Source organism: Bacillus sp. AP50 (genome assembly GCF_040492675.1).
Taxonomy (GTDB): domain Bacteria; phylum Bacillota; class Bacilli; order Bacillales; family Bacillaceae_G; genus Bacillus_A; species Bacillus_A cereus.
Genome location: NZ_JBEUTW010000035.1, coordinates 1 through 45372, shown reverse-complemented (window position 1 = coordinate 45372; position 45372 = coordinate 1). Strand labels below are relative to the sequence as shown.

Below are 45372 nucleotides of genomic sequence, written 5' to 3'. Positions count from 1 at the left end.
GTATAAAATGATGCATAAAATAACATAACTATGCATATCTCAGAAATTTTAATAATAAATAAAAAAGGCGGCACATCCACTTGATTGTGGACGTGCCGCCTTTTCTCTTATTTTTTATAGTTCTTCACAATTCTCTTCGAAATATGATTGTAGTTTCGCAATAACTTGCATCGGTTCATGACCTTCAATTTCATGACGCTCTACCATCGTTACAATTTTTCCATCTTTTAATAAAGCAAATGATGGAGAAGAAGGTGGGTACCCTTCGAAATATTCACGAGCTCTTGCTGTCGCTTCTTTATCTTGACCTGCAAACACCGTTACAAGGTGGTTAGGACGTTTATCATAATGTACGGAATGCGCAGCAGCAGGACGAGCAATACCACCTGCACAACCACATACAGAGTTTACCATTACAAGTGTTGTTCCATTTCTTTTAAACGCTTCTTCTACCGCTTCCGGCGTCGTCAATTCTGTATATCCAGCAGAGACAATCTCTTCACGCGCTTGGCGGACAACATCATTCATAAAAAAGTTAAAATTAATCACTCTTTTCCCTCCTCTAAAACTACCTATTTGTATCTTACCAGTTAATGTTTATGAAATACAAGTAAGTTTACTTGTATTTAAGTATAGAAAAGGTGTTAGAGCTCTTGCTCTAACACCTTTTCTTTAATGACCACGATGTTTTTGCTTTGCTTTTTGTACTTTCATTAAACGTCTTCTTTCTTTTTCAGCTTCTCGCTTCTCTTTAGACTGCAGTTTCTTTTCTTGTTTATGCAATTCATAAGATAAACTAATCGCCTCTTGCGCCTTAGTAAAACGTTTAATAGTTGTTTCTTTTGCTGCTTGTCGTATGATACGCTTTATGTTTTGAGGACGCTGTTTTTCTTTAACTTCTACACCACATTTTGCAAAGTGCTGAAAATGCTCTAAAAGTGAACCATTCACAAACATAAGCACTTCTTCATCTGACGGTTCCGCCCCAAAAATATACCTCGCCCCATACAATTTCCCTTTTTCTTTACATGTAATGATTCCAACAAAAAATTGGCCATCGTGATATACTGTCAAATCCATTGACAGCCCCTCCTTTAAAAGATTAGAAATACGGGACATCCCGGAGGGGAAGGTTACTGACATGAAATCATGCGTCTGGACTACCAACCAGAGCTGTGTTTTTGTATTTCTTTCACTATTATTATATCTTTTTTTCCATAATCTTCATATATTCAGCAATCATTTTTTTATGCGATCCTACAATATAGTCAGGTAGTTCTGTTACTGAAAAGAATTTAAGCTGAACTGCTTCTTCTTTATTCATAACAAAATCCCCTTCGTATTCATCCGTATAATAGGCGGTTGTTACAGATTGAAATTCATCACCGTTTTCTAATTTTGTAAAGTAGTTCGCTCCAGAAAATACATTGATTAGTCGCAAGTTCTTCACTTTTATTCCTGTCTCTTCATATACTTCACGATAAGCTGTTTCTTCTGGTGATTCACTAAGCTCCATTAGCCCGCCAGGTAGCCCCCATTTTCCGTACGGCTCTGTCCGCTGCTGCAATAAAACATATCCATTTTCATTTATAACGAGTACAACAGCACCAACTAAAATTAAAGGGCGATGACCAACTATTTTTCGTAATTCTTCTACATATCCCACCGTATCGCCTCCTTTTTCGTTGTCCACACTATTGTATCATATGTACGAAACGACAAAATGCGTATATTTTTCATTTTTTTAACAAAATATTTATTTTATGTGATTCATCTACTGTAGCTAACATAATAGATTCGACTTCTGTACTCTCCTCTAGAAATTCTCTCGCCCACGCTTCTGTTTTTCCTAATAATGCAAGAACATCTTTCTGTATCCTCCCATCCTTTACTAATACAAAAGAAACTGGAGATTTTTTTCCCGCCACTTTAAGATCAAGCCGCGAAACTGCTTCATATTCTGGATACCGAAATATAGAAACGACACCGTTTGCTTCCCATAATGCTAATTTAATCGTTTGAATATCGCTCACATTTCGCATACGAAGTTCCGAAAACAAATATTCCAAGGTAATTCTCGCCTTTTTCAAATTGCTAAAATTAATGGAACCATTGTGTATAAGAATAATAGGTGCAGGCTCTAAAAAACGTCTCCATCTATCCCATTTCAGCATTAAAACTGAGCTTATAATATGAAGTACAACAAGTATGAACGTTGTAATCATCGATCCCAGTAACCCTACTTTTTCATCAGACAATGCGTTAGAAATATTCCCACCAAGCAATAACACTAATACAACATCTAAAAAACGAAGTTGTGCGATAGACCTTTGCCCCATCGCTTTCGCAACTAATATTAAAAATATGTATGCTATAATAGCCCGAATAACCCATTCACTATTAGAAAGATGTCGTGCTCCTTCAAAAATATGCATATGCATCACTTTGCACTCCTTACCCGTCTCAAACTGCTATCCTGTTTTAGTTTGCAACGTTTATGAGCATATATGTAAAAAAGCTGGTTCGTTTAAAAACGAACCAGCTTTTTTTACTTAACTGAAAACATATATTTTTTATACGTTTTCCGTACCGATAATATGAGCCCCATCATAATCATATTTGAGAATAAGGAACTTCCCCCATACGATAAGAAAGGTAATGCAATACCTTTTACAGGCATTAATCCAACGATCATACCGATGTTTTGGAATATTTGAACTGTTAATATACCGATTGATCCAGCGCATAATAATGTACCAAATAAATTATCAGCGGAATAACCAATAATAATTGTTCGATATAGTAGTAATAGGAACAAGAAGACAACTAAGGCTGCTACGATAAATCCACCTTCTTCGGCAATTGTAGCGAAAATAAAGTCAGTATGCTTCTCTGGAATATAGACGCTTCCTCCCCCAAACCCTTTACCTTCCATTCCTCCACTACCTACAGCTAAAATCGATTGCTGTGTTTGATAACCTTGATCTGCATTTTCAAATGGATTTAACCAACCTACAATACGCGACTGTTGGTGAGGCTTTAGTAAAGTAACTAAATTATTATAGAAAAAGTCTTGATACTTAAAGAAAATAAATATTAAAGCAGATAATATGGTCAACGGAATAACTGTACATAATGCTATCAATTTCTTTTGAATACCTGACATAAATAAAATACATGCAATAGCAGCAGCATATAAGAACACCATACCTGTATCAGGTTGACTATATACAACCGCCATAGGTGGAAGTGACACTAGCATAATTTTACCTACTAGCTTTAAATCTGTTTGGAATGTCCTTGCCATATACTGTGCATTATGTTTCACTGCTATACTCGCTACTACAAGTAGCAATGCAATTTTGAAAAACTCAGACGGCTGAATTTGCCCAAATACTGGGAAAACAAACCATCTTTTTGCACCTAATTTTTCAGGTGTAAAACCTGATGGTGGTAATACTTTCAAAAGAATAAGTGAAGCAAATCCAGCAATATAAAGCGGCCAAGATAATTTTTGCAATTGATCTAAGTCGATGCTTGCAACAAGAAGTAACAATACAACCCCAATTATGTAGTTAACACCTTGTTTCATAGCAAAGTTTGCAGCTCCATACTGTCCCGTTTGCTGACTGCTATATATAGCAGCTATACTCGTCACACATAGTGCACACAAAATTAAAATTAATTTTACATCTAAACTTTTTAGAAACTCGGTACTTCTTTTCATGACATCCTCCTGAAACATTGTTACGGCAAAAATAAAAAACCAGGAGTCAACATTCTTCATGTTTTGACGACTGATTACACATTATCTATAAAACACTTATATAGAATAACTCTCTTTTTCATACAATACAATATATTATACTACAGTTTCATCAGTAAGATTTGCCAAAAAAATTATTCTTTTCTTATTTTATATCCATATACCATATATCAGCAATGTATTTTCGTAAATTCCTAATACATAATCGTTTATTGTAAGATTACTGGGAAAGATATTTATACATATAGTAGGATGTAGATGAAGAAATAAGATAATAAAAAGCTCGCATAAGCGAGCTTTTTATTAATATACAGATGTATTATTTTCTGACATGTTTTCTAAAATTTCTTTAACACGTCCTAAGAACTTACCACAAATTAAACCATCAAGTACTCGGTGATCAAGTGATAAACATAAGTTAACCATATCACGAGCACCGAACATACCGTTATCCATAATTACTGGGCGTTTTACAATTGATTCAACTTGTAAAATAGCCGCTTGTGGGTAATTAATAATACCCATAGATTGAACAGAACCGAATGATCCTGTGTTATTAATTGTAAATGTTCCACCTTGCATTTCGTCTGCTTTTAACGATTTCGTACGTACTTTTCCTGCAAGTTCTGTAATTTCACGAGCGATACCTTTAATTGTTTTCTCGTCCGCTTGCTTAATTACTGGTACAAATAGTTCTTCCTCTGTTGCAACAGCGATAGAAAGGTTAATATCTTTCTTCTGAACAATTTTATCGCCAGCCCACATTGAATTAATTTGAGGATACTCTTTTAACGCTTGTGCTACTGCTTTTACGAAGAAAGCAAAGAACGTTAAGTTAAAGCCTTCACGCTTCTTAAAGTCACCTTTAATTGAGTTACGGTATGACACAAGGTTTGTCACATCTACTTCAATCATCATCCAAGCATGTGGTGCTTCGTGTTTACTACGTAACATGTTTGCTGCGATTGCTTTACGCACACCTGTTACTGGAATTTCGATATCTCCAGGCATTGTAGGTACAGAAACTGGTTTCGCAGCTTCTACTTTTTGCGCTACTGGTGCTGCTTTTGGTGCTTCTGGGCGAGCTTCTACTACTGCCGCTACAGCTTCCTCTTTCTTCGCCGCACCTGCTTGTGGGATATTTCCAGATTCCACCAGCTTTAAAATATCTTTACGAGTGATACGGCCGTTTGCTCCCGTACCTTCTACTAGATCTAAATCAACGTTATGCTCACCCGCAAGCTTTAACACAGCTGGTGAAAAACGTGGTTTTCCATCAGTTGGTTGTTTTACTTTCGGTGCTTTTTCAGACGTAGCTACTTCTGCCTTTGATTCTTCTTTAGTTTTTTCCTCAACAGCTGTTGCTGCTACTTCATCTGCGCCTTCTACTTGAATAACACAAACTACTTCACCTACAGCTAACGTATCACCTTCACCAGCGATTAACTCTTTCACAACACCCGTGAAAGAAGATGGTACTTCAGCATTTACTTTATCAGTCATTACTTCTGCAAGCGGATCATACTTATTTACGTGATCGCCAACATTAACGAGCCATTTACTAATTGTGCCCTCTGTAACGCTCTCCCCGAGCTGAGGCATTGTAATATTTTCTACAGCCATGTATAGTCCCCCCGATTAAAATTCCGCAAGTTCACGCATTGCTTTTTCAACTTTATCTGGATTTACCATAAAGAATTTTTCCATTGTTGGTGCATATGGCATTGCTGGAACGTCTGGACCTGCAAGACGTGCGATTGGCGCATCTAAATCAAATAGACAGTTTTCAGCGATAATTGCTGCCACTTCACTCATAATGCTTCCTTCTTTATTGTCTTCTGTTACAAGAAGAACTTTACCTGTTTTAGAAGCTGCTTCAATGATTGCTTCTTTATCTAATGGATATACAGTACGTAAATCAAGAATGTGCGCAGAGATGCCATCTTGTGCTAACTTTTCAGCCGCTTGAAGAGCAAAATGAACACATAATCCGTACGTGATAACTGTAATATCATCACCTTCACGTTTTACATCTGCTTTTCCGATTGGTAATACGTAGTCATCCTCTGGTACTTCACCTTTAATTAAACGATATGCACGTTTATGTTCGAAGAATAATACTGGATCTTCATCACGAATGGCTGCTTTTAATAAGCCTTTTGCATCATATGGTGTAGAAGGGATAACGATTTTTAAACCTGGTTGGTTTGCAAACATCGCTTCTACAGATTGTGAATGATACAATGCACCGTGAACCCCCCCGCCAAATGGTGCACGGATTGTAACTGGACAAGTCCAATCATTATTAGAACGATAACGAATTTTTGCTGCCTCAGAAACAATTTGGTTTACTGCTGGCATGATGAAATCAGCAAACTGCATTTCAGCGATTGGACGCATACCATACATTGCTGCACCAATTGCTACCCCAGCAATTGCAGATTCTGCAAGCGGTGCATCAAGCGCACGATCTTCACCAAATTGATCATACAAACCGTGTGTCGCTTTAAACACGCCACCTTTTTTACCAACATCTTCTCCTAAAACGAATACTTTCTCATCGCGTTCCATTTCTTCGCGCATTGCTAATGTAATAGCATCAATATAAGACATTACAGCCATGAAACGTTCCCCCCTATTCTGCGTATACGTGCTTCAATGCATCTTCAGGTGCTGCATACGGAGCATTTTCTGCATATTCTGTTGCTTCATTTACGATATGCATAATTTCGTCTAACATTTGTTTTTCGGATTCCTCAGTTAACACACCAGCTTCTTTTAAATAAGCTGCGAATGTTATAATTGAATCTTTTTTCTTTGCTTCTTCTACTTCTTCTTTATCACGATAAACACGATCATCATCGTCACTAGAATGTGCTGTTAAACGATATGATACTGTTTCAATTAAAGTTGGTCCTTCACCACGACGACCGCGATCTGCTGCTTCTTTTACAGCTTTATATACTGCAAGTGGATCGTTTCCGTCTATTGTATATCCAGGCATACCGTAACCAATCGCACGATCTGATACGTTTTTACATGCTAATTGTTTTTCAACTGGAATAGAGATTGCATATTTGTTATTTTCACACATAAAAATAACAGGTAGTTTGTGTACACCAGCAAAGTTTGCCCCTTCATGGAAGTCACCTTGGTTTGAAGAACCTTCTCCAAATGTAACGAACGTTACTAAATCTTTCTTCTCCATTTTTCCAGCTAGTGCAATACCAACTGCATGTGGTACTTGTGTTGTTACTGGAGATGAACCTGTAACAATACGATTTTTCTTTTGACCGAAGTGACCAGGCATTTGACGACCACCAGAGTTTGGATCTCCAGCTTTCGCAAAAGCAGACAACATAAGCTCTTTAGCTGTCATACCAAATGCTAGTACAACACCCATATCACGGTAGTATGGTAATGCATAATCTTTCTCTCTATCAAGAGCGAACGCCGCTCCAACTTGTGCAGCCTCTTGTCCTTGACAAGAAATTACGAATGGAATTTTACCAGCGCGGTTTAATAACCACATACGTTCGTCAATTTTACGTGCAAGTAACATCGTACGGAACATTTCTAATACTTGCTCATCACTTAAGCCAAGCTCTTCATGGCGCTTTTCTTTTACTTCTGCCATTTTTCATAACCTCCTAAATCCACATTTTTATGCGTGTAACGCTCTTCCATCTACAGCAAGTGCTGCTTCACCAATCGCCTCAGATAATGATGGATGCGGATGAATTGTATGTGCTACTTCCCAAGGTGTTGCATCAAGTACTCTTGCAAGACCCGCTTCAGAAATCATATCTGTTACATGTGGTCCAATCATATGAACACCAAGAATGTCATTTGTCTCTTCATCAACTACAAGTTTTACGAAACCATCTGATTCTCCGTATACAAGTGCTTTTCCGATTGCGCGGAATGAGAACTTACCTACTTTTAACTTATAGCCTTTTTCTTTCGCTTCTTGTTCTGTTAAACCGACAGAAGCAACTTCTGGACTGCTATATACGCATTTTGATACCATAGAGTAATCAATTGGTGTAACTTCTTTCCCTGCAATATGTTCTACTGCAGCAATTCCTTCATGAGAAGCAACGTGAGCAAGTTGCAGGCCACCGATTACATCTCCAATTGCGTAAATATGCGATTCTTTCGTTTGATAAAACTCATTTGTTTGAATGTATCCTTTTTCCACAACGATATCTGTGTTCTCTAGGCCAATATTTTGCGTATTCGCTTGTCTTCCTACAGATACAAGCATTTTTTCTGCTTTAAATTCTTTATTTTCACCGTTGTGTTCAGCTTGGATTGTTACTCCATTATCTTTTACCAATGTTTCTGGTAATACTTTTGCACCAGTTACCACTTTAATACCTTTTTTCTTGAATAGACGTTGCATTTCTTTTGAAACGTCTTGATCTTCTAGTGGTAATATTGTTTTTGCATACTCTAATACTGTAACTTCTACACCGAAGTCAGCAAGCATAGATGCCCACTCAATACCGATTACACCGCCACCAACGATAATAATCGAACTAGGAAGCGTTTCCATTTTTAGGGCATGATCTGAAGACATTACGTACTCTCCGTCTAATTCTAAACCTGGTAATGAATTTGGACGAGAACCTGTTGCAATAAGTACATTTTTTGGAATTAACATTTCATTCTCTTCTCCACTTGCAAGTTCAACTGAAATTGTCCCTGGCATCGGAGAGAAAATAGATGGGCCAAGAATACGGCCAATACCTTCAAACACATCAATTTTACCTTGTTTCATTAAGTGTTGAACGCCTTTATGAAGCTGCGTTACAATCTTCTCTTTACGCTCTTGTACTTTCGCAAAGTTTAGTTCTACATTGCTTGCAATAACTCCGAACTCTTCGCTTTTTTTAGCAGTTGCATATACTTCCGCACTACGTAAAAGAGCTTTACTAGGGATACATCCTTTGTGTAAACAAGTACCACCAAGATTTTCTTTTTCGACTAGTGCAGTTTTTAACCCTAGTTGTGATGCACGAATTGCAGCAACATATCCACCAGTACCGCCGCCAACGATGACTAAATCATATTCTTTTGCCATTATCTCAACCCCTAGCTACCGTTTCTTTTTCACGTACAACATATTCTTTTGGAGCTTCTTCTTCACGTAATACACGAAGTGCTCCTTCTGCTAACGCTTCTAACTCATCTTCGCCTGGATGTACGATAACATCTGCAATCCAGTCCACTCGCTCTTTTATTTCATCGACAAGAATTTTACTGTATGCCAGTCCACCAGTTAATACGATTGCATCGATTTTCCCGTGAAGTACAGCGCTAGCTCCGCCAATCTCTTTTGCAACTTGATATGCCATTGCTTTATAAATAAGAGTTGCTTCAGGATCACCTTTTTCAACCATTTTCTCTACTTTAATCGCATCATTTGTACCGATTAAACTTACAAGTCCACCTTGTCCGACAAGCTTTTTAATCATTTCATCTCGGTAATACTCACCAGAGAAACACATTTCTACTAGTTGCCCTACTGGTACTGTACCAGCACGCTCTGGACTAAATGGTCCTTCTCCGTTTAAACCGTTATTCACATCGATTACTCTTCCTTTTTTATGAGCACCAACTGTAATACCACCGCCCATATGTGTAACTAATAAATTTAAATCCTCATATTTGTGGTTTAACTGTTCGGCTACTTTACGAGCAACTGCTTTTTGATTTAATGCATGGAAGATACTTTTACGTTCCATACCAGCAATACCACTTATACGAGCAACTGGCTCCATCTCATCTACAACGACAGGATCCACAATAAATGCAGGAATGTTTAATCCAGAAGCAATTTCATATGCTAAAATGCCTCCAAGGTTTGAAGCGTGATGACCGCTAAACCCATTTTTTAAATCTTCTAACATCGCATCGTTTACTGTATACGTACCGCCTTCGATTGGACGAAGTAATCCACCACGTCCACAAACAGCGTTTAATTTTGAAATGTTAATACCATGAGAATGTAGAACTTCTAAAATCGTTTCTTTTCGAAACTCATATTGGTCGATAATTCGCTTGTATTTCCCAATCTGTTCTACGTCATGACGAATCGTTTCTTCTAAAACGGGTCTTTCATTATCAAAAACACCAATTTTTGTGGATGTACTACCTGGGTTAATAACAAGAATTCGATTTACAGACAATGTTGCTACCTCCACTAATAAATTCAAAAGGAAGTGGAAACCTCATAAGAGGTAACCACGCCTTTTGTAAAAGTTATATATGAATGATTAGCGACGGCTAATAATATCGTGACCGTTGCGTAAGTAAGTGCTACGAGAATTTTTCAAGCTTGCAATGCGCTCTTCAGCTAGACGATCTGCCGCTACATAAGTTGCTATGCCATCGCGTTTTGAAATTTCGATTACTTTTGCAATTGTGTCATAAATAGACTCAACACGTTTTAGTGCACGTTCTCTATTGTATCCATATAATTCGTCTGCTACGTTAATTACGCCACCTGCATTAATTACATAATCTGGTGCGTATACAATACCCATTTCATGAATGATGTCACCGTGACGATTTTCTTTTAATTGGTTATTTGCAGAACCTGCGATTACTTTTGCTTTAAGTTGTGGAATAGTTTCATCATTAACTGTTGCGCCTAATGCACATGGTGCGTAAATATCGCATTCAACACCGTAAATTTCATTTGGTTCAACTGCTGATGCACCGAATTCTTCTACAGCACGTTGTACAGCTTCTTTATTAATATCTGTAACGATTAATTTTGCTCCTTCAGCGTGTAAATGTTTGCATAGGTGATATGCTACGTTACCAACGCCTTGAACAGCAATTACTTTTCCTTCTAAATTATCAGTACCGAAAGCTTCTTTTGCAGCTGCTTTCATACCACGGTAAACACCGTATGCAGTTACTGGAGATGGGTTACCAGAAGAACCGAATGATGGTGAGATACCTGTTACAAAGTCAGTTTCTTCATGGATAATATCCATATCATCTACTGTTGTACCAACATCTTCAGCTGTAATGTAACGTCCGTTTAGTCCTTGGATATAACGTCCTAGTGCACGGAACATTGCTTCGCTCTTATCTTTACGAGGATCACCGATAATTACTGTTTTCGCACCACCTAAGTTTAAACCAGCTGCTGCGTTTTTGTATGTCATCCCTTTTGCAAGACGCAATGCATCTTCAATCGCCGCTTCTTCAGAATCATATGTCCACATTCTTGTTCCACCAAGAGCCGGTCCAAGTGTTGTATCATGAATTGCAATAATTGCTTTTAAACCAGATTCTTTATCTTGACAAAATACTACTTGCTCATAATCATATTTTTCTAAGTATTCGAAGATTTCTAATGTCATTGTCGTTTCCCCCTAATGTTTTACCCTTTTTGGTTTATTTTGAAGCAGTCGCAACTGCCAATGCTAATGAATATACTTTTGTTTCTGCTGAATCAGCACGAGATGTTAAAACAATCGGTGCTTTTGCGCCAGCAATCATTGCTCCTACTTTTGCATCCGCAAAGTATACGAGTGATTTATATAGCACATTTCCAGCTTCAATCGTTGGGACGAGTAAAATATCTGCCTTACCTGCTACATCACTTACTATGCCTTTATGCTCTGCTGCAATTTGTGATACTGCATTATCTAAAGCAAGTGGTCCATCAACGATACAATCTTTAATTTGTCCGCGGCGATTCATTTGTGTTAACATCGCTGCATCAATTGTCGCCTGCATCGCTGGATTCACAACTTCTACTGCTGCGATTGGTGCCACTTTGGGCAAGTCGATTCCTATTGCCTGGGCAACTTCTACAGTATTTTGTATAATAGCAGCTTTTTGTGTTACGTCAGGTGCGATGTTCATCGCTGCATCTGTAACGAAAATAAGACGGTCGTAATTTTGAACTTCAAATGCTGCTACATGTGAAAGTACGCTACCTTTACGTAGGCCCCACTCTTTGTTTAACACAGCCTTCAAAATATTCGCTGTTGGGATGTTCCCCTTCATAAGCACATCTGCTTCACTATTTCTCACAGCTTTAACAGAAAGTTCTGCAGCTTCAGCACTAGACATTGCTGCAATCACTTCAACATGTTCTGAAGTTTGTAAACCATGTTCTTGTAGCATCCCCATTATTTTTTCTTGATTTCCATATAGACGAAATTGAGCTAGCTGTAATTTAATTGCTTTCGCTACAGCTTCAATTACTTCATGATCTTCAGCTACTGCTACAGCCACAGTTTTTTTAGGCTTTCCTGCTGCTTGATCAATTAAGTATTCTAACTTCATATTTTGTAATCAACCCTTTCCGTCGTCCCTCGTCTATTTATAAAGCAAATACCGTGCCAACTTTTAAAAGTGGTCTTACCAATAATGAAAACGCATTCAAAATGCAGTAAAATCAATACTTTGGAAAATAACGAAAGATTCTGTCTTATTTTGTCGCTTTTTGTATACCATGCAATAAATTGCACGGTACGCAATTTATTGCATGCTATTTTTTGCATGGTCATACTTTTCTAGCTTGTAATATAAATTTCGAACGGAAATTCCTAACGCTTTTGCAGTTTGTGTTTTATTCCCATCAAATCTCTCCAAATATTCATAAATAATATTCCCTTCAAACTCTGTCACTAAATGTTCAAGTGGCTTTTCTTCTAATTCAGGTAATAAATGAGATTGCTTTGACTCCACCTGCTCTTCGTTATGTAATGGCGGTAAATGGTGTACATCAATATAGGTCTCGTTATAATTCATAAAGATAATAGCTCTCCCCAAAATATTTTCAAGTTCCCTCACATTTCCTGGCCATTCGTATGATTGTAAATATAAAACGGCTGAATCAGTGAGCCCTTCTACATTACGACCGTAATCTTGATTAATTTTTTGAATCAATCTGTCCGCAATTGTCGGTATATCTCCTTTACGTTGACGAAGAGATGGAATTTGAATTGGAATTTTATTTAATCGATAATATAAATCCTCCCTAAACTTCCCTTCTAGAATAGCCTTTTCTAAATTCACATGTGTCGCTGCAATTACTCGAACATTAATAGGTATCGCTTTCGTTCCACCAACTTTTACAATTTCTTTTTCCTGCAATACACGAAGGAGTTTCGCTTGTGTATTTGCAGACAACTCCCCTATTTCATCTAAAAAAATACTACCGTTATTCGCTTCCTCAAAGAACCCACGTTTCCCGCCTCTTTTCGCTCCAGAAAACGCCCCTTCCTCATAACCAAATAATTCACTTTCTAACAACGTCTCCGAAATGGCCGCACAGTTTACACGGACGAACTTATTGTATTTTCGATTACTTCCATTATGGATTGCATGTGCAAACAATTCTTTACCAGTCCCAGATTCCCCGCGTAACAGTACTGTTGCTGGTGTATTCGCTCCTAGCTTCGCCTGTTCGATAGCTGCCGTTGTTTCATCTGAATTTCCGACAATATCATCAAATGAATATTTCGCTTCTAATGTACGAATAATTTGCCTTGCTCTATTCAATTCATTTGTTAATTTTTGAATTTCCGACACGTCACGGATAACACCGACGCTTCCTTTCAATATTCCATCCACAATAACTGGTGCTACGTTTACAATTACATCTCGCTTTTTTTGCCCAATCTTCATATGTATTCCGCGCACCGCACGACGCGTTCGAAGTACTTTCATATGCATACTTTCGCCTTCTACAATATCAGTTGTAGCAGGCTTCCCAATAATATCTTCTTCTGTTAAACCCGTTAATTTCGTATATGCTGGGTTAATGACTAAACCTCTTCCTTTTTCATCCACAACCGAAATCGCTTCTTCAGATGAGTTAATAATTGCCTCTAATAGTGTTTGAATTTCTTTTAAGTCTGTAACTTCTTCCGCAAGATCTACAACTTCTGTTATATCTTTAAAAATTGCAAATGCCCCTTGTACCTCTCCTCCTTCTTTTAATATTGGAATACGCGTTGTAATAATTTTCTTTCCATTCTCTAATGTCAGTTCATAATTTACTTCTATTTGTTTCGTACGTATAATGCGAAGTAATTTACTAGTTGGAATGACTTCTAAAATATACTTTCCTATCGCCTCTTCTTTTTTATATCCGATAATACGCTCTGCACTTTTATTAAAAAGACGAACTTGTCCCTCTCGATCAATTACAATCATGCCGTCATGTGTAGAATTTAAAATTAATTCTCCTTGTTGCGTCTGTTCCTCTAACCGCCCAATTAGCCCTTCCTTCTCATGCGCTAATCCTGTAACAATTTTTGCGATATCACCTGGTATAAGAAGAGTGTCTTTTTTCTTTTTTTCTAATAAAACTTTATGTACATCATCTTCACCTGTCATATCAAATATTACATCGATATGCATAGAAAGAAATGGAGTTACACTTTCTCCAATTGTAATCCCGTATTCCTTAGCAATTTGTAGTCCTTTTGCCAACGGATTTATATCAATAATCCCTATAATTTGAAATATATTCGAACTTTGTAACAGATTCAGCAGCGCGCTCCCGCCTTCACCTGCACCAACAATTAATACTTTTTGTTTCATATATTACACTTCCTCTCGAAGTAACTCTGCAATTTTTTTCACACCCTTATCTTACTCGTTCAGCACCCTCTTGACAAACCCCCTTTCCGTATAACATCATTAAAATATACGAAATAATCTGAAAAGGAGCGTTATGTATGCAGCGTTACGTTGCTCTACTATTAGCACTCATCCCTATTTCATTAGCTGTGTTTGGTATAAAGTTAATGAGAGATACTGTATTCGGGATTCCATTTCCACCAATTTCCATACTGTGGTTACAATTTTTAATCGGCGCTCTCTGCTTCGCGCTCGGGTTTTATATCTTTGGTGGCTTCGTCTTGCACCGAGATCGCAAACGAAATAAAGTACAAGCTCGCTTTAGAAGATAGGAATGCCCCACTATTTATAAACAAAAAAATGAGACCGTTACACGCGGTCTCATTTTTTTATTGGCAATAACGTTCTTGCCGTTTCAGGGTAATCAGTAATAATCGCCGATATATTCATATCAAAATATTTACGCATAAGCGTTTCTTCATTAATTGTATAAGGGCGAACTTCTACACCACTTTCCATCGTTAGTTCGGCAATAGCATCTTGAAGATAACGATAATTCGGATGTACTGCTGTAGCCCCCATTTTTTTCGCGTATGCCCACGGACTATGCAAACCTTCGCGATATAAAATTGCTGTTTGAATATCAGGAGCCATCATATGGCACCGTTTCATACTGTAGTGATTAAACGAAGAAAATATAACACGATCCTCTAGACTAAATTTCCGTACAAGCGTTATAACTTCTTCCTCTAAACCTCTGTATGGAATTTTATTATTTTTAAGTTCAATATTAAGTAGCAAACTCGTTTGTTCAAGCCATTCTAATACCTCTTCTAAAAGTGGTATTTTACAAAAACCTACTTTATCACCAAATTTATAACTTGCATCTAACTTGCATAAGTCCTCATATACATAATTCCGAACCGCACCTTTTCCATTTGTTGTCCGGTCCACCGTTTCATCGTGAATGACGACAACTTTTCCATCTTTCGTTAATTGAACATCAAGTTCAATTCCATCCGCTCTAAAAGACTCAGCTGCTTCAAATGAAATCATTGTATTTTCTGGGTACGTTCCAGCCGCACCACGATGTGCAAATATAAGAGTCATCCTCACTCCCCCAATCTTATGCTATACTATACGAAAAAGGAGGTACTTCTATGAGACCATTACAAATCTCTCCAGATACTGCAGTCCGCTTATCAAAAGCACTAGGTGTTCCACTTGAACAACTCATGCATATGCCGCAGCACATTTTAATTCAAAAACTAGTTGAATTAGAAAAACAAAATAAAGACGAAGAATAATACAGTCCTGTTTTTTGCAGGACTTTTTATTATTTTCTATTATATCACGGATGCCTTTCCTACTAAAATCCTTTAACAGATGTACTACGATGTGATTTAGCCGTTCCTTCATCATTTAATAATGAATCACATCTTTTCTTTTTTGTTACACGTCATAAAGAAAGCAGACCATTTATTTATAAGTCCCCATTGCGTCCTAAAAACACGATCATAAAAAACTAGAAGCCCTTTATATTGTTTTTTATTGAACGTGCGGAGCATCCCCTGATTCGTATAGTTCTTTCGCTTTTTCCTCCCCGAATGTAGTTAAAATATAATGTTGCTCTTCTAACGCATCCATTGCTCTAGTTGCTTTACAAACGCTATCTTCTTGAGCATCTGAGAAATAATTGTGATCTTCTACAATTTTACTAAAATCTTTTTTCGCCCATCTATCAGCAATTGCTAAAAGTTCATTTTTCTTCGCAAAGCTACTCTTATTTATAATTTCTTTTAATTTTTTAGTATTACTTTGAATCATTGGGATAGAGCCCGATTTTCGTTCTGCCACCACTTTTTGATGAGTCATGCGATGCATCGCTGTAATGACTTCGCTTTCAGTAGAATTTTCAGTAACATACACATCAACAAAGACCCCATCTACCTCTCTACCTACTATTGTTTGGTCTTCTTTTTTATCTATTTGAGCACTCACTTCTTTATCTACGGGATTATCTGCAAGTTCTAACATTCCAAATGTAACTGCAATAGCAAGAACTCCCATAGCTGCTACTATTCCTAGCCAAGTTGAAATTTTATTTTCCATTCCCCTTCTCCCTATCTATATCTATTTTATTGCCTTATAAAAAACTCACTTACATGTAATATTACTAAAAATAGGTTTTATTTTCCATACTATCAAATAATCTCTTTTTCTCAACAAAATAAAAAGACCAACGAATTATAACATTCATTGGTCTTTAAATAAAAAGTTCATTGGTTTTAAATTTGATATCGAGTATCAATTTCAAGAATTATTAAGCTTTACTAAAACTTAAATCCCTTACTACTTTTACTCTCAACTAGCTTTATGTTCAAGTCTCAGCTTATCCGCAACCATTGCGATAAACTCAGAATTCGTAGGTTTTGCTTTTGACATGGATACTGTATAACCGAATAAGGACGAAATAGAATCAATATTCCCACGGCTCCAAGCTACTTCAATTGCGTGACGAATTGCGCGCTCCACACGGCTTGCTGTTGTATTATATTTCTTTGCGATATCTGGATACAATACTTTCGTAATCGATCCTAATAATTCGATATCATTGTATACCATGGAGATTGCTTCTCGTAAATACATATATCCTTTAATATGAGCGGGTACACCAATTTCATGAATGATACTCGTAATACTCGCATCTAAGTTTTTCGGTTTTCCATCTACTGTTGTGGCTGATCGGAATGATGGTAGTGGACGCTTAATCATAGTGTTTGCTTTACCACTCACTTGACGAATATGACTCGTTAAATTCTCCATATCAAATGGTTTTAATATGAAATATGAGGCACCTAAGTCAACTGCTTTTTTCGTCACATCTTCTTGGCCAAATGCTGTCAACATAATTACGCTAGGCTGTTTTAACCTTTCAATATGTCGCATTTTCTCCAATACAGCTAAACCATCTAAGTGTGGCATAATAATGTCTAAAACGAGTACATCAGGTTGCTTATCTGTTAATAAGTTTAAACACTCTTGACCATTATAAGCAGTACCGATTACTTCCATATCATCTTGAGCGGCTACATAGCTCTCTAACATTGATACTAGTTCTTTATTATCATCCACAAGACATACTTTAATTTTCTCCACAGCTTTTCCTCCCTTACCGAATCGATTCTCCGACATGTGTATCCTTCTAGGCTACATGAATTGTTCGACAATTGTGTGAAAATTCCCTTTTAAAGTTTCTTACTTTCCGATAAAATCACAAAAAAATATGTTTATCGTTCATTTATTCCCTTTCGCAACACATTCCATCATAGAAATACAACGAAACGTTCAACCCTTTCCTTTTATTTTACAACAAAAAACACCTCTTGCGGAGCTTTTACAAAATTTCAACGAATTTTTCAACAGAAAAAGCGAGCTAATAATATATATTAGCTCGCTTTTTTCTCTTGATCATAAATATTAATTCCAGCTTGATGTAACATCCATTCAATATGAACACCATATCCTGATGTTGGATCATTTACAAATACATGTGTAACAGCACCAATTACTTTTCCATTTTGTACAATTGGACTTCCGCTCATTCCTTGTACGATACCGCCCGTTTTCTCTAATAGACGTTTATCTGTTACTTTTATTACCATACCCTTTGTGGCTGGGAATTTTTGCTGCACTGTACTAACAACTTCAATATCAAACGCTTCTACTTTATCTTGATCAATAACTGTTAATATTTTTGCCGGTCCTTCTTTTACTTGATGAGATAATGCGATAGGCATTGCTTTATCCATTATACCGTTTTTCATATTCGTATTTAATTTTCCAAAAATACCATATGGACTATTAATTGTAATATTGCCAATCACTTCACGGTCTGGTGAGAATCTTGCTAATTTCTCCCCTGGATTCCCATGACTACCTCTTTCAATTGATGTAACTGTCGAGCGCATAATTTGTCCATCTTCGACTTGAATCGGCTTTTTCGTATCATTATCAGAAATAACATGACCAAGTGCCCCATATTTCATAGAATCTGGATGAACAAATGTCATCGTTCCAATTCCAGCTGCCGAATCACGGATATACAAGCCAATTCGATAAGACGATTCACCGTTGTCTTTTTGTGGAGTTAGCTTCGTACGAATATATTTTCCATCTCTTAACAATACAAGATTAAGCGGTTCACCTGTTTCTCCACTATTATGAATAAACGGTGCTACATCACTCATTCTTTCAATTGTTTTACCATTAATTTCAGTAATCATATCTCCAATTTGTACACCTGCTGTTTCACCAGGAGATATTTTACCTTTTTCAGTTTGAATTAAATGATGGCCTACAACAAGTACACCTTTTGTATTTAATTTCACACCAATTGATTGTCCACCTGGAATCACTTTAAAATCTTTTAACACTTTCACATTTACTTTTTTCACTGGAAAACCAGCAAGCTGAAATACCATATCAGCTTCACCATTTTGATGAGAATTTACCATAAGTCCTTGTTTTTGTTCATTTGAACTCACTGTAAATACATGACGATTTGTGGATGAAGCTTTGAAAACTGGTAATGATGATATTTCTGATTGTTGCCCTTCAAAAACAACAAGTTGTTTCGGTGATGAAATAAACGTTCGAAGCGGTTTAAAACATCCAATAAAAACTAAAGAAACAAGGAGACAAAGACCTATTATTTTTCGAAATTTTTCTAATTTCAACTTGTTCACTCTCCTCGCTCCTACCCCACATTCAGCCTCTTGGCTTCACTTTTTAATCTCTCCTTGCAGTGCTTTATTTATAACCGGAAGAATTAAGAAATCGTCATTTGAGAAAAAAAGCTATCCATTACTGGATAGCCTCTGCTGTCTGTTTAAAATGATGCGCTTGCGTAAGTAATTCTTTCGCATGCTCTGTCGTTAAATCTGTGATTTCCACACCAGAAATCATTCGAGCTATTTCTGTTACTTTATCCTCCATAGTTAAAACAGTAACTGATGTAATTGTCCGATCATTCGCTACTTGTTTTCGAATAAATAAATGTGAATCTGCCATTGAAGCTACTTGAGGTAAGTGCGTAATACAAAGTACTTGCGAGTTTACTGATACTCGATAAATTTTTTCCGCAATAGCCTGTGCGACCCGGCCACTTACACCCGTATCCACTTCATCAAAAATAACAGATGCAACCCCTTGATGCTTAGAAAAAATGCTTTTTAAAGCTAAAATGATACGAGATAACTCTCCGCCAGAAGCAACCTTTGAAAGTGGTTTTAGCGGCTCTCCTGGGTTCGTTGAAATATAAAATTCCACATGATCGTAACCATCCGCCGTAAGTCTTACCGGCGCACCTTCCACAAGGGGCTCTTCTGCATTTCCTTCTCTCTTCATAATTCTCACTTCAAATTTCGTTTTTTCCATATATAATTCTTTTAATTCCTGATGAATTGCATTTGTAAGGTGTTCTGCAAGCTCATGACGCATATTACTTAACAACGTTGCTTCTTTCATAATAACACTTTCTAATTCCTTCAACTGTTTCTTCGTCGTTTCAATATGAACGTCTTTATTTTCAATCGTAAAAATTTCCTGTTCAATTTTATCAGCATACGCTAAAATCTCTTCTACATTATTTCCATATTTTCTCTTTAGCATACGAATTTCATTCAAACGTGTTTCGATTTCATCTAAACGATTTGGATCATATTCCATCATATCGAGCTTTTCCCTCAGTTGATAGGCAACCTCTTCTAATAAGTAATAGCTATTTGCAATTGAATCATGATTCTCTTGATACACTTCATCTAAATGTGTAATACTTTCCATTTGCCCCATTGCACTTCTTACATTATCTAATCCTTGTCCGTCGGCACTTAAAGAACGATATGCATCACCTAACGCTTTATAAATCTTTTCAAAATTAGAAATTTGCAATCGTTCCTCAGTTAATTCATTTTCTTCATCCATCTTTAAATCCGCCTTGCGAATTTCCTCGTGCTGAAATTGAATTAAATCTAAGCGATGTGCCATTTGTTGCTCATTTTCACTTAACGATTTCAATTGTTTTTTTAATTTTTCATAGTCAGCGTATACGTTTTGATATATGTCTAATTGTTTAACGATTCGATCCCCATCAAAGTGATCAAGCATAAACAGATGTCGTTCTTCATTCATTAAATCTTGCGTTTCGTGCTGTCCGTGAATATCAACAAGTGTTTTCCCAATTTCTTTTAATATGCTAAGTGTAACAAGCTTCCCATTTACACGACATACACTCTTCCCGTTCGCAGCAATATCACGCTTTAAAATAATCATACCATCTTCTATTTCTATATCTAACTCTTCTGCCTTTTCAATACATGGATGCTTCTCATCTTCAACATAAAATAGCCCTTCAATCTCAGCCTTTTCTGTTCCATATCGAACAAATTCTGCTGACCCACGGCCACCTACAAGTAAACTAATTGCATCAATAATAATCGATTTTCCGGCCCCTGTTTCACCGCTTAAAACCGTTAAACCTTTTTGAAAAGAAATATTTAATGCTTCAATAATAGCAAAGTTTCTAATCGATAATTCCGATAACAATGCCCCATTCACCTCGTTATAAAATAATCCCTTACTAAAGGATTTTCTCAGTTCTTCATTCAAATAATCATGCTATATATTTGTATGTATATACTCTTCTAACCCGCTTCATTGTACCAAACATTTGTTTTACGGGTCAATCCATCTATTTTTTAACTTTACGCAAACAAAATATTATATTACAATTGAAAATTCATATTTTTAACCAATAAAAATATCTTGTTCACTTTCCACTTTACGATGGAAAGCAAACAAGATTTTTTGTTACAACATATTTAAGAAACGATCAGAGACAACACCTGTATCGTCAGGTGTACGGCAAATAATTAAGCAAGTATCATCACCACAGATGGTTCCGATGATCTCATCCCACTCTAAATGATCAATAAGTGCTCCAAGTGAATGAGCGTTACCAGGCAATGTTTTTAGCACAAGCATATGTCCTGCTGTGTCTAATTTCACAAATGAATCCACTAGATTTCGTTTTAATTTTTGTAACGGGTTAAATCGTTGATCTGCTGGCAAGCTATATTTATAGCGCCCATCATGTAATGGCACCTTCACTAAGTGCAGTTCTTTAATATCGCGCGATACTGTTGCTTGCGTTACATTAAATCCCTCATTACGTAAAATATCAACTAATTCATCTTGTGTTTCAATTTCTTTGTTTGCAATAATTTCCCTGATTTTAATATGGCGCTGACCTTTATTCATACATTTGCACCTCACACTATCTCTTACCATAGTTTAAACATTGGTATACTTCACTTATTTATGTTAACTTATAATTCGTTTCTTGTACACAATTGTTTTTACAATCATTATACAATTACAGCAAAAAGAGGAACAACATATGTTATTCCCCTTTCCCTTTTTGTTTTAGAACGTCATGCGCTTCTGTAACAACTTGCTCTATAGAAATCGGAGAATGATTTTCGCCATTCTCACGTTCACCATGCCATTTCAGATGAATTAAAAATTCAATATTACCATCCCCACCCGTAATTGGTGAGAATGTTAAACCTTCCACATCATAGCCTTCTTTTAAAGCAAACTCGACAATCATTTCTACAACAGCTTCATGTACTTTTCTATCACGAACGATACCTTTTTTCCCAACTTGCTCTCTTCCAGCTTCAAACTGCGGTTTAATTAACGCTGCTACATCTCCGTTAGGCATAAGCATTGTTTTTAAAACTGGCAGTATAAGCTTTAATGATATAAATGAAACATCAATACTTGCAAATTGAGGTAAACCACGTTCTAAGTCTGCTGGTGTCACGTAACGGAAGTTTGTTCGTTCCATTACAACAACACGCTCATCTTGACGTAATTTCCACGCTAGTTGATTGTATCCTACATCTAATGCATAAGATAATTTCGCTCCATTTTGAAGCGCGCAATCTGTAAAGCCACCAGTTGATGAACCAATATCTATCATAACTTTATCTTGTAAATCAAGATGAAATGTCTCTAATGCCTTTTCAAGTTTATAACCACCACGACTTACATACGGCATAACTTGTCCCTTCACCGTAATCTCAGTATCTTGCGAGATTTTCTCTCCTGGCTTATCAAGTCTCATCTCATTTGCATATACGAGTCCGGCCATAATGGCGCGCTTTGCTTTCTCACGCGTTTCTATAAGTCCTCGCTCTACTAATAGTACATCTACTCTTTCTTTTTTTACGCTCATTTGTTACGCCCTTTTTTGTTTTGATGGAATCATTGTATGAATACGGTCTACAACAGCATCTGTCGTTAAACCAATTTCTTCTAATAATTTTGTTACACTTCCGTGCTCTATGAAGCGGTCTGGAATACCCATTCGTTCAACTAATGCACTATGGTAACCATTTTCAGATGCAAATTCAACTACTCCTGTTCCAAAACCACCGATTAAACAAGCTTCTTCAATCGTTAAAATCGGTATATTCTTTCCTAGAAGATCATGTAAATATGCTTCATCCATTGGTTTAATAAAGCGAGCATTCACTACTTTCACTGAAACCCCAGCTTTTTCAAGACGCTCAGCTGCTTCCATTGCCATTGGTATTGTCGTACCAAATGTTAAAATAGCTGCTTGTGTACCCTCTTTTAACGTCTCCCACGTACCGATTGGAATCGCCTTTAATTCTTTATCCATATGAACGCCAAGTCCATTACCGCGAGCATAACGCAATGCGATTGGTCCATCTTCATATTGCATCGCCGTATAAACTAAATGTTGCCCTTCATTTTCATCTTTCGGCATCATAAGCACCATATTCGGCAAGTGACGTAAGAATGAGATATCAAATACGCCTTGATGCGTTTCACCATCTGCTCCTACTAATCCCGAGCGATCTATTCCGATGAAAACATTTAAATTTTGGCGGCATATATCATGAACAACTTGGTCATATGCTCTTTGTAAAAACGTTGAATAAATCGCTAAGAATGGCTTCATTCCTTGCGTTGCCATACCTGCTGCCATTGTTGTAGCATGCTGTTCTGCAATACCTACATCAATCATACGATCTGGGAATTCTTTTTGGAATTTCTCAAGTTTTGATCCAACAGGCATTGCAGGTGTAATTGCTACGATACGCTCATCCGCTCTCGCTAGCTTAAGTACTGTTTCACTAACGACAGCACTCCATGCTGGTGCAACTTCTTTCGGCTTAACGAAGTCACCTGATTCAATTTTATAAGGTCCTGTTCCATGCCAAGTTCCAATAACGTCACTCTCAGCCGGTTTATAACCTTTTCCTTTTTTCGTAATAACGTGAACAAGCACTGGGCCTTTTGTTTTCTTTGCATATTGCAACGTTTCGAATAACTTTTCATAATCATGCCCATCGACTGGACCTAAATATGTAAAGCCTAACTCTTCGAAAAAGACACCAGATACTAGTAAATATTTAAGACTATCTTTTATTTTCTCTGCTGTCGCAGCCACTTTCCCGCCAACTGCTGGGATTTTCTTTAATATATACTCTAATTCATCTTTTACCCAGTGATATTTTCCTGCGGTACGTAAACGACCGAGCACATTATGAAGCGCACCAACGTTTGGTGCAATTGACATTTCATTATCATTCAAAATAACAATCATGTCTGTTTTTTCATGTCCAATATGGTTCAATGCCTCTAAAGCCATTCCGCCTGTTAAAGCACCATCTCCAATAATTGGTATAACATATTCTTTCGTTTTCTTTAAATCACGTGCCAGAGCCATTCCCATTGCAGCCGATAACGAAGTCGAGCTATGACCAGTTTCCCATACATCGTGCTCACTCTCGCAACGTTTCGGGAAACCACATAGACCTTGATATTGCCTTAATGTACCAAACTCTTTCGCACGTCCAGTTAAAATTTTATGTACATAGGATTGATGTCCTACATCCCATAAAAATTTATCTTGCGGGCTATCAAATAATTTGTGCAGAGCAATTGTGAGTTCTACTACACCTAAATTAGGTGCAATATGTCCACCTGTTTGAGAGAGCTCTTCAATTAAAAACTTACGAATATCCTCACTCAATCCCTCTAGTTCACTGATAGACATATCTTTCAAAAAACTAGGGTTTTGAATTTGCGTTAGATCCACATGGATCACTCACTTTCATTTCATAATCTGTCAACATGTCAAATATTATAAAAAACATTTACACAAAACAAGAAATTCTCTTTTCTATTTTTCGTCTTGTCCCGCTATTAACCAGTCTATTGCGCCCTAATCCTATTATAAACCATATTTCTTTAGGCGATGAAAAAAATAGCCGCTAACACGAAGTGATAACGGCAATGTAATCTACATATATTTTTGCCAATAACAAGAAAAGAAAAACCTTTTCCTACATTTATATCATAAAATGATGAATGACTCAACAAATGAAAACGCTGTTATATTAGTTATTACGTTTTGCAATCAAATCACAAATAGATAGTAAATATTCATCTTGTAATTGCAAGGAACTAATCGCACCTTTTGCTTCTGCAATTGTTTCTTCTAAAATATCCTTTGCTCTATCTACAGTAAACAACGTTGTATATGTGCTCTTTTCATTAGAAAGATCGCTACCAATCGGTTTTCCAATCTCTTCTTCAGTTCCTTCGACATCTAAAATATCATCTCGAATTTGGAAAGCTAGACCGATATATTTGGCAAACGTAAGCAACTTTTCTTCTTGCTCTTCTGTCGCATCAGAAAGTATCGCACCCGCAAGTACAGCAAATTCAAGCAGTTTTCCGGTCTTATGTTTATGGATGTACTCCAATTCATCAATCGTAAGGCGTTTCCCTTCAGCTTCCATATCTGCCACTTGTCCGCCAACCATTCCTTCTGGTCCTGCTGCTTTTGCAAGTTCAAGTACAAGTCTTACTTTTTTTTCGGCAGAAATTTCTTTTTGCTCATATGCCATAATAACTTGAAAAGCATACGTCAATAAGCCATCTCCAGCTAAAACTGCCATCGCTTCACCAAATACTTTGTGATTTGTGGGCTTTCCTCTTCTTAAATCATCATCATCCATACAAGGTAAATCATCATGAACTAATGAATATGTATGAATCATTTCAAGAGCACAAGCTGCACCTACTCCAAGATTTCTTTCTTTCCCAAACGCTTGTAATGTTGCAAACAAAAGTAACGGGCGGAGACGTTTTCCACCCGCTTCCAAAGAATATGCCATCGCTTCACGAAGTACATTTGGACATTGTAATTCATTTGCATAGCTTACAAGTTTTTCTTCTACGAAAGTTTTACTTTCTTTCAAAAAAGTATCAAAAGCAATCGTCACTATGCTTCATCTCCTAAAGCAGTAAACGGTTCAAGCTCTCCATCTTCCCCAAGAATAACTGCCATTTGTTCTTGTACATTCTTCAGCTTCTCATCACAAAGCTTAGATAATTCCATACCTTCTTTAAAATAAGAAATCGCTTCTTCTAAAGGTACGTCACCTTGTTCTAGCTTAGAAACAAGATGCTCAAGTTGCGAAATTGCCTCTTCAAAGCTTAATTTATTTTCCATTATTCAATTCACGCTCCTCTATGCCTGATACGCTACAATCTAGTATTCCATCTTGTAATTGAACTGAAACAGCATCTCCAAGGCTTACATCTTTCACACTTTTTAACACTTGCTTCTCTTCATCATATACAAGCCCGTACCCCCTCATCATTACTTTAAGCGGACTTAACGCTTCAAGTTTTTGAGCAGCTCTTACAAAGGCAAATTCTTTCGTTTGAAGTAACGTTTGCATTTCACGTTGTAATTGCTTTTGCAACGTTTCAACAGCTACCTTCGTTTGCATAATTTTTTGAGATGGGTGGTGCTTCTCTAAATAAAATGAAAGTTGCTTTAACTGATTCACCTTTTTATCAATATAGCGCTCTTTCGCTAAAACAAGCTGTTCTAGCGCTCTATCTAATTGCTCTTCCTTTTGCTCATATACTTGTCTTGGATAACGGAACGCATACGATTTTTGCAACACTTGTAGTTTTTCTTCTTTTTTATGTACTAACTCTCTCATTGCTCTTTGCAATCTCAGAGTTCTTTGTAATACCTTTTCTTGTAACTCTATAATGTTAGGTGCTGCCAGCTCAGCTGCTGCAGTCGGTGTTGGCGCGCGTAAATCTGCAACAAAATCTGCGATTGTAAAATCCGTTTCATGGCCTACTGCCGAAATAATAGGAATTTCACTCTTAAAGATTGCTCTTGCAACCATTTCCTCATTGAAAGCCCATAATTCCTCAATAGAACCTCCACCACGACCAACGATTAGTACATCTATCTCTCCCATTTCATTCGCTGTACGAATCGCTTGTACAATCGAGGGAGCCGCTGACTCCCCTTGTACAAGTACCGGAAATACAATAACATTCCCAATTGGATAACGACGTTTAATCGTTGTTATAATATCACGAATCGCTGCTCCTGTTGGCGACGTAATCACACCTATTGTTTTAGCGTAAGAAGGAATCGCTTTTTTATAAACTTGAGAAAAAAGTCCTTCTTCTTCTAAACGAACTTTTAACTGTTCGTACGCTAAATGTAAATTCCCGACTCCGTCAGGCTGCATGTCTTGAATATAAATTTGATAAGAACCACTCGCCTCGTAAACAGAGATTTTCCCTTTCACGAGTACCTTCATCCCATTTTCAGGTTTGAATTTAATATTACGATTATGGCCCGCAAACATAACCGCTGCGATTCTTGCATTTTCATCTTTCAATGTAAAATACATGTGGCCACGGCTATGATTTTTAAAGTTGGAAATTTCACCTTTTAACCAAACAGACTGCAAATGCGGATCATATTCTATTTTTGTTTTTATATAGCGTGTTAACGCTGTAACGGTTAAATATTGCTTCTCCATTTCTCTCTCCTCATAGCCGACTCAAATTATTTACAAACGACACCTGCACGTTTGGCAGATTCAACAGTATTATGAAGAAGCATTGTGATTGTCATTGGACCAACACCCTTTGGCACAGGTGTAATGTAACCCGCAACATCTAACACGTTGTCAAAGTCAACATCACCACAAAGTTTTCCTGTTTCTAAACGGTTAACACCAACGTCAATTACAACCGCTCCTTCTTTAATATAATCCGCTGTTATCATTTTAGGTCGTCCAACAGCTACGATTAAAATATCAGCTAACTTCGATAACTCTTTCATATTTTGCGTCTTAGAATGACAATATGTTACAGTGGCATTTTCATTTAAAAACAATTGTCCCACTGGTTTACCGACAATATTACTTCTTCCAATTACTACTACATGTTTTCCAGAAATATCAAGATTTGTTTCTTTTACTAATTCTACAATACCATGCGGTGTACATGGAAGGAATGTATCTTGTCCCGTCATCATACGTCCCACGCTGATTGGGTGAAATCCGTCTACATCCTTTTCTGGTGAAATTCTTTCAATGATAGCTTTTTCTTCAATATGTTTTGGTAAAGGTAATTGCACTAATATGCCATTAATACGGTCATCGCCATTTAAGCGATCGATTTCAGCAAGCAAACGTTCCTCAGTAATTGTTTCAGGAAGTTCAATTAGCTCTGAGTAAATCCCTACTTGTTCACAGCCTTTTTCTTTTCCTTTCACATAAGAACGAGATGCTGGATCTTCTCCAACTAAAATAACTGCTAATCCTGGTACAATACCTTGCTCTTTCAACTTCACAACTTCTTCTGTTAATTGTGCTCGTTTTTTCTCCGCAACTTCATTTCCTTTGATGATTACTGCTACCATTTTAAGATTCCCCCTTAAAGAATTTACAGTGTATCTTTTATATTAGATAAAACGCCGTTAATAAAACGACGAGATTCCTCATCCCCAAATGTTTTTGCAATTTCAATTGCTTCGTTAATTGTTACGTTGTGTGGAATTTCTTCCATGTACTTCATTTCATACACAGCTACACGTAAAATACTGCGATCAACAATACTAATACGCTCAAGCTTCCACTTTTTTAAGTTTTGACGAATCGCTTCATCGATTGCTTCTTTATTTTCTACAAAACCTACTACAAGTGACTCTAGAAACTCATTTGTTTCTTCGCCTTCATCCAGCGTGTTTTCCACTGCTACTTTCGGTTCTAATTCACCTGTAATATCCATTTGGTATAATGCTTGCATTGCTCTTTCTCTAGCCGTCCTACGTTTCATTGTAACTCTCCTTTATGCTTCAAGTCTTTCCTTATACTTTGTTATATTATTATAATTTATAAGCCGTCAATTCACTTACTCTTACAGTTTTCATTGATTTTCCAACCTTATAATACAATGATAATAACACAATTTATCGTTTCACACACGGGTTACAAGGCTGAAAAATAATAAAAAGATTAACTTCAAGTTCCATATCTTATCACAATGTACGTTTTTTGGAAAAACGACACATTTCCTTGTTTATTTCTTATTTTTTGAAATAGTATAATAATTAGAGGGTTGTAATTTGTGAAGAAATGAAACGATAAAAAAGATGCCTATGTTACTAGGCACCTTTTCATTCTTACACTGGTTCGATTTCTGTTTTTTGTGTTTCGAATGTTACGCCAACGATGTGAACATTCACTTCTTTTGGCTCAAGTCCTGTCATTGTAAAGAGTGCTTGGCGAATATTGTCTTGAATCTTTTGTGCAACAACTGGAATTGCTACACCAAAATACATTACAACATAAAGGTCAACGATAATATCTTCGTTTGCTAATTCAACCTTTACACCTTTACCATGATTTTTCTTACCTAACTTCTCAACAACATCTGTAGCAAAATTACCGCGCATTGCCGCTACACCTTCTACTTCAGCAGCTGCAATACCTGCAATTACTTCAATTACTTCTGGTGCAATTTCTACTTTACCAAGAGTTGTATCTTGACCCATATCTAACATATGTTCAGCCATGAAAAAAACCTCCTTTAATGTATCACTGCGTCACAAGTTCATGCTCTTCCAAAAATTTCGTATTAAACTCACCTTTTACAAAATCAGGATGATCTAGCAATTGCAAATGGAACGGGATTGTTGTATGTACGCCTTCAATGACAAATTCACTAAGTGCGCGCTTCATTTTTGCAATTGCCTCTTCACGTGTTTTTCCGTGAACAATTAATTTAGCAACCATCGAATCATAGAAAGGTGGGATTGAATATCCCGGATATACAGCTGAATCGACGCGAATACCAAATCCTCCTGGTGGTAAGTACATTTCTACTTTACCTGGAGATGGCATAAATTTTTTGGCAGGGTTTTCCGCATTAATTCGACATTCAATTGCCCAACCATTAAATTGTACTTCTTCTTGCTGTAACGATAACTTTTCTCCTGAAGCAACAAGAATTTGCTCTTTAATTAAGTCCATTCCCGTTACCATTTCAGTAACCGGATGCTCAACCTGAATTCTCGTATTCATCTCCATGAAATAAAAGGTTTTCGTTTTATATTCATAAATAAACTCAACCGTACCAGCACCTGTATAATCAACCGCTACCGCCGCTTTAACTGCCGCTTCACCCATCTGCTTGCGAATATCTTCATCAAGTGCAGGTGATGGACTTTCTTCTAGTAGTTTTTGCAAACGGCGCTGAATTGTACAATCACGCTCTCCTAAATGAATGGCATTTCCGTGTGTATCTGCCATTATTTGAATCTCAACATGGCGGAAATCTTCAACGTACTTTTCTAAGTATACACCAGGGTTCCCAAAAGCGGTACTAGCTTCTTGCTGTGTAATTTGAATTCCTTTTATAAGCTCTTCTTCATGGCGTGCAACACGAATACCTTTTCCGCCGCCACCTGCAGTCGCTTTAATAATAACTGGATATCCAATTTGATTAGCAAGCTCGATCGCTTCTTCGGTATTTTTAATAATCCCTTGTGAACCTGGTACAATCGGAACCCCTGCTTCTTTCATTGTATCACGAGCAACGTCTTTTGTGCCCATCTTTGAAATAGCTTCTGGACTTGGACCGATAAAAATCAAGTTACATTCACGGCATAATTCTGCGAAATCTGCATTCTCTGCTAAAAATCCGTATCCCGGATGAATAGCATCGCAGCCTGTTAACTTCGCAACGCTAATAATGTTCGTCAAATTTAAATAGCTTTCTTTCGAAATCGTTGGTCCTACACAATACGCCTCGTCTGCAATCTGTACGTGAAGTGACTCTTTATCTGCTTCTGAATAAATTGCAACTGTTTCAATATCCATTTCTTTACAAGCACGAATAATTCGTACAGCAATTTCCCCACGATTGGCTATTAATACTTTTTTTATCATCACAAAGACTCCCTTATTACGCTTTTACAAGAAATAGCGGTTGTCCATACTCAACAAGCTGTCCGTTATTAACAAGAATTTCAACAATTTCGCCCTCTACATCAGCATCAATTTCGTTAAATAACTTCATAGCCTCGACAATACACACGATAGAATCTTTCGATACTCTATCCCCAACACTTACATATGGAGGTGTATCAGGCGAAGAAGAAGAATAGAATGTACCTACCATCGGTGATGTGATTTTATGTAGGTTTTCATTTTGAACAGCCTTCTTCTCTTCTTGTTTTGGCGCTTCTGCTTGTGCTGCTGCTACTTTCGTTTCAACTTCAACAGGCGCTACTGGTTGCATAGCTTGTTTTGCTGCAGGTGCTTGCACAGCAACAACTTCATTACCACGCTTTTTCATTTTGATTGTTGTACCGTCTTTTTTGTATTCAAATTCATCAATATTAGAGCTATCAATTAATTTAATTAATTCGCGAACTTCTTGAATTTTAAACATGTAAAATCCACTCCCATACTCTTGTTTGTCCCGTTTTTACAGATTCTCGTCACGAAAACTAGATTGACTGTAAAAATACGATGTATTCTATTAGAAAATATATTTCATTAACTAATAGAAATATTTACTATTTCCATCTTACGATAAATTTTTTAAACATTCCAATTTATATTTCTTTATAATAAATCGAAACTCCTGTAAAAATATTATTCCAATAAAAATTTAATACCTAGTAATAATACCAAGTTTCACACGAAATTGGCAAGACCACTTCTTAAAAAACATTCACTACTTTTTCAAAACGTTACACAGCAAACATGCCATTCACTCTTCACCACACCTATAGTCAATAACATATTTTTACCAAATATTTTTTTTTGTTTACACACCGTTCATCATTCCTTCATATAAGAATAGTATGTTCAAAGTGTAGAAAATATATTGTGTCGAGGTGTGGAAATATGATATGGCTCATTCTCTTTTTACCTGCTGTAATCGTTTGGGCATGCGTTCTTTGCATCCACGTCAAATCCGGAAAAAGTAATCATCAGTACCATGAACCATTAATCTTTTACTCACAACGTGTTTCTCCATTCCGAGCTGAACATAGTAAAAATAATTACAAAGACGCAATAGAAAAAAGCTATCGAAAATGATAGCTTTTTTCTATTCACACGTACTTACATACTCTTTTTACTATTTGCATACCCTTTGCTTAGTAAAAGATAATAATCCGTAGGGAAATCCCTACGGATTAAAGTTTCACTTATTTCGCTGGTGGATCAAATTTCACACCTACATCTTTTGATCCGCCTTCACTTCTTACAAGTTGAATAATTTTATTTGCTTCTTTCTGTGAATGTTTTGCCGCTTTAACCGTTACTCTAATATCAGTACCATCAGCTCTTACAAGAGCATCTGGATATCCTCCTTGAGATTTAATTACTGTCTCAAGTAATTCTTGCTTCGTTTCCATTGTCGTAATGGCATCAAAATTTTCTTTCGCTTTATTCTTTTCTGTTGCTGAAGCTTTTGTTGAACTCATCACTTCTTGTAATTTTGCTTTTTGTTCACTACGCTGATCTTCCATTTGCATACGTAAAGCTGTGAAATTCTCATCACTTGATTGAACTGATACATTGCCCTCTTTTTTACTTGTTTCTTTTTTTGCATTTTCTTTTTTGTCTGTTTCTTTATTTGTTGTTTCTTTGCTTGTATTTTCTTTTTTCGGAGTTTCTTTAGGCGCTTCGTTTGTTACTGCTTTATCAGTACCTTGTTTTTCTTGTCCAATCTTTTCACCTGTTGCTGGCGATGCTGTATTCATTTTGTCAGGAGTTGTCACGTAATACACAGATAGTACAACAACTAAACTTAACATCGTTAATAACCAAACTGTTTGTTTTTTTAACACTTTATTTCCTCCCTATCAATTTTTCGGTGAAACTGAAACGCGATGGGCCGGTACATCTAGCAGCCTTATCACAGCTTCTTTTACCATTGCTTTAACTTGTATATTATCCACTCCCTTTGCTACGACAAGAACACCACGTACTTTCGGCTTCTCTGTTCGTAAAACAACAGGAGTTTCTTTATCCCCTTCACGTATAATGACAGTCTTTTCATCAAGAGACTCGTCCTCTACTTCTCTCTTACCGCCTGTTTTATCTGTTTCACCTGTTGTTTGTGAGCGTTTCACTGTATTTTTTTCTAAAATTTTTTCTTCAGATGAATCTAAATTCACTTTAATCGTTACGTCTTTTACTCCTGCTATTTCTTCTAAAGCAGTTTTTAATTCTTGTTCATACGCTTTTTCATATTTTTCTACATTTGACATACTATCATTACTTTTTTGTCCGAAAGTTGGTACGTCTTTTTCTTGGTTTTGAGTTTTTTGTTCTTTAAATACAGGTACTTCTTCTTTTTTACTTGAAAAGAGACTACTAGAAAACATAAGCAAAATTCCAAGTATGAGTAGGACAAGTAAAAACTTAGGTGTTACCTTTTTACCCTTCTCGTTGCTTTCTTTTTGATCCCCATTCAATAAGTTTCGAAAAAATGAGAACTTCGAATTTTTATCTTTATTGTCCATTTACTCTACCTGTCCTCCCTTCCATCTGAACTTGGATTTGTTTACCCTCTAGTTGCCACCTGCTTGAAAAGAAATCTTTCATTTCTCCATTCGTTTCTTCCACTTTTTTTGGAGGCTCTTTCGTGTTAATTTCAATTGGCTTTACTGTTTCGATTGCATCATTTTTACTACGTTCTTTTTCTTTCAACGTCACAACAACAGATTGAATATCTTTCGCTGACTTTACTTCTTCTATATTTTCTGCTGCGACTATTTGTATTTCAGAGACAGCCATACCATACTTTTTCTCAAACTCTTTTCCTACTTCTTTTTTCATTTTGGTAGCCATCTCTTCTAAACTATATGCACGTGTTAGAGCTTGTATTTCTTTTTTCTTCGAATCTATTGAATTTTTTACAGATCCTTCTGCTACGTACTTTTCTTCATTAAAATTTGCAATTACTTCATTTACATCTGTCTGCAATAGTTTAAAAAGGGGTGTTAAAATTAATACGACTAACAAAAGACTTACAACGAATTTAACGTATTTTTGCAAATTCGAATTTGGAAGAATAAGATGAAGCATTGTCGCTAAGAGCAAAAAAACGATAATATTTCTGATCCACTCTGTAACAAATTGCATACTCTTCACCTCCTACCGCATCATAAGTGTAATATTCCCCGCAGCAATAATAATTGTAATACTTAAAAAGAACATAAATGATACGATAGCTAAGCAAGCAAATACGTAAATGATGCTTCTTCCAATAATGTCTAAACATTGAATAATTGCTCCGCCGCCAACCGGTTGTAATACTGCTGCTGCGAATTTATAAATAAATGCAATACAGAAAATTTGAATCGCAGGAAAAGCAACAATTAAGCATAAAATGACGAGCCCAATAATTCCGACTGTGTTTTTCAATAATCCTGATGCGCTAATAACAGTATCCGCCGCTTCCGTAAACATCCTTCCAACTACTGGAATGAAGTTTCCTGTTACAAATTTAGCAGTTTTCACAGCTATGCCATCAGCAACGGCTGTCGCTGTTCCTTGTACAGATAATACCCCTAAAAAAATCGTTAAGAAGATACCGATAATCCCAACGCTAACGTTTTGCAGAAGCTTGGACAATTTTGTAACTTTATATTGATCACTCATTGTACTTACAATACTTAATATCGTTGCCAGTAATAAAAGCGGTAGAACGATATAATTCATAAGAAGCCCGCTTGTATTCATTAAGAAAATGATAATCGGATGAAAGAAAGATACAGATACAACCCCGCCACCAGTCGCTATAAGCGCCAATAAAATTGGCAATAGCGCTAATATGAAATCTACCATTGTTTGTATCGTTTCTCTTGCATATGTCATAACGACATAAAAACTATTTAAAGCAAAAATAATAAGTACCATATATACAACAGCATCAGCAATTTTACTTACACTACTTTTTGAAAAAGCGGATTGCAGTGATTGCAACAATGCACTAAAGATTGTGAGCATAATGAGTGTGCCAAGCAGTTTTCCATTAGCTGCAAGCTCATGAAATAAATATTTTAATAACCCTATCATCCACTCTTTTAGAGAGAATTCTTTTTCTCCCTTTACAAACTCCATAAAACTCCCTTTTTGACTCTCTGGCAAATAGCCACCATATTTTGTAACAAGCCCGTCCCAAAATTGCTTCACATCTTCAATTCCGAGCTTATCCAATTGTTGATCAACGACGTTTGTTTCTACAGGAGAAGCTTGTACAACAACCGGTAAAGAAAAGAAAAGGAAGCAAGCAAATAGCAGCTTAGCTTCAAACCTCCTCAACATTCACTCCCCCTTATCCCGTCGGTAAAAATCCGAGAATAGTTTCAATTACAACCGTCAAAATAGGAATTGCCATAACGAGAATTAAGATTTTCCCAGCAAGTTCAATTTTCGAAGCGATGGCACCTTGACCAGCATCTTTTGTAATTTGAGCTCCAAACTCGGCAATATAAGCAATTCCAATAATTTTTAGTAACGTTTCCACGTAGACGTTGCTAACCTTCGCTTCACTCGCTACTCTCTCAATCATTTGTAAAATAGAATGAATTTGATCGATTAAAATAAGAAACATCACGCTACCTACGAACACAATAAATAAAGATGTAATACTAGATTTATGCTGGTTCAAAACAGCAGCTAAAAACGTAGCAACGAGGCCTAATCCGACAATTTGTATAATTTCGATTCGAACCGCCTCCTTTACTGGAAGAGAAAGACACTTTTAATCTTGTCGAATAGCGTATTAATTAAAAATGCAACATGAAATAAAATGACGACAAAACCGACAAGGATAACCCAATTTGCAATATCCTCACGCTTCAATTCTTTTAGTACAGTATGAATGAAAGCTAAAACAATGCCGATTCCGGCGATTTGAAATATTAATCCAACATCAATGGACATCGCCTTTCTCCCCCCTATAGCAGTAAAATTACAATAAGTAGCCCTGCTAGTACCCCTAAGCTCTTAATCATTTTTTCGTATTGCAGTTGTAAAGCTTTCGCTTCCTCTTCTTCTCTCTCCAAATGTGTAATACATAAGCGAATATGTTTTTGTTGTGATTCACGATCATGTTGCCCGAGCGTTTCACCAAATTGCTGCAGTATTTCATACTCGGTTTGTTGAAAAGCCGTCAACTTCCAATTCTCTTTCAAACTATCTATCCAAGCTTCCCTTACTGTTTGTTCTCCACTTTCTAGTTTTTTAGCGAAACTTTGAAATATCCAATTTAATGGCTTTGGCATTTGTTTAACTAATCGCTCGGCAGCCTCAGATAAAGGTGTGTGTCCATACATAATTTCTGCCTCTAATGATTGAAGTGCTGATTTTAATAACCTAAGTTGCCTCGGTCTCTCACTGTATCTTTTAGCGTACGAAAACCCGAAAAAGGTGCTGACCGCAACGATTAACACTGCACCAAATATTTTCACCATACGCCCTCAGCCTTTCTATTTGATAACACTGGTTTTCCATATTTATCTTTCACCTGCATAACCGTTCCTGGACCCCTCGCTTTTGACAACTCCACAAGCCTATCAAATATACCAAGCTCTAGCACTGCCTTGAGCGATGGACGTCTCACAACATCCTCATAGGAAAATCCGTGTGCGCTTATAAAAAGCTGGACACCTGCATGCACTGCCTCCATAATTGCTTCACTATCTTCTTTACGGCCAATTTCATCTACGATCAAAATATCAGGACTCATAGAACGAATCATCATCATCATTCCTTCTGCCTTTGGACATGCGTCTAACACATCGACTCGGGTACCAAAATCATATTGCGGGATCCCTTTCACACAACCAGCAATTTCTGACCGTTCATCAACGATCCCCACTTTACAGGAAGGAATTTCCGAAGCACTTACCCCTTGACTCATGCAACGTGCTACATCTCTTAAGAGTGTCGTTTTTCCCGTTTGGGGAGGGCCAATTACCATCGTGTTTAACCACCTTTTTTCATACAAATATGGCAAAAGCGGTTCAGCAATCCCTATTTTTTGACGAGCAATACGAATATTAAAGGAAGAGACATCACGAATCATTTTCACTGCGCTTTTTTCTGTAATGACTTTTCCTGCTAACCCGATTCTATGCCCTCCGCGAAGCGTCACATACCCACGTTTTAATTCCTCTTCCATCGTATAAATTGAGAATTGACTTAACTTATTCAATAAGTAAATAGCATCCTCTGCAGTAGTGATATAGTCATAAAAAAACACCTTTCCGTGTGCAATACACTCTAGCGGCCTTCCAATTCGAACGCGAATTTCCTCTAAAGCATCGTATTGCTTACATTCTTCAATTAAGTACTTCATCGTTTTTGGTAAAACTTCTAATACCTCTTTCATCGGCTTCTCCCCACTATACTCGACTTACTATTTCAGTAATGCGATAAAAATACAGCAAATTCCAAGCGCTAGAAAAAAGAGCTTCAAGAAAGAAATTTCACTTGCTACACTCGCTATCCCAATTGTCATTGTTAAAATTAATACGGTAGGTCCAACAAACGCCAACATACCATTTATAAACAACGCTTTCTTCGCATCATTCACATAAAGCATAAGCAAAGCAGCAAATATTTCCGCACTACCTGAAAATAATCGAAGTGCCCCCATAACAAGCACGGATGTTTCCATTGCCGCTAGCCACTGTTTCATTCTTCCACCTTCTCCCGTAACAGTTACTAACTTCGTATTCTAAAAAAGAATATATTTGTACAACCATATGCAGAGGTTGTCTATTTCAGAAGTAAAAACATAATTTTTCTCTAAAGTCTGAATTACAATCTGAATATTCATATTATTTCATGGTATATTATGGTACATTTAGTTTAAAAGAGGTTTAAACCATGCAGCACGTCACTTTATTACCACTAGATTTATGCTATACAAATGTGATTTTCGAGCTATCAAGTGATCCACATATAAAAAATGCATTGGGGATAACGGTAGAAAATATCGAAGACACGAAAACATTTCTTCTTTTCGCAATAGAAGAAGAGCGTCAAAAGAAATCCTTATCGAGAATGATTGTGAATGAAGAAAATGAAATAATTGGCCTCACCACACTTAAACATATTAATAATGAGAAAAAGCAATCTCACATTGGGAGTTGGCTCGGCTATCCGTACTGGGGAAAAGGCTATAACGAGGCTGCTAAAAAAGAAATCTTTAAAATCGCCTTTTTAGACTTACAACTTTCCTACGTATTTGCTGGTGCTAAAACGAATAATATCCGCTCTTTAAAAGCACAAGAAAAACTACCTTATATTTCATTGCATGTGGAAAACAAGTTTCCAGACGAACACGCTGCACTAGAGAAAGAAGTAAAGTCACCTTGCTCTCTGCATGTCGTGTCACGTGAAAATTTTTTAAACTGGTTGAAATTACAGAATGAGGGGGAAAAATATGAAGGCATTGAAAGTTAGTTTAACCGTTGTAGTAGAATTAGCTCTTATTTATCTTTTTTCATTATTGGTCGGTTGGTCATTTATAGAGACCTTTTTCCTTGGTAGTTTAGCAATATTTGCAATTATGTGGTTAATTATTATGAGTAACCATAGAAATAACATTACAGATCACGCAATAAGTAAAACATTAACTGGCGTTGAGAATGGCGAAATAAAACCATTTCAAATTGTTTTGACTCCATCTATTATGGGTACTCTTTCACTTGTTTTAGTCAGTTTTATAATAACAGCTATTTACTATCTACCCTATTTCCTATAAAAAAAGCACTCGTGAATTATCACGAGTGCTTTTTTACTATGCACGAGAAACGTATTTACCTTCACCAGTGTTGATGATAAGCATTTCGCCTTCGTTAATGAAGATTGGTACTTGTACAACAAGACCAGTTTCTAATGTAGCTGGTTTTGTTACGTTAGAAGCAGTATCACCTTTAATACCAGGCTCTGTTTCTGTAACTTGTAATTCAACTGTGTTTGGAAGTTCAACACCAAGTACTTCGCCTTGGTAAGTCATGATTGCTACTTCCATGTTTTCTTTTAGGAATTTAAGCTCGCGCTCGATTTGTTTTTCACCAAGTTCGATTTGCTCATAAGTTCCGTTATCCATAAATACGTGAGCCTCACCGCTTGCGTATAAGTATTGCATACGACGGTTTTCGATGTGTGCTTTTTCTACTTTCTCACCTGCACGGAATGTTTTCTCTTGAACAGAACCTGTGCGAAGATTACGTAGTTTAGAACGAACGAATGCAGCACCTTTACCTGGCTTTACGTGTTGGAAATCAAGTACTTGCCAAAGGGCATTGTCCACTGAAATTGTTAAACCTGTACGAAAATCGTTTACTGAAATCATGTAAAAAAATCCTCCTGTGTATTACAAAATAATAAGTTCTTTTGGTGATTTCGTAATTACTTCATTACCTTCACTTGTCACAATGATATCATCTTCAATACGTACGCCGCCAATACCTGGAATATAAATACCTGGTTCTACTGTTACAGCCATACCTGGTTCAAGTACTGTATGAGAACGGAACGCTAAACCTGGTGCTTCATGGATTTCAAGACCTATTCCATGACCAGTAGAGTGTCCAAAGTATTCACCATATCCTTTTTCCGTTATGTAGTCACGCGTTAGCGCATCAGCCTCGCGACCTGTTAAACCAGCTTTAATACCGTTCACACCACGTAGTTGTGCTTCTAAAACGATATTATAAATTTCTTTTAATTTATCAGATGGTTCACCGACTGCAATCGTACGAGTAATATCAGAGCAATATCCTTTGTAATAAGCGCCGAAGTCTAATGTAACGAAATCTCCTGTTTCTATCACTTTTTCAGATGCCACGCCGTGCGGTAATGCCGAACGAAGACCTGAAGCAACGATAATATCAAACGAAGAAGATGTTGCTCCTTGTTTTCTCATGAAAAATTCAAGTTCATTTGACACTTCAATTTCAGATACTCCCGGGCGAATGAATGATAGAATATGCTCAAAGGCAGCATCTGCAATCTGTGCAGCTTCCTTTAATATCTTAATCTCTGAATCAGTCTTTATCAAGCGTAACTTTTCTACAAGTCCAGAAGTCGGGATAAATTCAGCATCAATCGCTTCCTTATGCACTGAATAAGAACTATATGTAAGAGTATCTTGCTCAAAACCAAGTTTTTGAATTCCAAGCTCTTTCACTTGCTTTGCCACTTCATCAATGATCAATCCTGCGTGCTGTACAACCTCATATCCAACCGCTTGTTTACTTGCCTGCTCGACGTAACGGAAATCTGTAATAAATTGAGCACGATCTTTTGAAATAAGAACAACGCCTGCTGTTCCTGTGAAGTTAGCCATATATCTACGACTATGTTCATTTGTTAACAAAATACCGTCAATACCAGCCTCATCAAATGCACTTCGTAATCTTTCAATTTTCTCCATTACTTTATGCCTCCCTCAATTTCTCCATTAATGCAAATAACGCTAACTTATAGCCATAAAAACCAAATCCTACAATTTGACCTGCACAAACAGCTGCCGTCACAGATTCATGACGGAACGATTCACGCTGATGAATGTTAGAAATATGTACTTCAATAACAGGAATCGAAATGCTCGCAATGGCATCACGAATCGCATAGCTATAATGCGTAAATGCTCCCGGATTTAAAATGATCCCTTCATATATATCTTCCGCTTCATGAATAATGTCGATAATGGCACCTTCATGATTCGATTGGAAACATTCTAACTCCACTCCCATTGTTTCTGCTTCTTGCTTCATATCTGCTTCAAGTGTCGTTAGCGTGCCCTTTCCATATACATTTACCTCACGAACACCGAGGCGATTTAGGTTAGGACCGTTTACGAGGAGTAACTTTTTCATATTCTTAAAACTCCTTAATATTAAATATCTATACAATATTTTAACATAGGAGTTACTTATTTGAATAGTTCGTCTTCTCTTACCCTTCTTGTTCTGCTTTATTGCTATTTACTGCGTAAGAAACAGAATATGCTATAAACACACCATACAATATAAAAATACATATTGTCGTCACAATTGTCTCTTTTGGTAAATGGAGCGCACTTTTAATAACAGGAGCCATTAAACCCATCCCCAAAAACAGTAGCGCCCACCAAAATAGCCCATAAATAATTCCCGCTATAATCCCTTCAAACTTTGCAAAAAATGCTTTATACAAAAAGGCAATCAAAATTGAAAGAAGTCCCATACACACTATTCCGAACACATTGCCCCATACACCCTCTTTCCAACTTCCAAACGCAAATGGTAAAAGGAAATAATTCGGGCCCGCCTCCGTGAATGAAAATATATGAAGGAAATACCATATCCCGCCCCAAAAGATTCCACCAAACAAACCAATCTGCACAAAATTCCTTGTTCCTAATTGTTCTTGACTCACATCGACACCTCCGCTCAATAGTATGCCCGAAACTATTTTGAAGCATGTTTAAATCCTGCGAAATTTGTCTATAAAAAGAATAAGAAATGTCCGACTCTCATAACATTTTCCCTTGTCATCTACTTGTATTTGCCGATAAAATAAAGGAAACTCGGTGATTGTCTTATTTCAAAACGACAGAACCCAGTATGACAATTGCCTCTTTTTCTACATAAGAGAGAAACAAATACAGGTTGGTGTTAACATGGCAGAAGAGTCAAAACAAATATATGGCGGGCAAGCGGTCATAGAAGGAGTTATGTTTGGCGGTAGAGAATATACTGTTACAGCGGTTCGTCGTAAAGATAAATCGATTGAATTTTATCGATTACCACGCGTTCGTAATAAAGTACTATCTACCCTAAAAAAAATTCCATTTTTACGAGGGATTGCCGCTATTGTGGATGCAAGTGCGAATGGAGCAAAGCATTTAAACTTCGCTTCAGAACGATTTGACGTCCACCCAGAAGATGATGAACAAATTGCAAATAAAAAAGAAGAACAATCAAAATTAACGATGGTATTAGGAGTTGCAGCTGTTGGCGTTTTATCTTTTATATTCGGTAAAGTCATTTTCACAGCAGTTCCTGCACTATTAGCTGAATTAACAAGACCGATTTTCCCGTCTCATACTGGGCAAATCATTGTCGAAAGTGTCATTAAGCTCATGCTATTATTGAGCTATATATACTTTATTTCTTTAACCCCACTTATTAAGCGGGTATTTCAGTATCACGGTGCAGAGCATAAGGTAATCAATGCTTACGAGAATAACCTTCCTCTGACTGTAGAAAACGTTCAAAAGCAAACTCGTCTCCATTATAGATGTGGCAGTAGCTTTATTATATTTACAGTCATTATTGGAATGTTCGTTTATTTCCTAGTCCCTACAGATCCTCTTTGGGCACGAGTTATAAACCGAATTTTATTAATTCCAGTTGTACTTGGTATTTCTTTTGAAGTACTACAATTCACAAATCGATTACGAGATATTCCCGTATTACGCGTACTTGGATATCCTGGATTATGGCTACAACTATTAACAACGAAAGAACCAACAGATGATCAAGTGGAAGTAGCAATTGCATCGTTTGAAGAATTATTACGTTTAGAGAACAAACAATAATTATTTAAAAATGGTGTTCAACTCCTTTCCTCATCGTTAATATACTAATTTTAATATACGTTTTTAGGAGGTGTCCCTTATGAACGGTCGTTCGTTTACTTTCGCTATATTTGTGCTTATTATCGGATTGGCAATATTCGGCCTTGTTTCATCTGTTATTACAAATCCCATGGGTGTATTAAGAAATATCGGGTACATGTTACTTGTTGTTGGTATCTTTTACTTGCTATACAAGATGTTTACAAATTCCAGTGGTTCTGCAAATTCACAAAGCTCATATAAGCGTGCGGCAAAACAATCGAACCGCAAACATGGGAAACAAAATGTAGCACCCCTAGGCAATTCTTTCTTTAAGTCAAATACTTCTAATGACAAAAGTAAAAAAGGGAATTCTTCCACTTTGAAACGAAAAAGAAAACAGTCTCATTTAACTGTCATTGAAGGCAAAAAAAGCAAAAAGAAAGACCGTGCTTCCTTTTAGGAAATACGGTCTTTTTTTATACTTTGAAGCACTTCTTTTAAACTTTTCTCTCTCATACTTTCAATTCGAAGATGATGATTTTCAAATGGTAAATTCCGTGTCACATCATTAGGTACAACAACGCACGTTAATCCCGCTGCAACTGCTGCTCTCAATCCATTTAATGAATCTTCAAATACAACAGCTTCAGACGGCTTAATTCCTAATTCTTCTATTGCAACTCGATAAAGAGCTGGATCTGGTTTTACCTTCTCAACATCTTCTCTCGTTTTAATCACTTCAAAATATTCTCGAATCTGTAGCTCTTCTAAAAAATGAATAACCCATTCTCTAGACGAACTAGAAGCCAGTGCGATTTTCAATCCCATTTCTTTCGCTTCTTCTAAATATTCTTTTACCCCGTCACGAGCTTCTGGTATTCTCATTTTCTCTTTATGTAAAGTTGCCACTTTTTCTTTTAATGCATTTTTGTTAAACTTCTCTTTTAATTGATCATTTAAATATGTATAAAGTACCTCATCTGTTGTTCCAATACATTTCGCAAATTCCTCTAAAGGTAGTTCCCCGCCGTATTCACGAACAGCATCTCTGAAAGAGTGAAACCATATCGTTTCTGTGTCCACAATTAATCCATCAAAATCAAAAATAATTGCTTTCATAATTCTCCCATCCTTTTCGAATTGAAATAAAAAAGGAAACGCCATACGTTCCCCTTAATTACTTTTCTCTTCATTTGCTCTTTGAACACCACGAAGTGTTTCCACTCGGACTGCATCTTGTTCAAAGTATTCCACTAAATCACCAATGCGATCAATTGCTTCCCAACTTAAATGATGTTCAATTCCTTCTACATCATTGTAAATTTTACTTTCATCCACACCGATAATACGCATAAATTGCTCTAGCAAGTCATGACGATATACGAGACGTTCTCCGATTTTTTTACCTTTTGTTGTTAATACAAGCCCTCTATATTTTTCATAAATTAGATATTCATCTTTGTCTAATTTTTGCACCATTTTTGTTACAGAGGATGGATGTACACTAAGCGCTTCAGCAATATCAGATACGCGGGCGTAACCCTTTTCATCAATCAACAAATAAATTTGTTCAATATAATCTTCCATACTAGGGGTAGGCATCGGTTTCCTCCATCCAAGTTCATTTTGCTTATTCCGTACGAAGCAATCAATAAAATGATACACCAGAAAGAATAACGTGACAAGTTGAAAACGAGCCTAAATATATAAAACAAAAAAGAATCTGTATTTGCATACAGACCGCCCTTAAGTAAAATATTGTATTTCTGCATTAGGAAAAAACTCATTTATATAACCTCTTATCGTTTCTTCCAATACTGCTGCATCATCCTTTTTATATACATATTTTCCGATGGTTTTGGAAAACGATGCTGAATCAATTCAAACGTTAAATTTGGTATTGTCATATCTTTGTCGCTCAAATAGTTTACGGTTCCTTCTTCCCATTCTTCATGCATTTAAATTGGCACAACTATAAAATCAAGTGGATATTCAAGTGCCTTTCGTTCAAAGTAAACGAGCTTTGGCATAAATGGTCTCATATGCTTTTCGCCCTCTCGTTAGTATGGGGGACATTAAAGTTTTCCCCCCCAGTAACTTGCGTTGCAAGTTACTGGGGGTTATAATTTGGATAACAGCTACCTTGCAACGCAAGTTACCTGAGTAAAAGGTGGTGAAATCATGCACAGCCAAATGTTAAAAGGTGTACTAGAAGGTTGCATCCTATACATCATTTCACAAGAAGAAGTGTACGGATATGAACTGAGCACAAAATTAAATAAACATGGCTTTACATTCGTAAGCGAAGGAAGCATCTATCCGTTATTATTACGTATGCAAAAAGAAAAATTGATCGAAGGCACATTAAAAGCTTCCTCACTCGGTCCGAAGCGAAAATATTATCACGTAACCGATAAAGGGCTAGAACAACTTGAAGAATTTAAAAAAAGCTGGGGAATGGTTTCTACTACGGTAAATAACTTATTACAGGGGGAGTGATAGGGATGAATGCACAAGACATGATTGAATTGAATAATAAAAAACGTGAGCTTCTAACTTCCGAAAACGAAATTGCTTATGGTGATATGCTAGTATATCTTCGGTTATCTAATGTACCCGAACATCAAGTAGAAGAACTTTTGTTAGAAATATTAGATCATCTTATCGAAGCACAAGTAGAAAATAAAAATGCTTATGACATTTTTGGTGATGACTTACAATCTTATTGTGATGAACTTATATCAGCTTTACCAACCCAAACAAAGTTAGAAAAAACTTCTTTAATTGGATTTTCTGTTAGCTTACTTCTTGCTATACAGTTTGGCATAAATGCAATTATTTCATTTTTTATGTTTCTCTTTGAAAAAAATAATACATTATCAAGTCCGCCTTTTAGC

The 45372-nt window shown here is 36.7% G+C and carries 53 protein-coding genes and 1 pseudogene; 9 read left to right on the top strand and 45 right to left on the bottom strand.

Features of this window, described 5'->3' with window-relative positions:
• Positions 1-114: 114 nt before the first annotated feature.
• The 13 genes from ABWK52_RS04820 to ABWK52_RS04760 form a co-directional block, all read right to left on the bottom strand.
• On the bottom strand, positions 115-528 hold the full coding sequence (locus ABWK52_RS04820; protein ID WP_001979317.1) for a BrxA/BrxB family bacilliredoxin: 414 nt from the start codon (positions 526-528) through the stop codon (positions 115-117).
• Between the two features lie 144 nt (positions 529-672).
• The gene (locus ABWK52_RS04815) at positions 673-1080 is read right to left on the bottom strand and encodes a YjdF family protein (protein WP_098541558.1); all 408 of its coding nucleotides are present in this window, start codon (positions 1078-1080) and stop codon (positions 673-675) included.
• A 121-nt stretch (positions 1081-1201) separates the two neighbouring features.
• Positions 1202-1666, bottom strand: a complete 465-nt coding sequence (locus ABWK52_RS04810; protein ID WP_000542555.1) for an NUDIX hydrolase — start codon at positions 1664-1666, stop codon at positions 1202-1204.
• A gap of 70 nt (positions 1667-1736) precedes the next feature.
• Positions 1737-2441: a DUF421 domain-containing protein gene (locus ABWK52_RS04805; protein ID WP_000550964.1), complete on the bottom strand. Its 705-nt coding sequence runs from the start codon at positions 2439-2441 to the stop codon at positions 1737-1739.
• A gap of 107 nt (positions 2442-2548) precedes the next feature.
• Positions 2549-3727: an FtsW/RodA/SpoVE family cell cycle protein gene (locus ABWK52_RS04800; RefSeq protein WP_000831181.1), complete on the bottom strand. Its 1179-nt coding sequence runs from the start codon at positions 3725-3727 to the stop codon at positions 2549-2551.
• Positions 3728-4069: 342 nt separating this feature from the next.
• Positions 4070-5389 (bottom strand): dihydrolipoamide acetyltransferase family protein, encoded by a 1320-nt coding sequence (locus ABWK52_RS04795; RefSeq protein WP_000257681.1) that lies wholly within the window; start codon positions 5387-5389, stop codon positions 4070-4072.
• A 15-nt stretch (positions 5390-5404) separates the two neighbouring features.
• Positions 5405-6388: a 3-methyl-2-oxobutanoate dehydrogenase subunit beta gene (bfmBAB, locus tag ABWK52_RS04790; RefSeq protein ID WP_000290071.1), complete on the bottom strand. Its 984-nt coding sequence runs from the start codon at positions 6386-6388 to the stop codon at positions 5405-5407.
• A gap of 13 nt (positions 6389-6401) precedes the next feature.
• Entirely contained in the window at positions 6402-7403 is a 1002-nt protein-coding gene (bfmBAA, locus tag ABWK52_RS04785) for a 3-methyl-2-oxobutanoate dehydrogenase subunit alpha (protein ID WP_000852551.1), read from the bottom strand.
• A gap of 27 nt (positions 7404-7430) precedes the next feature.
• Positions 7431-8852, bottom strand: a complete 1422-nt coding sequence (gene lpdA / locus ABWK52_RS04780) for a dihydrolipoyl dehydrogenase (RefSeq protein ID WP_001051289.1) — start codon at positions 8850-8852, stop codon at positions 7431-7433.
• A 4-nt stretch (positions 8853-8856) separates the two neighbouring features.
• Positions 8857-9960 carry a butyrate kinase gene (gene buk / locus ABWK52_RS04775; RefSeq protein ID WP_000115780.1) on the bottom strand — a complete coding sequence of 368 codons (1104 nt, stop codon included), beginning with the start codon at positions 9958-9960 and terminating at the stop codon, positions 8857-8859.
• Between the two features lie 87 nt (positions 9961-10047).
• On the bottom strand, positions 10048-11148 hold the full coding sequence (locus ABWK52_RS04770; RefSeq protein WP_000171357.1) for a leucine dehydrogenase: 1101 nt from the start codon (positions 11146-11148) through the stop codon (positions 10048-10050).
• A gap of 34 nt (positions 11149-11182) precedes the next feature.
• The gene (yqiS, locus tag ABWK52_RS04765; RefSeq protein WP_097998002.1) at positions 11183-12082 is read right to left on the bottom strand and encodes a phosphate butyryltransferase; all 900 of its coding nucleotides are present in this window, start codon (positions 12080-12082) and stop codon (positions 11183-11185) included.
• Between the two features lie 195 nt (positions 12083-12277).
• Positions 12278-14350: a sigma-54 interaction domain-containing protein gene (locus tag ABWK52_RS04760; protein ID WP_087875716.1), complete on the bottom strand. Its 2073-nt coding sequence runs from the start codon at positions 14348-14350 to the stop codon at positions 12278-12280.
• Positions 14351-14487: 137 nt separating this feature from the next.
• On the opposite strand from ABWK52_RS04760, the gene ABWK52_RS04755 reads away from it, so the two are divergent.
• Positions 14488-14721, top strand: a complete 234-nt coding sequence (locus ABWK52_RS04755; RefSeq protein ID WP_016111657.1) for a DUF2627 domain-containing protein — start codon at positions 14488-14490, stop codon at positions 14719-14721.
• 49 nt (positions 14722-14770) lie between these two features.
• Here the strand turns inward: ABWK52_RS04755 and ABWK52_RS04750 are convergent, their stop codons facing one another.
• Positions 14771-15499, bottom strand: coding sequence for a glycerophosphodiester phosphodiesterase (locus ABWK52_RS04750; RefSeq protein ID WP_000172580.1), 729 nt, complete (start codon positions 15497-15499; stop codon positions 14771-14773).
• A gap of 50 nt (positions 15500-15549) precedes the next feature.
• Between ABWK52_RS04750 and ABWK52_RS04745 the strand changes: the two genes are divergently transcribed.
• Positions 15550-15696, top strand: a complete 147-nt coding sequence (locus ABWK52_RS04745) for a YycC family protein (protein ID WP_001247671.1) — start codon at positions 15550-15552, stop codon at positions 15694-15696.
• Between the two features lie 241 nt (positions 15697-15937).
• Here ABWK52_RS04745 and ABWK52_RS04740 read toward each other — a convergent pair whose 3' ends face one another.
• The 15 genes from ABWK52_RS04740 to accB form a co-directional block, all read right to left on the bottom strand.
• Complete coding sequence (locus ABWK52_RS04740) at positions 15938-16501, bottom strand: PRK06770 family protein (RefSeq protein WP_000428232.1); 564 nt, start codon at positions 16499-16501, stop codon at positions 15938-15940.
• Positions 16502-16753: 252 nt separating this feature from the next.
• Positions 16754-17548 carry a sporulation transcription factor Spo0A gene (spo0A, locus tag ABWK52_RS04735; RefSeq protein WP_021727703.1) on the bottom strand — a complete coding sequence of 265 codons (795 nt, stop codon included), beginning with the start codon at positions 17546-17548 and terminating at the stop codon, positions 16754-16756.
• A gap of 290 nt (positions 17549-17838) precedes the next feature.
• Positions 17839-19137, bottom strand: coding sequence for a SpoIVB peptidase (gene spoIVB / locus ABWK52_RS04730; RefSeq protein ID WP_002098091.1), 1299 nt, complete (start codon positions 19135-19137; stop codon positions 17839-17841).
• A gap of 118 nt (positions 19138-19255) precedes the next feature.
• The gene (gene recN, locus ABWK52_RS04725; RefSeq protein WP_000947765.1) at positions 19256-20995 is read right to left on the bottom strand and encodes a DNA repair protein RecN; all 1740 of its coding nucleotides are present in this window, start codon (positions 20993-20995) and stop codon (positions 19256-19258) included.
• Positions 20996-21259: 264 nt separating this feature from the next.
• Positions 21260-21709: an arginine repressor ArgR gene (gene argR / locus ABWK52_RS04720; protein WP_001032580.1), complete on the bottom strand. Its 450-nt coding sequence runs from the start codon at positions 21707-21709 to the stop codon at positions 21260-21262.
• A 142-nt stretch (positions 21710-21851) separates the two neighbouring features.
• Positions 21852-22691 carry a TlyA family RNA methyltransferase gene (locus ABWK52_RS04715; RefSeq protein ID WP_000111874.1) on the bottom strand — a complete coding sequence of 280 codons (840 nt, stop codon included), beginning with the start codon at positions 22689-22691 and terminating at the stop codon, positions 21852-21854.
• A gap of 3 nt (positions 22692-22694) precedes the next feature.
• The gene (gene dxs / locus ABWK52_RS04710) at positions 22695-24587 is read right to left on the bottom strand and encodes a 1-deoxy-D-xylulose-5-phosphate synthase (RefSeq protein WP_000366454.1); all 1893 of its coding nucleotides are present in this window, start codon (positions 24585-24587) and stop codon (positions 22695-22697) included.
• Between the two features lie 301 nt (positions 24588-24888).
• Complete coding sequence (gene ispA, locus ABWK52_RS04705) at positions 24889-25779, bottom strand: (2E,6E)-farnesyl diphosphate synthase (protein WP_000150374.1); 891 nt, start codon at positions 25777-25779, stop codon at positions 24889-24891.
• Positions 25779-26009, bottom strand: coding sequence for an exodeoxyribonuclease VII small subunit (gene xseB / locus ABWK52_RS04700; protein ID WP_000428423.1), 231 nt, complete (start codon positions 26007-26009; stop codon positions 25779-25781). Before xseB ends, ispA begins: the two co-directional genes overlap by 1 nt.
• Positions 25999-27357 carry an exodeoxyribonuclease VII large subunit gene (gene xseA / locus ABWK52_RS04695; protein WP_000415254.1) on the bottom strand — a complete coding sequence of 453 codons (1359 nt, stop codon included), beginning with the start codon at positions 27355-27357 and terminating at the stop codon, positions 25999-26001. Before xseA ends, xseB begins: the two co-directional genes overlap by 11 nt.
• Before the next feature lie 26 nt (positions 27358-27383).
• Positions 27384-28244: a bifunctional methylenetetrahydrofolate dehydrogenase/methenyltetrahydrofolate cyclohydrolase FolD gene (gene folD / locus ABWK52_RS04690; RefSeq protein WP_000226732.1), complete on the bottom strand. Its 861-nt coding sequence runs from the start codon at positions 28242-28244 to the stop codon at positions 27384-27386.
• Positions 28245-28267: 23 nt separating this feature from the next.
• Entirely contained in the window at positions 28268-28660 is a 393-nt protein-coding gene (gene nusB / locus ABWK52_RS04685) for a N utilization substance protein NusB (RefSeq protein ID WP_000830247.1), read from the bottom strand.
• Positions 28661-29006: 346 nt separating this feature from the next.
• Complete coding sequence (locus tag ABWK52_RS04680; protein WP_000807630.1) at positions 29007-29399, bottom strand: Asp23/Gls24 family envelope stress response protein; 393 nt, start codon at positions 29397-29399, stop codon at positions 29007-29009.
• A gap of 22 nt (positions 29400-29421) precedes the next feature.
• Positions 29422-30774, bottom strand: a complete 1353-nt coding sequence (gene accC / locus ABWK52_RS04675; RefSeq protein ID WP_000592870.1) for an acetyl-CoA carboxylase biotin carboxylase subunit — start codon at positions 30772-30774, stop codon at positions 29422-29424.
• A 16-nt stretch (positions 30775-30790) separates the two neighbouring features.
• Entirely contained in the window at positions 30791-31279 is a 489-nt protein-coding gene (gene accB, locus ABWK52_RS04670; protein ID WP_000472859.1) for an acetyl-CoA carboxylase biotin carboxyl carrier protein, read from the bottom strand.
• A 461-nt stretch (positions 31280-31740) separates the two neighbouring features.
• On the opposite strand from accB, the gene ABWK52_RS04665 reads away from it, so the two are divergent.
• Positions 31741-31935 carry a hypothetical protein gene (locus ABWK52_RS04665; RefSeq protein ID WP_002101315.1) on the top strand — a complete coding sequence of 65 codons (195 nt, stop codon included), beginning with the start codon at positions 31741-31743 and terminating at the stop codon, positions 31933-31935.
• 110 nt (positions 31936-32045) lie between these two features.
• Here ABWK52_RS04665 and ABWK52_RS04660 read toward each other — a convergent pair whose 3' ends face one another.
• From ABWK52_RS04660 to ABWK52_RS04620, 9 genes are read right to left on the bottom strand one after another with little or no spacing between them, the layout of a single operon-like run.
• Positions 32046-32690 carry a SpoIIIAH-like family protein gene (locus tag ABWK52_RS04660; RefSeq protein ID WP_000914710.1) on the bottom strand — a complete coding sequence of 215 codons (645 nt, stop codon included), beginning with the start codon at positions 32688-32690 and terminating at the stop codon, positions 32046-32048.
• Between the two features lie 15 nt (positions 32691-32705).
• On the bottom strand, positions 32706-33368 hold the full coding sequence (spoIIIAG, locus tag ABWK52_RS04655) for a stage III sporulation protein AG (RefSeq protein ID WP_000368890.1): 663 nt from the start codon (positions 33366-33368) through the stop codon (positions 32706-32708).
• A complete protein-coding gene (gene spoIIIAF / locus ABWK52_RS04650; protein ID WP_001161032.1) occupies positions 33358-33990 on the bottom strand; it encodes a stage III sporulation protein AF in 633 nt (210 codons plus the stop codon). Before spoIIIAF ends, spoIIIAG begins: the two co-directional genes overlap by 11 nt.
• A 12-nt stretch (positions 33991-34002) precedes the next feature.
• On the bottom strand, positions 34003-35175 hold the full coding sequence (spoIIIAE, locus tag ABWK52_RS04645) for a stage III sporulation protein AE (protein WP_353771880.1): 1173 nt from the start codon (positions 35173-35175) through the stop codon (positions 34003-34005).
• 10 nt (positions 35176-35185) lie between these two features.
• Positions 35186-35569, bottom strand: coding sequence for a stage III sporulation protein AD (gene spoIIIAD, locus ABWK52_RS04640; RefSeq protein ID WP_077393170.1), 384 nt, complete (start codon positions 35567-35569; stop codon positions 35186-35188).
• Positions 35570-35592: 23 nt separating this feature from the next.
• Positions 35593-35796 (bottom strand): stage III sporulation protein AC, encoded by a 204-nt coding sequence (gene spoIIIAC / locus ABWK52_RS04635; protein ID WP_000020914.1) that lies wholly within the window; start codon positions 35794-35796, stop codon positions 35593-35595.
• A gap of 14 nt (positions 35797-35810) precedes the next feature.
• On the bottom strand, positions 35811-36326 hold the full coding sequence (spoIIIAB, locus tag ABWK52_RS04630; RefSeq protein WP_000238702.1) for a stage III sporulation protein SpoIIIAB: 516 nt from the start codon (positions 36324-36326) through the stop codon (positions 35811-35813).
• On the bottom strand, positions 36320-37246 hold the full coding sequence (spoIIIAA, locus tag ABWK52_RS04625) for a stage III sporulation protein AA (protein ID WP_353771879.1): 927 nt from the start codon (positions 37244-37246) through the stop codon (positions 36320-36322). Before spoIIIAA ends, spoIIIAB begins: the two co-directional genes overlap by 7 nt.
• 27 nt (positions 37247-37273) lie before the next feature.
• Positions 37274-37555 carry a YqhV family protein gene (locus ABWK52_RS04620; protein ID WP_000816050.1) on the bottom strand — a complete coding sequence of 94 codons (282 nt, stop codon included), beginning with the start codon at positions 37553-37555 and terminating at the stop codon, positions 37274-37276.
• Positions 37556-37746: 191 nt separating this feature from the next.
• On the opposite strand from ABWK52_RS04620, the gene ABWK52_RS04615 reads away from it, so the two are divergent.
• Positions 37747-38325, top strand: a complete 579-nt coding sequence (locus tag ABWK52_RS04615; RefSeq protein WP_001164991.1) for a GNAT family N-acetyltransferase — start codon at positions 37747-37749, stop codon at positions 38323-38325.
• A complete protein-coding gene (locus ABWK52_RS04610; RefSeq protein WP_098541556.1) occupies positions 38306-38626 on the top strand; it encodes a hypothetical protein in 321 nt (106 codons plus the stop codon). The genes ABWK52_RS04615 and ABWK52_RS04610 overlap by 20 nt, the downstream gene beginning before the upstream one ends.
• Before the next feature lie 36 nt (positions 38627-38662).
• Here ABWK52_RS04610 and efp read toward each other — a convergent pair whose 3' ends face one another.
• The 4 genes from efp to ABWK52_RS04590 form a co-directional block, all read right to left on the bottom strand.
• Positions 38663-39220 carry an elongation factor P gene (gene efp, locus ABWK52_RS04605; RefSeq protein ID WP_000626516.1) on the bottom strand — a complete coding sequence of 186 codons (558 nt, stop codon included), beginning with the start codon at positions 39218-39220 and terminating at the stop codon, positions 38663-38665.
• A 21-nt stretch (positions 39221-39241) separates the two neighbouring features.
• Entirely contained in the window at positions 39242-40303 is a 1062-nt protein-coding gene (gene pepQ, locus ABWK52_RS04600; protein ID WP_000411041.1) for a Xaa-Pro dipeptidase, read from the bottom strand.
• Between the two features lie 4 nt (positions 40304-40307).
• On the bottom strand, positions 40308-40748 hold the full coding sequence (aroQ, locus tag ABWK52_RS04595) for a type II 3-dehydroquinate dehydratase (protein WP_000735147.1): 441 nt from the start codon (positions 40746-40748) through the stop codon (positions 40308-40310).
• A 79-nt stretch (positions 40749-40827) separates the two neighbouring features.
• A complete protein-coding gene (locus tag ABWK52_RS04590; protein ID WP_000076880.1) occupies positions 40828-41289 on the bottom strand; it encodes a YqhR family membrane protein in 462 nt (153 codons plus the stop codon).
• A 244-nt stretch (positions 41290-41533) separates the two neighbouring features.
• Here ABWK52_RS04590 and ABWK52_RS04585 point away from each other — a divergent pair, with 244 nt between their 5' ends.
• A complete protein-coding gene (locus ABWK52_RS04585) occupies positions 41534-42454 on the top strand; it encodes a DUF1385 domain-containing protein (RefSeq protein ID WP_000807121.1) in 921 nt (306 codons plus the stop codon).
• Positions 42455-42533: 79 nt separating this feature from the next.
• Positions 42534-42935, top strand: a complete 402-nt coding sequence (locus tag ABWK52_RS04580) for an SA1362 family protein (protein ID WP_001014463.1) — start codon at positions 42534-42536, stop codon at positions 42933-42935.
• Here ABWK52_RS04580 and ABWK52_RS04575 read toward each other — a convergent pair.
• The 3 genes and pseudogenes from ABWK52_RS04575 to ABWK52_RS04565 form a co-directional block, all read right to left on the bottom strand.
• Positions 42932-43594 (bottom strand): HAD family hydrolase, encoded by a 663-nt coding sequence (locus ABWK52_RS04575; protein WP_021727699.1) that lies wholly within the window; start codon positions 43592-43594, stop codon positions 42932-42934. The two genes, ABWK52_RS04580 and ABWK52_RS04575, sit on opposite strands and share 4 nt — an antisense overlap.
• Positions 43595-43648: 54 nt before the next feature.
• The gene (gene mntR / locus ABWK52_RS04570; protein ID WP_001143083.1) at positions 43649-44077 is read right to left on the bottom strand and encodes a transcriptional regulator MntR; all 429 of its coding nucleotides are present in this window, start codon (positions 44075-44077) and stop codon (positions 43649-43651) included.
• 144 nt (positions 44078-44221) lie between these two features.
• Positions 44222-44466: pseudogene (locus ABWK52_RS04565) on the bottom strand (spore photoproduct lyase family protein); the annotation flags it as partial.
• Positions 44467-44656: 190 nt separating this feature from the next.
• On the opposite strand from ABWK52_RS04565, the gene ABWK52_RS04560 reads away from it, so the two are divergent.
• Both ABWK52_RS04560 and ABWK52_RS04555 read left to right on the top strand, forming a co-directional pair.
• Positions 44657-44974 carry a PadR family transcriptional regulator gene (locus tag ABWK52_RS04560; RefSeq protein ID WP_000556081.1) on the top strand — a complete coding sequence of 106 codons (318 nt, stop codon included), beginning with the start codon at positions 44657-44659 and terminating at the stop codon, positions 44972-44974.
• Positions 44975-44979: 5 nt separating this feature from the next.
• Positions 44980-45372, top strand: a 393-nt coding sequence (locus ABWK52_RS04555; protein ID WP_353771878.1) for a DUF1048 domain-containing protein, incomplete at its 3' end; no start/stop codon positions are given.

Excerpts from the sequence above, each read along its gene's own strand:
- ABWK52_RS04820 (WP_001979317.1), bottom strand. The coding sequence starts at position 528 with ATGAATGATGTTGTCCGCCAAGCGCGTGAAGAGATTGTCTCTGCTGGA.
- ABWK52_RS04815 (WP_098541558.1), bottom strand. The coding sequence starts at position 1,080 with ATGGATTTGACAGTATATCACGATGGCCAATTTTTTGTTGGAATCATT.
- ABWK52_RS04805 (WP_000550964.1), bottom strand. The coding sequence starts at position 2,441 with ATGCATATGCATATTTTTGAAGGAGCACGACATCTTTCTAATAGTGAA.
- ABWK52_RS04800 (WP_000831181.1), bottom strand. The coding sequence starts at position 3,727 with ATGAAAAGAAGTACCGAGTTTCTAAAAAGTTTAGATGTAAAATTAATT.
- ABWK52_RS04795 (WP_000257681.1), bottom strand. The coding sequence starts at position 5,389 with ATGGCTGTAGAAAATATTACAATGCCTCAGCTCGGGGAGAGCGTTACA.
- bfmBAB (WP_000290071.1), bottom strand. The coding sequence starts at position 6,388 with ATGGCTGTAATGTCTTATATTGATGCTATTACATTAGCAATGCGCGAA.
- bfmBAA (WP_000852551.1), bottom strand. The coding sequence starts at position 7,403 with ATGGCAGAAGTAAAAGAAAAGCGCCATGAAGAGCTTGGCTTAAGTGAT.
- lpdA (WP_001051289.1), bottom strand. The coding sequence starts at position 8,852 with ATGGCAAAAGAATATGATTTAGTCATCGTTGGCGGCGGTACTGGTGGA.
- ABWK52_RS04770 (WP_000171357.1), bottom strand. The coding sequence starts at position 11,148 with ATGACATTAGAAATCTTCGAATACTTAGAAAAATATGATTATGAGCAA.
- yqiS (WP_097998002.1), bottom strand. The coding sequence starts at position 12,082 with ATGAAGTTAGAATACTTAATTGATCAAGCAGCAGGAAAGCCTAAAAAA.
- ABWK52_RS04760 (WP_087875716.1), bottom strand. The coding sequence starts at position 14,350 with ATGAAACAAAAAGTATTAATTGTTGGTGCAGGTGAAGGCGGGAGCGCG.
- ABWK52_RS04755 (WP_016111657.1), top strand. The coding sequence starts at position 14,488 with ATGCAGCGTTACGTTGCTCTACTATTAGCACTCATCCCTATTTCATTA.
- ABWK52_RS04750 (WP_000172580.1), bottom strand. The coding sequence starts at position 15,499 with ATGACTCTTATATTTGCACATCGTGGTGCGGCTGGAACGTACCCAGAA.
- ABWK52_RS04745 (WP_001247671.1), top strand. The coding sequence starts at position 15,550 with ATGAGACCATTACAAATCTCTCCAGATACTGCAGTCCGCTTATCAAAA.
- ABWK52_RS04740 (WP_000428232.1), bottom strand. The coding sequence starts at position 16,501 with ATGGAAAATAAAATTTCAACTTGGCTAGGAATAGTAGCAGCTATGGGA.
- argR (WP_001032580.1), bottom strand. The coding sequence starts at position 21,709 with ATGAATAAAGGTCAGCGCCATATTAAAATCAGGGAAATTATTGCAAAC.
- ABWK52_RS04715 (WP_000111874.1), bottom strand. The coding sequence starts at position 22,691 with ATGAGCGTAAAAAAAGAAAGAGTAGATGTACTATTAGTAGAGCGAGGA.
- xseB (WP_000428423.1), bottom strand. The coding sequence starts at position 26,009 with ATGGAAAATAAATTAAGCTTTGAAGAGGCAATTTCGCAACTTGAGCAT.
- xseA (WP_000415254.1), bottom strand. The coding sequence starts at position 27,357 with ATGGAGAAGCAATATTTAACCGTTACAGCGTTAACACGCTATATAAAA.
- folD (WP_000226732.1), bottom strand. The coding sequence starts at position 28,244 with ATGGTAGCAGTAATCATCAAAGGAAATGAAGTTGCGGAGAAAAAACGA.
- nusB (WP_000830247.1), bottom strand. The coding sequence starts at position 28,660 with ATGAAACGTAGGACGGCTAGAGAAAGAGCAATGCAAGCATTATACCAA.
- ABWK52_RS04680 (WP_000807630.1), bottom strand. The coding sequence starts at position 29,399 with ATGGCTGAACATATGTTAGATATGGGTCAAGATACAACTCTTGGTAAA.
- accC (WP_000592870.1), bottom strand. The coding sequence starts at position 30,774 with ATGATAAAAAAAGTATTAATAGCCAATCGTGGGGAAATTGCTGTACGA.
- accB (WP_000472859.1), bottom strand. The coding sequence starts at position 31,279 with ATGTTTAAAATTCAAGAAGTTCGCGAATTAATTAAATTAATTGATAGC.
- ABWK52_RS04665 (WP_002101315.1), top strand. The coding sequence starts at position 31,741 with ATGATATGGCTCATTCTCTTTTTACCTGCTGTAATCGTTTGGGCATGC.
- spoIIIAG (WP_000368890.1), bottom strand. The coding sequence starts at position 33,368 with ATGGACAATAAAGATAAAAATTCGAAGTTCTCATTTTTTCGAAACTTA.
- spoIIIAF (WP_001161032.1), bottom strand. The coding sequence starts at position 33,990 with ATGCAATTTGTTACAGAGTGGATCAGAAATATTATCGTTTTTTTGCTC.
- spoIIIAE (WP_353771880.1), bottom strand. The coding sequence starts at position 35,175 with ATGTTGAGGAGGTTTGAAGCTAAGCTGCTATTTGCTTGCTTCCTTTTC.
- spoIIIAC (WP_000020914.1), bottom strand. The coding sequence starts at position 35,796 with ATGTCCATTGATGTTGGATTAATATTTCAAATCGCCGGAATCGGCATT.
- spoIIIAB (WP_000238702.1), bottom strand. The coding sequence starts at position 36,326 with ATGGTGAAAATATTTGGTGCAGTGTTAATCGTTGCGGTCAGCACCTTT.
- spoIIIAA (WP_353771879.1), bottom strand. The coding sequence starts at position 37,246 with ATGAAAGAGGTATTAGAAGTTTTACCAAAAACGATGAAGTACTTAATT.
- ABWK52_RS04620 (WP_000816050.1), bottom strand. The coding sequence starts at position 37,555 with ATGAAACAGTGGCTAGCGGCAATGGAAACATCCGTGCTTGTTATGGGG.
- ABWK52_RS04615 (WP_001164991.1), top strand. The coding sequence starts at position 37,747 with ATGCAGCACGTCACTTTATTACCACTAGATTTATGCTATACAAATGTG.
- ABWK52_RS04610 (WP_098541556.1), top strand. The coding sequence starts at position 38,306 with ATGAAGGCATTGAAAGTTAGTTTAACCGTTGTAGTAGAATTAGCTCTT.
- efp (WP_000626516.1), bottom strand. The coding sequence starts at position 39,220 with ATGATTTCAGTAAACGATTTTCGTACAGGTTTAACAATTTCAGTGGAC.
- pepQ (WP_000411041.1), bottom strand. The coding sequence starts at position 40,303 with ATGGAGAAAATTGAAAGATTACGAAGTGCATTTGATGAGGCTGGTATT.
- aroQ (WP_000735147.1), bottom strand. The coding sequence starts at position 40,748 with ATGAAAAAGTTACTCCTCGTAAACGGTCCTAACCTAAATCGCCTCGGT.
- ABWK52_RS04585 (WP_000807121.1), top strand. The coding sequence starts at position 41,534 with ATGGCAGAAGAGTCAAAACAAATATATGGCGGGCAAGCGGTCATAGAA.
- ABWK52_RS04580 (WP_001014463.1), top strand. The coding sequence starts at position 42,534 with ATGAACGGTCGTTCGTTTACTTTCGCTATATTTGTGCTTATTATCGGA.
- ABWK52_RS04575 (WP_021727699.1), bottom strand. The coding sequence starts at position 43,594 with ATGAAAGCAATTATTTTTGATTTTGATGGATTAATTGTGGACACAGAA.
- mntR (WP_001143083.1), bottom strand. The coding sequence starts at position 44,077 with ATGCCTACCCCTAGTATGGAAGATTATATTGAACAAATTTATTTGTTG.
- ABWK52_RS04560 (WP_000556081.1), top strand. The coding sequence starts at position 44,657 with ATGCACAGCCAAATGTTAAAAGGTGTACTAGAAGGTTGCATCCTATAC.